Here is a 56,207-nt window from a genome sequence, read left to right as displayed (position 1 = left end):
CTGCTCGCCAATGCCGACGCGGCCATGTATCGGGCGAAGGAATTCGGTCGCGACAATTTCCAGTTCTACACTCCCGAATTCAATTCGAGGGCGCATGAAAAATTCGTTCTCCAAGGGGAGTTGCGAAACGCTCTGGTGCGTTCGGAATTCACCCTTCTCTATCAACCCCAGATCGATCTCCGGTCAGGGCGCGTAATCGCGGTAGAAGCGTTGATCCGCTGGACCCACCCCACCCAAGGCGTGGTGGCGCCGATGACGTTCATTCCGACCGCCGAGGAAACAGGTCTGATCGTGGCGATCGGCGACTGGGTTTTGCATGAGGCCTGTCGACAGAACAAGGCTTGGCAGGATGCCGGTCTTCCCCGGGTGACTATCTGTGTAAATGTGTCGGCACGGCAATTCAGGGAAAGGAACCTGGTCGGCCGCGTGGTCAATGCGCTCAGGGACAGTGGGCTGGAGGCTAGATATCTCGAACTGGAGGTGACTGAAAGCCTCATCATGCAGGACATCGAGCTTGCGGTCGCAACGATGAACGAACTGCAGGAGCTGGGCGTCCAGATCTCGATCGACGATTTCGGCACGGGCTATTCTAGCCTCAGCGCACTTAAGACGTTTCCGGTGGCCCGACTGAAGATCGATAAATCCTTCATCGACAACGTGGCTGAAGACGAAAACGACCAGGCCGTTGTCAGCGCCGTGATTTCGTTGGGTCAAAAGCTGAACATGAGGGTTATCGCCGAGGGCGTCGAAACCGACCAGCAGGTGGCCTTCCTGCTCAAGAACAACTGTGATGAGATGCAAGGCTACCACTACAGCAAACCGGTCGAGGCTCAAGCGATCGAGAAATTGCTGAAGGCGGCGGCCTGGCCTCCAGTTCATCCCCGTCCCCGCCAACAGCAGCCGGACTGAAACGCCTGCGCGACCGAGCCAAGCGCCGCGATGCGCTTGTCGAGCCCCTCCCGGAGGCGCCTCGGGATCCTATCCACCGCCGTCAACGCATTGAATCCAGATTCTTTTCGATTCTGGAACCATATCGGCCGCCAGCAGCTTATGTCGCAAAGGTTGTGCCGGAGTGTGAGTGTCATGGTTGCAGCACGAGCGAATTGGAAGGGGTACATCAAATTCGGTGACGTTGCCTGCGCAGTGGCGCTCTATACCGCCGCGTCGTCGTCCGAGCGCATCGCCTTCAACACGCTCAACCGCGCTACCGGCAACCGCGTGCGCCGTGAGTTTGTCGACAGCGAGACTGGCGATCCGGTCGAGCGCGATGATCAGGTAAAGGGGTACGAGATGGAGAACGGCGACTACGTCGTCCTCGAACCCGAGGAAGTCGCGGCCGCAGTCCCGGAAAGCGACAAGACGCTTAAGATCGAGGCCTTCGTGCCCTGCGACGAGATTGACGACGTCTATTTCGACAAGCCGTATTATCTCGCACCCGATCGGATGGGCGCCGACGCATTCAAGCTGCTGCGCGACGGCATGCGACAGGCGAAAGTCGCGGCGCTGGCCCGTACTGTCCTGTTCCGGCGGCTGCGCACGGTGCTGATCCGCCCGCATGGCAACGGCCTGATCGGCACCACACTGAACTTCGACTACGAGGTGCGCTCGGCGAAGGAAGCGTTCACGGATATTCCCGAGATCAAGATCGAGGGTGAAATGCTCGACCTCGCCAAACATATCATCAACACGAAGAAAGGCTCGTTTGACGCCAAGACCTTCGACGACCGCTACGATGCAGCGGTCGCCGAACTCGTAAAGGCGAAGATAGAAGGCAAGCCGCTGCCTAAGAAAAAGGCGCCGCCACCTTCGAAGCCCAGCGATCTATTGGAGACCTTGCGCAGGAGCGCCGGACTGGTACCGGACCAGAAGCCGAAGCGCGCTGTTGCCGCGAAGGCTGACCGCAACCGAAAGCAGCCCAAGCGCGCCGCCGGCTCCAGACGCGCGGCCTGATCGGAGACCGTCATGGCCGTTCGACCCTATTGGAAAGGTTATCTGAAGCTCTCGTTGGTCACCTGCCCGGTGCAGATGATGCCGGCAACGTCGGAGAGCGAAAAAGTCCGTTTTCATACGCTCAACCGCGAGACCAACAACCGCGTGGTCAGCCACTACGTCGATGCCGTCACGGGCAAGGAAGTCGAGGAGGAGGACGAGGTCAAGGGGTATCAGCGGGGTGAGAACGAGTACATCATTCTCGAAGATGAGGAATTGGAGAGCGTCGCTCTCGACAGCACCAGGACGATCGATATCGACGTGTTCTCGCCGCGCGATTCCATCGAATGGATCTGGCTCGATACGCCTTATTACCTCTCGCCAAGCGATCCGGTCGGCCAGGAAGCCTTCTCGGTCATTCGCGACGCCATGGCGGCGGAAGACATGGTTGGCATCTCCAGGCTGGTGATCTCGCGGCGCGAGCGCGCGGTGATGCTGGAGCCGCGCGGCAAGGGTATCGTGCTGTGGACCCTGCGCTATGGTGACGAGGTCAGGGACGAGAACGCCTATTTCGAGGGGATTGACTGGGACAAGTCCGATCCCGAGCTGATGCCCCTCATCCAGGAATTCATCAAGAAGCAGACCCGTCATTGGGACAGCAAGCTGGTCTCCGACCCGGTGCAGGACAAGCTGCTGGAAATCATCGAAGCTAAGCGGAAGAAGACAAAGCGCCCGGCCAAGGCGAAGGCCTCCGAGCCGAAGGCGACGCCGAACAACGTCATCAATATCATGGATGCCCTGCGTAAGTCCGTCGAGGCGCAGAATCGTCCGGGCAAGCGCTAGAAGTCTGCGTCAGGCCGCCCGTCGCATCGATCTTGCCAGTCGCTTGATTGATGGTTCGAGGAGGCGATGACCCTCGCCATAGTCTCTCCACGCCGTGCTCTTTTTCAGCAGCGCCGGGACGGTACGCAGGGTGAAGCGCTTCGGATCGAGATCGGTTTTGACTTGTGCCCAGGTGAGCGGCATGGAGACTGTCGCGCCGGGCCTGGCCCGCGGCGACAGCGGAGCCACGGCGGTCGCCATGCGATCGTTGCGCAGATAGTCGAGGAAGATGCGGCCGATGCGCTGGTTCTTCGCCATCTTGGTCAGGTAGAGGGCGGGATTGTCCCGCGCCATCTGCAGGCAAACATCATGCGCAAAACCTTTGGCATGCGCCCAGGTGAGCTTGCTGCGCTTGGCGACCGCCAAGGGGGTGACGACGTGAAGCCCTTTCCCGCCGGTCGTCTTGCAGAAGCTGACGAGCCCAAGATCGTCGAGGCGCGCGCGCATTTCCTTGGCCGCTTCGACAACCGTTTTGAAAGGGACGTCGGGACCTGGATCAAGATCGAAGACGAGCCGGCCTGGCACCTCCGGCTGCCATGGCTCGCAATTCCAGGGATGCAGTTCCAGGGCACCGATCTGAGCGACGGCGGCGAGGCCCTCCACACGGTCGATCTGCAGGTAAGGCTTCTTGTCGCCGAACACTTTGACCAATTCGAGAAGATTCGACGTTCCCGGCATCGCATGCCGCTGGAAGAACTGCTCGCCGCCGATTCCATCCGGCGCGCGGATGATTGAGCAGGGCCGCCCGCGGATGTGCTCGATCAGCCAGGGACCAACAGCTTCGTAATAACGGGCAAGATCTTCCTTGGTTACGGGGGTGCCATCATTGGCATCTGGCCACAAAGGCTTGTCCGGGTTCGAGATCAGCACACCCATGACGTCGACCTTGCCGCCGTGGCGCGAAGGCTTCGCTGAGGTCGGCTCCCTGGGCTGCGGCACCTCAGTCCTCTCCGGCGAGGCGGGCTTATCGGCTTCCACATCTTGCGCTGGTTTATCCTCCCGCAAACCCTTGAAGGCGGCTTGGCGCACGAGGCCGTCGGACGTCCAGCCTGCGAACTCGATCTCGGCCACCAGCTCCGGCTTCAACCAGACGACGCCGGGTTCTCTTTTCGGCGCGCCGATGCCGGTGAAGGGTGATTTCCCGCTCGCGGCAGCTTTCAACCTCGGCAGCAGGTCCCTGACCTTGGCTGCGCCATAGCCTGTGCCCACGCGACCGACATAGACGAAGTGATCGCCGCGATTGACGCCGACCAGAAGCGACCGGAATTTGCCATTCGTTGTGGCATAGGCGCCGATGACGACCTCATGGCCTGCACGACACTTTGACTTCGCCCACGTCTCGGTGCGGCCGGAAACGTAGGGCGCATCGGCGCGCTTCGACACGATCCCTTCGAGGGACAGCCGACAGGCCGAGCGAAGCACTGCCTCGCCGCCAGTTTCGAAATGCTCAACGAAGCGGATGCGATCATCCTGACCCGTGTCGGTCAGAAACTGACGCAATCGCGCCTTGCGCTTACTCAGTGGCAGGACACGCAAATCCTCAGAGCCTTCAAACAGCAGGTCGAAGGCGAAGTAGACAAGCGCATCGGTCTTGCCCTCGGCCAGCGCTGCCTGGAGGGCGGCGAAGTCCGGGGCGCCGTTTTCGTCGAGCGCGCAGATCTCGCCGTCGATAATCGCATCGGGCAGCTTGCCGGCGGCTCGGGCAATGGCTGGATATTTGGCCGTCCAGTCGAGACCCTTGCGGGTTTTCAAGATCGCTTCGCCGCCCAGGACGCGCATCTGGATGCGATAGCCGTCGAACTTGATCTCGTGCAGCCATCCGCGTTCGGCGGGCGGCCGCGCCAGCGTCTGGCAGAGCTGTGGCTCGATGAAGTCGGGCAGATCGGCCGCAGTGACAGTCCCGTGCTTCTTCCTTTTTGCGCGGATGTTTGTTTTCCGCTCCTGCGCCGCAAGGCCTGTACGACTGTCCCACACAGCATCTGCCTCGGCCTTGCCGCCTTGCAGCATGAAGGGTTTCGGGCCGCGGCCCTTGCCGGCAGCAATTGCCTCCATCTTGCGTCCAGACGCGACAGAGGTGTCAGTCTTGTCGAGGATTGCGGCGCCGTCTGTCTCGACGGCATATTCGTCGCGATGTTTGATCAGCAGCCAGTTGTTGCGCTTGCCGCGTTCGCGGTCGTTAGCCATCCGCACCAGCACGAAACCGCCATGCAGCCGTTCCCCTTCCAGCGTGAACTTGAAATCGCCCTTGGCCAGAGCCTGCTCGGGGCTCTTCTTTCCCTCGGGCTCCCAATAGCCGCGGTCCCACAGCATGACTGTGCCGCCGCCATACTGGCCTTTTGGAATCGTGCCTTCGAAATCCCCGTAGTCGAGCGGATGATCTTCCACCTCGACGGCGAGCCTCTTGTCATGAGGATCGAGAGAGGGACCGCGCGTCACGGCCCAGGATTTGAAAACGCCGCCGAGCTCAAGTCGCAGATCGTAATGCAGCCGCGTCGCGTCATGTTTCTGAATGACGAAACGGCGACGGTTGGATGGCATGACCGAACCTTGACCGCTCGGCTCCTGCGTTTTCTTGAAATCGCGCTTGGCCTTGTATGTTGTTAGCTTGTCGCTCGCCATTCGATGCCCTCGGAGCACGGACCACATCGGCCTAGAAGCAGGAATGTTCGGAGTGGCGACATGTTCCCCGAATTGGCACGCCGGCGCTGGCGTTACGCCAGCGCGGGCTCGGGATGAGCAAAGGCCCCGCCACTGCCAGTTCTGGGCAGAACGGCTGCAAAGGCAGGACAAGGCGGCGGGTCGTCATCGTCATCGCGCCGGCGATGGCGCGTGATGCGAGCCCAATGCGGGAAACACAATCTACGGCGACGCCGGGCCTGCCTTCGCGACGGACCTGGTGCCTGCTGGTCGGTGCTTGCCAACGCCTTGAGCGCTTGGAGAATCTCATCCACTTCGATGCGGGAGCCGTCTTCCAACTGACGCATCGATGGCCGGCCACGAACCGCGCGCGCGTCGGATGCCCACGACGCCAGCAGCGCCCGCTTCTCCGCACGGCTCATTGCCGGATCGTTGAGGATTTCATCGGGCCGCTGGAATGTCGGAGAACGATATGCGTCCCGATAGCTCGTGTCTGGAAAGTTAATAAAGCCTGTCATCTCCGTTTCTCCGCAATTCGTGCCTCCCGGACGCTGCCGGGAGGCAAATCGCAGCTTTGAGGTTCGTGCGGAACTCAGGCAGCGTTGCGCTGCTGACCCGTATCCTGGCTGATCTGCTTCTTCGTCGCCGTCTCGTCCCCTGGCGCGGCGCTGCCGGTCGAGCCGATGGCAATGCGGCGAGGCTTTAGTTCATCAGGAATCTCGCGCACCAGGTCAACCGAAAGCAGGCCATTCTCAAGCGCGGCGTGTGCTACCTTGACATGGTCGGCCAGCTTGAAAGCCTGCCTGAAATTGCCGATGGCCAATCCCTGGTGGAGAATTTGTCGGTCGCCCTCCTCCGGCTTTTTCTGGCCGGTGACAATCAGCTCGGGGCCATGCTGGGTGAGCTCGACTTCGTCCGTGCTGAACCCGGCGATCGCCATCGTAATGCGGTAGTCGTCGGGGCCGAGCTTCTCGATGTTGTAGGGCGGCCACTCCGAACGCACGCCATTGTCGAGCATATCAAAGAGACGGTCGAAACCGACCGTCGAGCGGTAGAGAGGTGTATAATCGAAGCTTCTCATAGCCATATCCTCCGTAAAGCAACATGGGTTACAAGCAGGCGCCGCAGCGTCTCTGCGACGCCCAAATCTGTCGGGCCGAAGCCCCGACGCAGAACGATTTGGGAAGACCCTAAATGCGGTTCAAGAGGGCAGATTCTATTTTTGATCGACATCCCGAGTGCATGATTTCCCTCCACGGGCATGGTCACATGCGCGCTCGGATCGCCAAACGCCGCCGGTTCCGCGGTAATGGTTTTTTCCCTTTCCCTTAACGTTAAGCCGACCTACCGGGGTTCGAGCAAAGCCGGCGAGGACGGGTTCGATGCAAACCTGGGTACGGTTTTAAGCCGGCGCCGACCCGTAGACGTGGCCGCCGCCCACGCGGCTGTCGCCTGCTGAGGTTCTCGCCATGCTGTTTGCGAAGATCAGCCGCTTCGGCGCGCCGCGCAAGCCGGCGGCTTTTCAGGGCTGCCCGTCCTAGCGAGCGCGCAAACGGGTTCTGCCTGCACCGCGTCACGGCTCGAAACGATCAGTCAGCGCCTGGCATTGCACGCGGCGGCCTATCCGTCATAGGCGTATCGTACGCGCGGCTTCAGTTCTCGACGCCATCGATGGAATGGCCGACGCGGCTAGGCGCGATCCGCTTACCATCGTTTTGTGGTTGCTCATTGAGTTGCTTGCCCCGTCCGACGTTTGGGGTTGCAGCGCCATCTCATTGAAACCGGCGCCGGGGCACTCATCGCCACGCACTTACGGGCCTGTGCTAGGCGGATGCGACGGCACTGCCGTACTCGCGCAAGAAGAGCAGGCAAAGGTCACAGCGCAGAAGGCTGCCGACGCCGCACCAAATCCGACGCAATCGTTTGCCTTATTGGTACACTCTCCCTCATCGCTTTCATTGCCAGCCGCTGCGGCAGCCAACGCGGAGTCCATTGGCAGCACCGTGGCACGGCGTGCATAAGGTCGAGAAGGCGTCGACCCATTCGACGAACGCGCGGAGTGAGCACGGCCAAGCGTAGCAGAGGCCTTCACCAAAAGGGAACGCGGTAGGCTCCGCAATCGTTAACTGCGGTCAGCGAGTATCGAGCATGCACCTTTTCCAGATCCTTCTCCCCCGGGCCGATAAGGCCGGCCAGCCTTTCGCGCGGAAAGATTTCGATCGGATCAAGGAGGAACTGGCGAGCCGATTTGAAGGCGTCACGGCCTATCTTCAGGCTCCTGCGGAGGGTATGTGGCGGCAAGGCGCGGAATCCGACAGCGACGAGATCGTTATCTTCGAGGTGATGACGGAGGAGGTCGATCTGGCGGATTGGCTCGAGCGCCGTGCGGCACTCGAACGAAGATTCCGGCAGGATAAAGTCATCATCCGCTACATGCCAATGGCGCTCGTCTAGGGTCGACGCCATGCCTTCGACGTCGATCCGCAAAAGTGAATACGATCCCGAGAGCGAAGTTCTCTCCGTCTGGTTTGTCGCGAGCGGCAAGCGCTATGACTACGAGGGAGTTCCAGTGGAGGTCTACGCCGCATTCCGAAGCGCCTTCGCGAAAGGCCGCTTTTTTAATGATTGCATTCGGGACCGTTATCCATATCGGCGGTCAACGGACGTCTAACGACCACCTTGATTTAGCGCCGGCGGCAGAGGAACTAAAGTCTCAAACCCACGTTTCGATCTCCGCGTAGTCATCAGATTTCATCTGTTTGGGGGACACAGGACTTTCCGCAGTCACGGGGGAAAGCGCCGTGCAATCAAGACCCGGACGTGGGAGCATCATGCTGGGCGGTTCACGTAAACCCGCTTTTATTGCCTTACTGCTTGCAGGGGCCGCGCTTGCCGTGGCTGCGTGGTATCTATCGAAAGCCCGCCCTCCTTTTTCTCAAGACGACCCGCAGTTTCAAGGCACAGGCGACGCCTCGCTTGGCAAGCTCGTTTTCGCGGCAGGCGATTGTGCTTCGTGTCATGCGACACCGGGGCAATCGGACCGGCTGAAGCTCGGCGGCGGGATGGCACTTGGCTCGCCATTCGGCACCTTCCGACCGCCAAACATTTCTCCCGATCCGGTCGACGGTATAGGGAGATGGACCGCGACCGACTTGGCGAATGCACTTGTCGGGGGCGTCTCGCCAAGCGGCGAGCATTACTATCCCTCCTTTCCCTATACGAGCTTTACGGGAATGACGGTTGCGGACATAAAGGATTTGTACGCCTACCTGCGTACGCTTCCGGCGGTCTCGGGCCGGCCGCCGCCCCACGATCCCAAAATTCTGTTTATAGTCCGCCGGTCAATCGGATTCTGGAAACTTCTGTTCTTTCGGCAAGGGCAATCGGCCGCAGGCACCGGCGGAATATCGACGCGTGATCGCGGGGCCTATCTCGTTGAAACGGTATCGCACTGCGCAGAGTGCCACTCGAGCCGCAACGCGTTCGGAGCGATCAAATCCGGCACCCTTTTTGCAGGTGGCATCGATCCGCAGGGGACGGGGTTCGTGCCTAACATAACTCAGCAGAGATTGCGCAGCTGGGGCGAGGCGGACATCGCAACGATGCTAAAGACGGGCGAGACGCGCAATCATGGACGCGTGGGATCATCCATGGCCGATGTGGTAACGAACGCTGCGATGCTGCCTGATAGCGACCGCCAGGCGATCGCGCGCTACGTCAAGGCGCTTCCTGCGATTGCAACGCCTGATCCGTAGATCATTGCGCATAGAGATAGGCTGCAAGGTCTCGTGCTTCCTGTTCGGAGATACCGGTGGACGGCATCGCCGTCCGGGGGGAAAAGCTACTCGGCGAAACGATCCAGGCGACAAGATTGTCGGAGCGGTTTTCCAACACGCCGGCAATGTAGACGCGCTTTGATAATCCGGTGAGCGGACCGCCGGTCTGGCCGTCCGCCCCGGGGATTCCGGAAATCGCGTGACATCCAGAACAACCGTAGCGCCGAAAGATTGCCGGAGCGCGATCGGGATCGCCACCGGTCATCGTTTTCGCGGTGGCGGCTCGGGTATGATTGTCACGCGCGATGTTGGCCGTGACGAACGCAGCTGAGGCCACGATAAGGCCGGCCATTAAGGCTGCTCGACCGGGAACAGAGGCCAGCAAGCTAGACATTTTGCGTCTTTCTTCCGCCCGAGTGCCGGATCCAGAGCGCCAGCATGGTCATTGCCGCGGCCGCATAGACCGTTCCTGCGGGCAGCCACATGATCATGCCCGCCAATTGCTGGTCCTCCAGCGGCGTTAGTCCCCAGTCCATCGCGGTTTGGGTCTGCGCGGCATAAAGCACGCGCGGGGCAAGCGCCAACAAGACGCCCAGGATGCTGGTGTGGATCATGGTCAGGAACAAATGCCATGCCGAGGCGCCATAATCACTTCGCCAGACCATAGCCCACCAAAACAGGATCGCCGTGGCGAAGAAGCTCAGATGCTGGAGGCGGTGGAGGGACATGTCGGTCACGGCGGCGTCGAACAGGACGGGCACGTGCCATACCCAGATCGCGACGCCGTGAATGATGGTCGCGTTGGTGGCGCCAGTACACCAGTCCCATGCCCTGCGGACAACGGCCATACTCATCACAGAGCCAGCGGCGTGACGCGTTCTTCCGGGCAATCCCCAAAGCAGGATACCCACCGGCCGCGCCAGCACGATCAAGGGGGCCGACACGGCCATGACAAACTCGTGCTCGATCATATGGAAGGTAAAGAGGTGTTCGCCAAGCCAATGAAGCGGCGAAAGCAGCGCACCTGCCAACGCCAGCATGCCGCCGCAGTACGGCAAGACGCGGATCATCATCATGCCCGGTCTGCTGAGCCGCCAGGTCAACCTTATGACGCCCACGAAGTACAGTATGACAAGTACAGCTAGCGGCACGACGATCCACGGGTCAGACGTCCAAGGGTAAGTCGAACCGTGCGCCTCGTTCCCATGCGCCATAACCGGGCTGGCGATGATCAAGAAGACAAGTGTGCGGATCAGCGTTGGCACGGATCCAGCAGCATCGTAGCCGCCCCCTGCAACGAGAGCGCCAGCACAAATGCCAGCGCGATCAGGAAACCCGCGTCGGTGATAAATCGCTCGGATCTCGCCAATCCGGCGGAGCCCGTGCGTGATGCGACGACACCAGCGATGGAGGCCGCTAGAAGCGCCGCACAAAAAGCAACCGTCCACGGAAAATTCTGACGGCAATCCATGTACGGCGTGATTTGTCCAAGCTGGGTGGTGACCGCCCAAGCGACAGGCGGCACAACCAATCCCATGTATCGCAGCCAGCGTCTGGTCAAAGTCGTGGAACCCAATAAAGGCAGACGTACATCGGCAACCACGTCAGCACCACAAAGTTCCAGTACATCGCATTGTCGTCCACATCGCCAAACCGCCGTGCATTGTCGCCATGGCGCGTGAACATCAGGCTGGTCAGCACGACAGTCTCACCCAGGTCGGTCAGGATGTGTGTCGTATGGAGGCCGAGCATCACCCATACAATCGATCCATAGGCGTTTTGATCCCACTTGATGTGCATGGCGGGAAACTCGAAAACACGTAGGATAAGCGGCAAGACGCCGAACAGCGACATGACGATGAGGCCAATTCGGACTTTCCGTAAGTCTTGGGTGCGCGCCCAGCGTGTGACAAAGACATTTGGTATGAGGCTTACAAGCAGAACGACTGTCAGGGTCGTTCCTGCAAGCAGATCAGGCGGCGCCGTATCCAGCGGCCACCGCGGTGCCAAGCTCATCAGATAGAGATAAATCACGATCGAGAGGACAAAACCGGTGCCTTCGATGAGCATGAAGGCGAGCGTTCCCCACCAAGACAGGCTGGCGGTGCCAAGGCCATGCGCGGGAAGCTTTGTCACGTCAAGAACGACACCATGCTTCATGACTCGTCCTCCGGGTCGCCCTTGGGCCAGAACCAGCCAATGAGTGCTATTGCAATCGGTATGGAGCCCCAGACCACGGCCCATGGGGTAAAGATCGACCAAATCAGCATTGCTGACGTAGCGAGCGCCGCCAGGAGCGGCCAAATCGAATTCCCGACAGATGATTCACGCGCTTCCGCACGCGCTTCCACGACACTGGTGATAAGCAGTTCGCGCCGGTCCGTGTGCAGACCCTCGACGAATCCAAGTGGATTCGATCTGTCCGACAAGGGCTCTAGGCTTTCGACCACCGGCAGCCGCGCAAAATTATAGGATGGCGGCGGCGAAGACGTCGCCCACTCCAGCGTCGAGGCGCCCCACGGATTGGCTGGTGCGATGGGACCTGATCTGGCGCTGCGTATGGCGTCGATGAAGAACAGCAGGAAACCGGCGGCCAGAACGATCCCGCTGAGACTGATGAACATGTTCAGGCCGGACCACGGCATCTCCGGCTGATAGGTGTAGATGCGCCGTGGCATGCCTTGCAGGCCGAGAATGTGCATGGGGAAGAAAGTCAGATTGAAACCCGAGAAGATGAGCCCAAACGACCAGCGGCCAAGCGTCTCGCTCATCATTCGGCCCGTCAGTTTCGGAAACCAGTAATAGACCGCGCCCAGCAAGGGGAACACGGCGCCACCGACCAGGACGTAGTGGAAATGCGCGACGACGAAATAGGTGTCGTGAACCTGGGTATCGAACGGAACCGACGCCACCATCACGCCGGTCAGTCCACCAATGACGAAGACGACGATGAACCCGATGACGAACAAAAACGGCGTCTTGAAGATTGGCCGTCCGGCCCAGATCGTCGCCAGCCAACAGAAGATCTGCAGGCCTGCGGGAACGGCGATCGCCATGCTTGAGGCGGTAAAGAAGCTTTCGCCCAGCCGCGGAAGACCGGCCACGAACATATGATGCACCCACAGCCCGAAGGCCAGAACGCCCGTCGCGATCAAGGCCATCACCATGGCCAGATAACCGAACACCGGCCGCTGTGTGAATGTGGCGACGATGCTCGAGACCATGCCCACCGCCGGCAGGAAGATGATATAGACCTCAGGGTGGCCGAAGAACCAGAACAGATGCTGCCACAGCAGCACGTCACCGCCTTCGGCTGGGTTGAAGAAATGCGTCCCCACGAGCCGATCGAGGATCAGGCTGGTGCTGGCGATCATGATCGCCGGCATGGCGAGGATGACCAGGAAGGACGTGACCAGCATCGACCAGACGAACAGCGGAATCCTGTCCAGCGACATGCCCGGGGCGCGTTGCTTGAATACGGTGACGACGATTTCGACGGCGATGGCGAGAGCGGAAACCTCGGTAAAGGTGATCATCTGGGCCCATATGTCGGCACGCTTCCCGGCCGCATATTGGGGCCCCGACAGCGGTACGTAGGCGAACCACCCAACGTCCGGACCGGTATCAACGGCGAAGGCGACCCACAACAGCAGGCCGCCGGCAAGGTACATCCAGTAGGAGAACGCGTTGAGGCGCGGGAATGCGATGTGTCGGGTCCCCACCATCAAGGGCACGAGGTAGATGGCCATCGCCTGCATGACGGGCACGGCGAACAGGAACATCATGTTCGAGCCGTGCATGGTGAAAATCTGGTTGTAGCGATCGGGCCCGATGAACCGGGCTTCGGGTTGCGCCAGCTGCAGCCGCATCAGCAAAGACAGCACTCCGCCAAGCGCCAGGAAGACAAACGCCGTGACGATGTAGCGGCGGCCGATAATCTTATGATCGATTGTCGATAGGGCACCCCACAGGCCAGGGGGCGTTGACCAGGTCGCGGCAAGTCGACGATCGAGTTCCCCGGCTTCCATCCCGGTGTCCCGAACGCCTTCGCGATCCGCTGCTGCACTCATTTGAGACTGTCCATATAGGCGGAGATGTTCTGGAGCTCGATGCTGGTCAGCGGGACCATCGGCATATTGTTCCCCGGCTTCAGCGTCTGCGGATCGGCAATCCAGGCCGCCAGCGAACCGCGCGTGGTCTCCAGCAATCCGGCAGCGATTGTCTGACGACTGCCAATATGCGTCAGGTCGGGTCCCGTCGTACCAGTGGCTTGCGTTCCTCGGATCGTATGGCAGGCCGCGCAGGGCTTTGCCAGAAAGGCCGCCTGCCCCGACGCGGCATCGGGATCGGCCGGCATCATCGCATCGGCGCGCTGTGATGTGATCCAGCGCGCGTAATCGGACGGAGCCTCCGCGATGACCATAACCGCCATATGGCTATGCTGCAGACCGCAGAATTCGGCGCATTGGCCGCGATAGATGCCAGGCTTTTCCGCCCGAAGCAGCAAATCGTTTGGGCGACCCGGAACGAGATCCTGCTTCCCGGCCAGGCTGGGAACCCAGAACGAATGGACGACGTCCGCGCTTTCAAGCTGAAGCCGGACATCTTGACCGACGGGGATATGGATTTCGTTGGCGGTCTGGAAGTTGGAAGTGCCGTCGGAACCGGCGTAGATGACCTGCCACCACCATTGCTGTGCTCTCACGGTGATCGTCACGGCAGCACTTTGCGTGAGCCCGATGCTGCGGGTGGTGTAGAAGCTGGCGATTGTCATGCCGGCGATAGTGGCCACCGTCACCGCGACTGCGGCCGAGACCGTCATTGTGAGCCGACCTTCCGATGTCTGGCCTTCCGTCTCGGCCCGACGCCCCCGCCTGAGCGCCAGGGCAAGCATGACCATCACCAGCAACCAGATCACTCCGGACAGGACAACTATCCCGACGATCAGATGCTCGACATGAATGGCGGGAGCCCCGTAGGGGTTAAGCGCAGACTGGCTACCACTGCAGCCTGACACCAGAATACCAGTCGACAACACACCAATGCGAGGGGCTCTCACGGCGAAGGTCCCTGATCTGGATGGACACCCACCGGGCCCTCATCGAAGAGAATCTTGGCAGGGCCGCGGTTCTCGGCTGGGCGGGTCTGCTTGTCATCGTTGCGGCTAGGGGCCGCTGACTTCGGCGAATAGGAGCCGATCGCCTGGACATAACCCGCGAGCTGCCAGATCTGCTCGATGGTCATGCGGTCGTGAAAGGCGGGCATGCCATGCGGGCGGCCATCACGGATCGAGGCGACGATGGAGACCATTTCAGGACCATACAGCCACCAGCCGTCAAGGAAGGAGGGGCCGACACCGCCGCGCCCATCTCCATGGCATGTCGAGCACCCGAACCAAGCGTAAAGGCGCTTGCCCTGGCTCAGATTATAGGCGTCCGTTTCATAAAGCTTTCCCTGCGCAAAATAACTCTCTGGCGGTGTTCCGCTAATCGCATTGGGCATGAGGCGGAATTGATCGAGATCGGCCGCAACGGGGGGATCCGTGCGAAGCTCCCTGGCCTGCCGAAACCAGCCCAACCAGGCAGCAACACCGATCAGCAGAAACGCCGCCGCCACGAATGCCCAGTGTGGGTTTCTTGTGTCTATCAAGGGGCCCTCAGCCCATAAGTTGGTTAGCCATCGGGATTAAAGCTCGATCGGGTGAGGCGCACAGGCAGAAGTTTATAGGAAGGGGTTTTTGCCTTCGGGTCATGGTGAGCCAAAGGGAATAGCGGGTTTGCCTCGGGGTAATACGCCGCACAGCATCCCCTAGGAATGTTGTACTGCACGATCCTCAGGCCAGTGACTTTACGAATGTTGTTATCGTCGATCGCCGTCGTCACATCGATGTAGTCGCCATCGACGAAGCCCAGCCGGCTAATATCCTCGCCGTTCATGAACACGACCCGACGGGTGCCTTCAACGCCACGAAATCGATCGCTGTATCCGTAGATCGTGGTATTGAACTGGTCGTTGGATCGCAGTGTCGAAAGATGAAGGACGTCGGCTCTCCCCGATGTCGAGAACTCGGGAAACAATCTGTGCGGCGTGATGAAGTTGGCCTTGCCCGTTTTCGTCACCCACTTGCGTTCTCGCGCGGGCAACGGCCTGGCAAATCCGCCAGGTTGAAAAAGCCGCTTGTTGAAATCCTTGAACGTCTCTGGGTACGTGCGCTCGATGGCGTCTCGTATCTGCCCATAGTTCCCGACCCAGGCGTCCCACGGAACCTTCGTTTCTCCGAGCGTAGCCTTCGCGATGCCAGCAACGATGGCAGGTTCGGAAAGAAGCTCGGAGCTGGCCGGTTTTGCCTTGCCGCGAGAGCCGTGGAAATGAGCAATGGAACTTTCAATCGACACCGCCTGGGGACCGCTTGCCTGCTGGTCGACTTCAATGCGCCCCAGGCACGGCAGCAGATAGGCGACCTCTCCGTGCAGAACATGGCTTCGATTGAGCTTTGTCGCGATCTGAACACTCAGATGCAGCTTGCGCCATCCCTCTTCCATGGCGGCCGTATCAGGTATGGCTTTCAGGAAGTTCCCGCCCAGGCTGATGAACGCGCGGCACTGGCCGTTGATTATCGCTTCGCAGGTTTCGACCGTCGAGCGGCCCGTCCATGTCGGCGGCTCAAAGCCGTAGAGCTGGGAAAGCTTGTCAAGCGGCGCCAGACCGGGTTTCTCGGTGATCCCGACGGTGCGCTGGCCCTGCACGTTGGAATGGCCCCGGACGGCGCAGATATTTGCTCCGGGCTTGCCGATATTGCCGCGCAGCAGCGCCAGGTTGCAGACCATGTGAACGTTCTCGACACCCATGAGGTGCTGCGTCAGGCCCATGCCGTAAATCATCATCACGGCGCTGGCGTTCGCGTAGGTGCTAGCAGCCTGCATCATCTCCGCGCGGCTCAGCCCCGAGACGCGTTCGAGTTCGTCCCACTGATGGGCTCGCGCGGCCCGAGCAAATTCCTCAAAGCCAGTGGTGTGTTCCTGGATAAAATCGTGATCGAGCACGTGCTTGTTGTCTGCCGAGGCCATCGAGGCCGCAAAGGCGACCATCGCCGCATTGTCCTGGTCCTTCGGCTTCCCATCCTGCCCCGCCACGCGGCTTGCGCCTGATGCCTTGAGGGCGTCGTCAGCTTCAATCAGCGCCTTGCATACCCCGAAAAGTGCCGCGATATCGCCGCCGTTCCTCACCTGATAATATTCCGACGAGATCTTTGTCTCTTTCCCGGTCAGCATCTGTGGTGACTGCGGATTGATAAAGCGCTCCAACCCCCGTTCGCGCAGCAGGTTGAAGGTGACGATCTTGACGCCCCGATTCACTGCGTCCTGGAGATCATGAAGCATCCGAGGCGACGAGGTTCCAACGTTCTGCGCGATGTAGAAAATACAGTCGGTGTTATCGAAATCGGACAGGATCGCCGTTCCGACGGATGAACCGATGCTTTCCGGGAGCGCCACGGACGAACTCTCGTGACACATGTTGGAGCTGTCAGGCAGATTGTTGCTGCCGTACATGCGTGCGAACAGCTGGTACATGTAGCTGGTCTCGAGCGAAGCACGGCCGGATGTGTAGAGATCAACCTGATTAGGATCGAGGGAGCGCAACTCTGTCCCAATCTCATCAAAGGCATCAGACCAGGCAACCGGAACGTATTTGTCGCTCCCCGCATCCCAGCGCATGGGATGCGTCAAGCGGCCTTGTTCTTCAAGGTCATGATCGGACCAGGTCTCCAGTTCGCTCAGCGTGTGGTTGGCAAAAAATGCCGGACCGGCTCGACGCGACGTCGTCTCCCACGCCGTAGCCTTGGCGCCGTTCTCGCAGAACTCAAGCGGATGTGGCTGAGCAGGCTTTGCCCAGGCGCAGCTGACGCACATATACCCTTCAGGCTTGTTCTGGATCGAAAGTAGCTTTGGATCCCGCAAGGGGACATGCTCTCTTGCCATAATCGCTGCGACGGATTTTGCCGACCCCCAGCCGCCAGCGGGTCCCTCATATGGTCGGATGGTTGGGGTCCGTGTCTTTGATGTCATTTCCGCCTCGCTCGCGTAGCCGAGGCCGCGCTCGGCCCCGCTTCACTGGCGCGTCACGACCTCGTTCGTGGACGTGCCGACGTCCAATCGCCGACCATTCAGTCTTGCCCCGGCAATATAGAACTTGGCACCTGTCGGACGGTTCCACGGATGACGCCCATCTCTTCGGCGCCGTCCTTGTCGAGGACTAGGTCAGATTCCTGATCTGCTCAAAAGTGAAGTGCGGGGGGAGTGGCGGCACTTCTGGATCGGTTTTGACCTCGAGAACGACCGGGCGATGGGATGCGACGGCTTCGTCCCAGGCTCCGTCAGAGCAAAACGGATCCCAACGAGCAGCGGCCCGCTATAGACCGGCCCAGCGACAGGGCGCATAGTTTGGCGTGCGGCGGACTGGGAGCGTTGTAACAATGGTCTACAGAGTGATTTGGTACGGCAAGCAGGGCGTGGTTGAAATGATTCCCTTCGATGCAGAGAAAGAGGCCAGGGAGCATGCCCAGGCGTCCTTCGCCGCCCGACAGCAGGATGATGGCGTCGTGGCGGTGGAAGTTCGCAAACCTGACGGTACAGTTGTCTTTAGCCAAGCGGGTGGAAGCAGCGGCGGTGTAGACGGCCGCGGCTGAGAGGTTCCGAGTGCTGCCGGGGCAACGCTTAAAGCTCCAGCAGTAGCGCGCCGGCCTTGTTCCTAGCACGACCTCGCGGAAGCGAAGCTTGCGCCAACTGCTGGCTAGCCTTTCGTGCCCTTCAACGCCGCGCCACCAACAGTCCGATAGGTTGGAAGAAGCTCGCCAGCACACAACTGTCCAGTGCCACAGTTGCCGGAATCTCATCGGTGCCGTCCTTAGCTTTCAGCTTACAAGTCTCCGCCAGATTGTTCGTCTCGATGATGGTTGAGCTGCTGCGCGCGCCGACGCGTTGGAATGCTGATTTTGCAAGAATCCTAAACGAAGCGCCGGGTGCGGTCGACGCAGAAACCCGGAAACTGATTATTCATAAATTCTAATATACTTTGTACGACGTCGCAGGCCGGTTTTGAGTAGTGCGACGCTCTACTACAACGAAAAGCCCGGCGCTCCCCCGCGCCGGGCTTTTCATGCTTGGCATTTGGCAGCTTCCCTAGCGCCTTTTTTCATTTGCCGCTGTCCATACGGCCCGCGTGTCGTAACGCCTCTTGCCAGGCTTGGGTTGCGTCTGCTCTATCACGTGCCGGCAAGGCTCGGTGGCCTGTACTCACCCGAGGACTGCTTCGCCGCTGAGACTCGATCGCGGTCAGGTAAGTTCAACCATCTTGGGTGCAACTCATACCAGTTTCCGGCCTTCGTGGTTTTGTGGAAGGGGCCTTGGATTTCGATTGCATTGCTTTTTCAGTAACACCTAATATCAGCCTGTTGAAATCGGCGTTCTCGGGAGGAAGTGTCATGCCTAAGGTTTCAGATCTTTTCTTTAAGACAGCTATCGTATGGCTCATTCTGGGGATCGGCGCCGGCTTGCAGATGGCAATCTCGGGCGACCACGGTGCATTTCCTGCACACGCACACATCAATCTGCTCGGATGGGTCACAAGTGCAATCTTTGGCGGCTACTACGCTCTTAATCCGGCAAAGGCAGCGCGGAGAACCGCCATGGTCCACTTCGGCCTCTACAACGTCGGATTGGTGGTAATGCTGCCAGCTCTGTATCTGATGCTTCACCAAGGCTATACGACAATTGAGCCCGTCGTCGCCGTAGGTTCACTGATCGTGGCTGCCGCCGTGCTGGTATTCGCCTTCGTTGTTTTCTCAAGCGCAAGCGAGCGCGTGGCGTCTGGGTTATCGACCGCGACACGCTAAATCGGCGGAACTCGGCAGTATGAGGGCCGGCATGAGCCACTGGAGCCGGAAGCATAGGCTGACCGGCTCCAGCGCGACCAGTCGTCCTGGCTCTCAGTTATGGACTGTTGCTGTGGCCGCAACGCAACAACGCTCCGCTCACGAGACCTGCTCCTCAACGACATCATCCTCCCCCTCCCTATTGGCCAGCCCAACCGGAATATCCCGAGCCAGCAGCTCACTTTCGACAGCAGTCCAGCGTCCTCGAGCGCCTCGAAATCCGGCAGATGGCGCAGCGTGTCGAGCCCGAACTGCGAGAGAAATGACCTCGTCGTCACATAGGTCTATTCCAATATGTTCGGATATTCTGGGGATGGCCGGCCGGCGAGTGGCGGGCTGCGATCTCAAACTTCCTTTGTCGAGCGTTCGCCGAGCATCGCACCGGTTTCAGCACTTGGAGCCGTATTTCAAGCTCTTGACGTAAGGTGCTCCGACGTCTGCTGGCAGGCCAACGAAAAACCCGCCGACCAAAGTCCGCGGGCCATGTCCTTGTATGTCAACCATTTTGGATAGAGGCCGCACATGAACGCGCCGTCCCACCTCGCGACCTCTTCGTCGATCTGGCCCGCTTGATGCCAAGCGCCCTAGCGCCGGCGACGAGCTTGCCCGCTGTCTACGCCGCCAACTCTTGCCGTGCGTCCTGGAGCCCGCCGCCAGGGGCCATGCCCGAGGCTGCGCTAAAATAGTTCCGGAACATTTTAGACGAATTGCATGTTTGAAGGTTATGAAGGTCGAAGCCGACGAATGCCGGGCAGCCCTGATGCTGATCCGGCGCACGATCGAGGAACACTGCCCGCCCGGTGTGCTGCCGAGCGAAGAAGCGGTGAACAGCCTTTACGGGCCGGAGTTGATCCATGAGGCGGAAGCGCTGGCGGCTGCCATCGTCGCAACTATCGACAAGATGCAGTTGCGCGTGATGATGAAACAGTCTTCCCGCAGTATCAAATAGTAGGCCAGGAAGCCCACCAGCGCGCGTTTCGGCTGGCCGCTGTTCTAGCCGTCCGTTCCGGTGCAATTACGGCCACCGGTGCTGTCGCCGTCTGCTTTCAGCACTAGACCAAACTGATCTCGACGGCCCACATGTGGCGCAAAGCGGTCATTGGCGATTCCACTTTTTCGAGAATGTGCGCCACAATGCCGTTTGAATTACCGGAGCTCGTGGATGACCACGTTAGGGACAACCGACTTCGCAATCTCACACAGGTGTTTATGATGGGTGAGGTAGATCACCTGCCCCACATTAGCCATCTCACTGAACAGTCGGAAAACTTCCTCCGACCGGAGATGGTCAAAGGTTTCCATGATGTCATCAGCGATGAACGGAACGGACGGCCTGAGCTTGGCAAACTCGTAATATCCGGCGAGGCGGAGAGCCAGGTAGAGTTGAAAACGCGCGCCTTTCGACAAAGCGTCTGCGACCTTCGATTGGCCATCCCGCTGCGTGGCGATGAGGACCTCACCGCCCTTTACCGGCTGGGTCGTCAAGCCTGTGTACTGGCCGCGCGTGATCAGCGCGAAGGCGTCGGAGGCCTGGCTCATCATTCCAGAGCGGTGACGTTCGCGGTAGACCCGGAGCGCGCTTGCCGCCGACATGACACCGAGCTTCAATTCGATATAACGGGCAGCCTTCTCCTCGATTTCGAGAAGCACGGTGCGGCGCCCGGCATCGATGCGGGCAACTTGGCTGTCGCCGCCAATCGCGTCGAGCTTGTCGGTCGCTCGGGTACGCCGGACGAGTTGCTGTTGCAATGCTTCATCGAGGTCAGCGAGGCGCCGCTCGATTTCGGCCTTTTCAATTGCCAACTCGTCGAGATCGACGCTCTCCAGCAATGAGCGCGTCTGGGCGAAGTCCTCAAGGGCGAGCTCGCTCGTCAGCCGTTCTTCTAGCTCGGCCACGGTGCTCTGCAGGCCATCTCGCTCGCGAAGCTGTTCATCGCGCTTTGAGACCTCCCGCAGAGTTCTTACCCCAAAGGCATCGAGCACTTCCTGTTTCGTCGTGTCGTTTGCCGCGACCTCGGCTTTCAGAGCCTCTCGAACCACGCGCAATTTCTGAACATCAAGGAGGAGATTTGCCCTCGCCTCTCGAGCACGTTCAGCTTGCTCGAGACGCTCTGTCAGCCTGACGCTAACCTGCTCTGGCGCCTCGTCGCTCACACACTCGCCGCCCTGCGCACCGAGGCTGGCCACCTCTTCGGCAAATGCAGTCCTATCCGCCTCCATCTTGCGGATGCGGATGCGCATGGCCTCACGATCCTGCAGGGCCTTCGACAGCTCCGACAACTGGTCGAGTACACTGCCAAGGCCTGTCCCGGCAATGCCTTCTTCGAGCCAAGTGCCCTTCAGCGTTTCCTTGACCTCGGCCTGCCATGCACCCTCTCGCCTTTCAGCAATTTCAACAGCGAGCCGCCTGGCGGCCAGCTCCTCTTCCTTCGCGGCGATGCTCCTCAGCCCTTCCGCTCGTTCGGCATCGACCTTCGCCTGCCTATCGAGAAAGCGGTCGGCGGCTACAACCGTTGCTTCCAGGGCCTCACCAGCGTCCGGCTGAATTCCAACGCTTTGAAGAGCCGAGGCCAATGCGAGATGAATCCGCTCTCCCTCGGCTATTGCGCATTCAATCCGTGCGCGTGCGAGCAGAATGTCGTCCCAAGAGGCAAGCGCGTCAGCGCGTGCGGAAAGTCGCTCTTCGAGAAGTCCTATCAAAAGGTCGAGCGACTGCGCCTGGCAATCCTGAAGTAAGGCGCTAGCTGCCTCCTTGATTTCAGCGGACGCTATCTCTGCGCGCTGCGACGCCCCGGCGAGCTGGCAGCTTGCGCGCTCTATTGCCGCTTCGGTCTCGGCAACCTTTTGTTTCACTGCGCGCAGATCTGCGAGCTCGCTCGCATGGGCCAATCGTCCAGCCCCGACATGATCATCCTTGGCCAATGCTGTGGCAAACAGGTCCGCAGTTTCAGCCTTGAGGTCCGCCCGGTGACTTCGCCAGGCCTCGTCTCTCTCACGTCGTATGGCTGCGGCTGTTTCATCGTCAGCGAGATTGGCGGAGGCGCGGACAGTAGCCAACCGTGACGAAGTAGTAATCCGACTTTGTTCATACTCAGCCAGACGCTCGGTGAAGACTGCCTTGTCCCTTTGAAGGTCCGCGGCCAGTGTTTTCCAGGCAGCCACCTGCGTCGGCGGCGGGACCGACATCTTCGAAAGTACGTCGGCATCTGACCACGGCTGGAGGCGCCGCATCGCATCCGCCAGCCTTATTTGCCGCTCGACCTCCAAGGCGCGCGCCTCTCGAATTTCGCGTATGTAACTACTCTGCTTCGCCCCCGACACGGCTGCCATCAATCTGGCTCTTGCGGGCTCGGGCACAGCCCTCTCCTCGCCAACTCGGCCTCGCGCAGCGTTGAGCCCGTCGAGCGTGGCAGCGGCTTCATCGCGGGCCATCTGCAGGCTCGTCGTGATCCCGGAGCGTTGCTCGATCATGTTGCGAAGGGTGCCGACCACAAAGGCAGGCAGAATGAGCCGGGACGGATCCTGTTCGGCCGACCTTCCGAGCGCGGCGAGACAAGTCGCCACGATCTGGTCGAGCATCTGGACTTCCATCTTGCGGGTCGGCAGATCCATGCCCGCGGACAGATAGCGCGCCTTGCGATCGGCAAGTCCTCGCACCTGCTCCGAGATCGCCAGCACAGCCTCATCGACAGCGATTGCTTCGATCTTTGCCTTCGCGCGCTCGATCTCATCGGCATTGGCCTGGAGGCGGGTTCTCAAACGGGCATCCTGATCGATCAATTCCGCGATGCTGCCACTCCAGGTTCGGGAAGGAGACGGCGTGTCAGGCAGCTCAGCCAGCCTGCTTGCCTTGCGTTTTATTTCGGCAAGGAGCGGCGCGGCGCGCGCATATCGTTCGATCGCGGCGAGCCGCGCCGACAACACCGCGCGTTCAGCCAGGCTGCGGTCATACTTGTCCTGGGCTTCCACCCTTTCCGCCTCGAGCGCCTCGAATGTCGAGGCCAGCGTGTCGATCGCCTCCTTGCGTAACTTGAGCTCCGCGAACCGCTTCTTCAGCAACGCGATTTCGGTGCTCTGGGCCTGTTTGCGATGAAGACCGTCTGCCTCCGTATCCAGTGCAGCCAGGACGTCGCTGGCATGCCCAAGCCCGGCGCTGGCAGTGAAAAGGAGCTTGCCGAGATCGCCACGCGATTCAAGGATCGCCTTGCCGCCCGCTTCCAGCGTCTCGTCATCGAGCGAGAACATGCTGCTGTAGGCATCTCGGGACAAGCCCGTGAGGTTAGCCGAAATGGCAATTTCGCTGAGCGGCCTGCCTTCAGCGTCGTGCAGGGAGTTGCCGCGGCTTTTGGTGCGTGAGACGCCAAGCGTCCGTCCCTCGAATTCCAGCAACCCGCCGATGCGCATGGAGCTATATTCGTGCAGAAAATTATAGCGGCTGCGCTCCTCGATGCCAAAGAGCAGATCCAAATAGGCGGAAAGCGCTGTCGACTTGCCGGCCTCATTCAGGCCGAAGACGATATGCAAATCCGGGTCCGAAGCCGGCTTCTCCCCGAAGTCGATCGCTTTATCGGTAAACTTGCCATAGCGGATCAAGTCAAGGCGCCGCAATCTCATCGCGTCGCGCCTGCCTTGAGCCGGGCCGTGACCAAGTCTACGCTTCCGGCAAGCACATCGTCGAGAAACTGTTCGAGCCCTGCTTCGTCGTTGCCGGCGAAGCCCCGCGCATCGGGCGGCAGGTCCGCGATCGTCTTCAACACGAATTCGCGCGCTTCGGATCGAAATGCTTCCGAGCTCGCATTGGCGCGCATTGATTGAGCGAGCTCCAAAGTGGGATCGGCAACATTGCCCGAATCTCCGACAGCGGAAGCCGAAAGATCAAGCTCCAGCTTCTCCACCCAGGTGTCGCCCACCTGCTCCGCTGCCTGCTCAGATTCAGCGACGGCCAAGTCGCGGTCGCGCATCAGCGACCATGAAAGGGCAGACGTGCCGATCAGGCGAAGGCGGGTAACAAGGTATCGCGATCTGGCAATCTCCCGGGATTGCTCCAGCCTTGCTCGGACACGGACGATGGCTTCACTCCACTCCAATGCCCCGGTCAGATCGACACTCACCCGCTCGAACTGCGCGACACTGGTGAGCCTCTCCTCAATCTCGACCGAGCGATCATCGCGGATAGTGACCAGCGTGACCGATTTCTCGCCTGCCTCGTTGATGTCCCTTCCCTGAGGGATCCCCGGCATTACCAGCGTGCTCGCACCGGAATAGACCTGGCGAATGTGGACATGGCCAAGTGCCCAATAGTCAAAGCCGTGGCCGTGCAGATCGGCGACGCTGCAGGGTGCATAGACATCGTGGGCCGGGGAACCGGCCAGACTCGTATGCATGATGCCGATGTTGGCAGCGCCCTCATGCGGGGCGGCATATTTGGGCAAGAGGCTTTCGGGCGCCTTGGGGCTGGCGAAGCTCAGCCCATGGAAAGCAACGTCCACTCCAGAGCCAGGCTGGATCACCGATTGGCAGCGGCCTCCAAAAATGGTCACCGTGTCGGGCATGACAAGCTGCTTCGTAATCCTAGACATAGCGTCATGATTGCCGCGAATCATGTAGACTCTGACGCCAGCTTGATAGAGACGCGCCATCTGCGCGGAAAGGAAGCGCGCCGTCTTCATCGAAGTCTGGTCGCCATCGTAAAGATCGCCGGCGATCACCAGCGCATCGACATCTTCGGCCAGGCATAGATCCACAATCGCGGTGAACGCCTGGCGGCTGGCATCCCCGACGAGCTCAGCTAGCTCAGAATTTCTGAGAGCAAGCGAACGCAAAGGCGAGTCGAGATGGATGTCTGCCGTATGAACAAATCGAAATGCCATAGCATGCGCTCTCCCGGCAAAGCCTCGGTAGCAAAACCCGACAGCGTTGGGCAACGGAGGGATCCAGATATGACGGCCCATGATCCACGGCAAGGCGGAAGGACAAATCGATGTTCTGGGAGAGACGCGTGCGCTTTCGCCATGATGCACATCGTCGGGGCTGAAAAACGCGGACACTCAGACGCGCAAGATATCATAGACTTTACAAAAGACCTCGGAGACCCGGTAGGATGCGCCAGATCGAATGCTCTCGAGGGGACGGCGTGCCGAGGCCAGCCTTGATCATGCGAGTTCGCTAAATAGTGGCACAGTGGGAGCGTGCGCGTCGATTGCTTTCACGACGGTAGCGGCCAGAGGAAGATGCGTTATCTCAGCCTTCCAGACTTGCCGAAACCTTTGGACGGTTTCCGCGGCAGTGTCGATGACAAGCTTTTCCGGCACAAGAGCCTTGGCCGCCAGATGCCGAAGCTCATCGGTATCGAGCCTGGCCATCTTTTTCGTGCGAGAGTAATTAAGCGCAGCCGTATCCTCGCCCTTCATATAGGGGATGGTCGACACCAGGTCGTAGGCCGGCGAGAGCGCGGCCGAGCGCCGGTCTGGATAGATCAGCGACCAGTTTTTGAGGTGCATGTCGCCATTGCCGATCAGTGCGCTGAATACGAGGCGGCGAATGAACTCGGCCGCGCCAACATCGCCCGCCTCGGTGCCGATCACGCGCGCGATGTTGGCGTAGCTTGCACGCTTGTACTTGTCGTCCGGGAATACGCCGAACACCTGCGCGAAATCTTCGGTGTGGACAGGACCGTCACGAGTTCGGTCGAAGCGGCTGACAGCAAGCGCCTGCCCTTTTAATTCACCCACCCCTTCGGGAATACCGGTGATTGCATCTAGATCAACCAGGTTGATGTTTGGCACCTGCATGCCGATCATCCCGGCGATCGTCATCATCGAAAACTCGTTTTCAGGAACGCCGGTGAACTGCTGGGACGGGAGCTTCACGATCCAAGCCCCCCCAACGCCCTCGGCGGGAATGGTCAGGCCGCCGCCCTTGCCTGCGTTTTGAAACGCAGAGAACTTGAGTTGCACACCGGCGAGCGAGAAGCGCAGCGCATTGGGCTTGGCGTTCTTCGGAAGATCCTCGTCATCACCAGGAGGAAGACCGTAACCGACCGCAGGATGGATCGACAGCGCTCCGGGCAGGTCGAGCCCCAGCACCCAGAGCAGGAAGAATTCGCGCTGCTGATTGACCCCGGCCCGCTCGGCAAGATAGCGACGCAACCCCCCCTCCGGCAACAGGTTCGAGAAGAATGGCGGCACTACCCTTTGTGTCGGGCGAATCCTGGTGATGAGGCCGCCCAGGTCGTCCTTGAACGACAGGCTAAGGGTCGGCCGATCCGGGTTATCGACATAGTCTTCGTTGAACGCAAATATCGTCCGATCGCCCTGCAGGTGGGTTAGCGTGCCAATAGGCTGGTTGTAGAGCCGTACATCGAGAACCGAGACATCAGGCATCCGTGTCTCCATCGTCCAGCGAATAGGCAGGTCGCGGTTCCGACGGAATGGGATGGGCGATCGAGTTGCGAAGGCCCTGCAGGTTCTGCGCGATGTCGTGCAAGATGGGTGCTGCTTGGGCGCTCGCCTGATAGCGCTCGAGGCGGGCGATCAGTTCGCGCACGCTCTGCGCCTCTTGATCGCCGAGATTCACCCTCCGCAGAAAGCGCAGCGTATCCTCGATGCTATCGAGGTCGGCTGAGCTGCCGTAAAGGTGCTTCATTTTCTTGACCAAGCGCTCGGCACGGGCAAAACGCTTGTCGTTTGGCTGACCGGCATGGATATGCATGTCGGGCGTCGCCTGAGCCTTTACCAGGCCAAGTACAGCCGACACGAGCTTCTTCGGCACGAGCATGACCTCGAGATCGAGCGCCCGAGTCAGATCTATGAAGCTGGAAAGCCCCGGCTCCATCTTGCCGCCTTCGATCTGCGAGATATGGCTCTGCGTCAGCCCGGCCCGCTCGCTGAGCGCGCGTTGACTAATGCCGGAAGCCTCGCGAACCTCGCGTACTTGCGCGATCAGGTTTTCGCTCTGGTAGGCCATGATGTTGAATCCGGATCAAATATGCCAAAGTGATCAGGATATTATATCTGGCAGGACGCACGCGTTTCGTCAACCCTTTGATATAAGATAATGATCATTTTACTGCACTGATATAGAATGACGAATAGCCGAGGCAGGCAGCATCAGCAATGCTTCCTCCACCTGCCTGAGCCATCATGCCGGGCCTGGTTGGATCGCTATCGGCGACGCGGCCGCCGCGTTCGACCCGATTGCCTCGCAGGGGCTCTTCACTGCCCTCTCCGCAGCTACGATTGCTGCCGGCATCATTGTCGAGCATCGCGGTGATATCCCCCGCAATGCCGCGATCGAATATTCCGCAGCAATGACGTCGACGTTCATGCATTCCAAACGTGGTAGGGCACAGGGGTATTCCGCAAGGGCTCGGCCTCTTCGATTGGCCGCAACAATCCACCGGAGCTTGGGTTGGGGCGACGAGGTAAGCCAAGCTGCTTGGCTTGAGTAAAGAAAGCGCGCAGCAGGTGACCCGCCGCCACCGCCAACCGGAAAGCCTTCGTCCATGTATTCCGCGAGCGAACGGGCAGCGGTGCAGCTTCGCGAAAGGCGGCCCGCGGAGGAAGACGAACACGTCGCGGATGCCCTGAGGCAGCTCGCAAAAGATCCGCAACGCGACGAGGTTATCAAGGATCCAAGAGGCGTCGGTTCCAACGATAATCCAGATCGACAAGTCAAAGATTCTCATCGGCGACAGCAACGAGACGGATCGCAACGTCAAACGGATCCTAGAAGAACGGCTCGCCCGGTCCCTTAGGCCGGGCAACCCCCCGTGGCTTTCCGTTCTCTGGCGATCATTGCTAGAATCCGGCGAAGTCACGATTCGGTCGAGATCGGGATTCCTCCGATCAAAGTTTCGGCGTCCGTCGATCTCATCCATTTTTCTCAGAACGTCTCAAAGCACCGCACCGGATCGCCGAGGCAACCAACTCGACGCCGTGAGAAGGTGCCGTAGGACTTTCGCCGTTCAATTCGGGCACGTGAAGGTCTGGCGTCATCGAGCACTCGCCGCCGTCAGGCCCATAACTTGTCGGCCTGGAATGCTGAACGAGCGCCTCACGGCCAAGAGTTAACGTCAACGGAGCCGATGATCTTTGACGCGCCGGGTTCATCAGCAAGGATGAAGGTGGCGCGAGCAGTGCAAGATCTTATCGATCGAGCTTGAGCCTCTCGGCCGCGATGGGCGTGGCGAGATCCTAAAAGGCTTTCCAGCCCAATTTTGTCAGATCAAACGTCATCGCTGTGTTTCGCCTAGGCACAGGATCAATCGTCCTGGCGGTGGATTGGGACCTGTCGCTGAGGAGATCCAGAGACCACCGCTGAAGACATTTCATCTTCAACGACCTCTGTCTTTGGCTCTCCCCCGTCCCCGTCGCTCTCTCCACTCGCCAATCCGGTCGCAATATCTCCCGCCAGCAGCTTTTCCTTCGACAGCAGCCCTGCGTCCTCGAGCGCCTCGAAATCCGGCAGCTGGCGCAGCGTGTCGAGCCCGAACTGCGACAGAAAGTTCTTCGTCGTCACATAGGTGTAGGGCGCGCCCGGCTGCGGGCTGCGCGGCCCCGAAGCGATCAAATCCTGCGCCCGCAGCACGCCGATCAGGTCGCGCGACACCTCCTTGCCGAAAAAGCTCGACAGTTCCGAGCGCGTGATCGGCTGGAAATAGGCAATGGACATCAAAACGAGCGCCTCCGACTGCGACAGGTCTTTTGCCCCCTGCCCCGCGCCCGTGCCGAATGCGGCGTGAATGATCTCTCCAAAGGCTTTTTTGGTCCGGTGCTGCCAGCCGCCGGCGACCGACATGAGCTCGTAGGGGCGGCCAGCGAGCTCGGCGCGAATGTCGTCGATGATCAGCTCGAGATTGCAGCTTTTGCCGACGACACGCGCCAGCACCTCGCGCGGAACCGGTTCGCTCGCGGCAAAGATCACCGCTTCGACGCGGCCCATCCATTCGCGCCAGCGCAGTTCTGGCGGCAGGTGCTCGAGCTCGGTGTCAAGCAGCGCCGGCGGATCGTCCGGTTTGCGGCGGGCAGAGGCTTCGCTCATCGCTACAGCCCAAACAGCCGAAAGCTGGTGCGGCCCGACAGCTCGCGCACGACCTCGAATTGCTGCAGCCGATCGAACAAGCGCCGCGCCGCAAAACGCGAGAGGTCTTTGGTCGTCAGCGAGCCGGAGACGGCGTCTTCACTGAGCAGCAGAAAGATCACGTCGGCAGCGCCCTTGGCGCGCAGTTTTGGCGCCACCGCGAGAAGCTTTTCGGCGCGGCGCGACAACTCGCCGGCCAACCGGCAGGCCTCCGCCGCCGCTTGAACCAGCGCAACGCAGACCGCCCGTTCAAAATCCTCCTCCCCGGGTCGGATGCGCTTGCCACTGCCCGCCCCGGCGCGGAAGGATGGGCCAAAGGCCTGCGCCATCAGGAGCGGCAGCGGCCGCGGCCAGCCCAGGCTTTGCGCCAGCACCAGGTCGGCGAGCCACCAGGTCAAAAGCTCGGCATCGGGCCGCATGGCGACGATTTGAGCGGCGGTCGCCGCGGCGGCGAATGGCGCCGGCCGCGGCGACCGCGCAACTTCCTCGATCACCGTGCAGAGGTCGGCGAGCGCAGCGCCATCCCAGGCGAGGCCGAGCTGGTCGACAATCTTTTCGAGCCGGTCGGCGCTGGCGAGGGGCGGCTGCACCGCCAACTGCCGCCAGACGCCAAAGATGGTGCCGGCGGGGCCGGGGTCGGCCCCGGCCTGGCACAGATACCAGGCGTCGCGCAGGGCAGCCGCGTCCTCGGCGCGGCCGGCGAGCCGCATGCTGGCGGCGGCGCAGTTGAGCGCCAGCCGCTGCCGCCAGGCGCCGGCCCAGGCAGGCTCCGCGCGGGCAAGCGTGTCGAGGGCACCCAGGGCAGCGCCGGCCCGGAAGGCGGCGGCGGCGGCGCTCGGCGCGCCGGCGCTTGTGATCGCCCAAGCCGGGACGGTCGGCGGTGGGGCGGGGCTGGCGGTCGCGGGGTCGAGGCGAATCATCCTTTCGAGGGTAACGCGCGCGTGCGCTTTGTGCGATGATTTTCGCGCCAAAACGCACAGCCTGTCGGCAAGACAAAACGAATGATAATCTTGCATTATCGCTCATTCTGGACAAGCTTGCCGATTCAGGTAGAAATTGCCGAAAAGGTAGACCCAAGGAGCCTGTCTTGCCCCTGAACATCCAAAATCCGCAACCGTCGCCCCCGCCGACGAGCTCGCACGCCGCCGGGGCATCAGCAAGACAGCGGCTGTTCACCAGGCCGGCAATGCCTTCTCCAAGACAGATGTCGAGGCAGCATGACAATGACTGAGGATGGTCAGGACGCCACTGTGGCTTCCGGAGAGGACGATCTCCCCGACATCATCGACTTGGTCATGGAGATGGGGCGCCCGGCGAAGCAGGAGAAAGCCCCCTCCCCTATGGCAGACAGCATGGAGCGGCTTCCCGCCCATCTTGACGCGCTCGCCGGCCGCGCCCGCGACTATATCGAGGCGGCGAGTTCAACCAACACCCGTCGTGCGTATGCTGCCGACTGGAAACATTTCTCGGCGTGGTGCCGGCGTCAGTCTTTTGACACCATGCCGCCGGATCCGCAGGTCGTCGGGCTCTATATCACGGCCCTGGCCTCTGGATCTGGAGGGGACAGGAAAGCGGTTTCGACGATCGAACGGCGCCTTTCATCGCTCACCTGGAATTTTGCCCAGCGGGGCCTCCCGCTCGACCGAAAAGATCGTCACATCTCAACCGTGCTTGCCGGCATTCGCAATACCCACGCAAAACCGCCGGCCCAGAAGGAAGCCATTCTGCCCGAGGATCTTATCGCGATGCTGGAGACGCTGGATCGCGGTACCCTGCGCGGTCTGCGCGACCGGGCCATGCTGCTTCTGGGCTTCGCCGGCGGCCTGCGCCGCTCCGAAATCGTCGGCCTCGACGTGGCCAGGGACCAGACTGAGGATTCGTCCGGCTGGCTCGAGATTTTGGACAAGGGCATTCTGGTGACCTTGCGTGGCAAGACTGGTTGGCGCGAAGTCGAAATCGGTCTTGGATCGGCCGACAGCACCTGCCCCGTGGTTGCCGTGACGACCTGGCTGAAGCTCGGGCGTATCGTGCACGGGCCTGTTTTCCGCCGCGTGACCGGTAAAGGCAAGGCCGTCGGCGCCGAACGGCTGAACGCCCAGGAAGTGGCGCGGCTGGTCAAGCGCGCGGCACTGGCCGCAGGCGTGCGGGGCGATTTGTCCGAAAGCGAGCGGGAAATGAAGTTTTCAGGCCATTCGCTGCGTGCTGGTCTGGCCTCCTCGGCCGAGGTCGACGAGCGATATGTGCAAAAGCAGCTTGGCCATGCCTCCGCCGAGATGACCCGCCGCTATCAGCGCCGGCGTGACCGTTTCCGTGTCAACCTCACCAAGGCAAGCGGATTATAGGCTGGGACCAGTCCCCTCCCCTGCCCTTCCACGAACACGCTATGACCAAGACAACTGGTCCTTCGGCAACCGGCCGCTCGGATCGAAGACAGTTACTTTATGCGGAAGGTCCGGACCCCAGTCCCAAAGGACCAGGTTACGATCCTCGTCCTGGGCACTTGGCGCGAAGCTTGGGACCACAATTCCAGCAACATGGCGAGACCGCAGCCGGTCATAGATGGACCACGACGCCGGGCGCTCTGCGTCGCCCAGAGCCATCGCCCAGGCGCAGGCCATGTCCTCCTCACCCCTGGCCTCTTCCGTTGTCAGATCCACGATGTCGTCGCAGTCGACCTCATAGGAGCAAAGGACACAAGGATCGATCCGGTGCGCAAAGCCTTGGTTGGCTTCCTTGACCGCCGTCATGATTGTCAGCCCCAGATAGAGGGCCGGCACGCCTTTGGGGTTGAACCGGGCGCCTCTCATCGCCGCTCCATCACCGGAAGTCGGCTTGAATGCCCAGCGTGGATCGTGTGCCCTGTAACAGGTTCTGACGAACCTCACGCAAAACCACCAACGGCCATGTGATCGAGATAATCACGGACCGCGGCGGCCTTGCCATCCTTCACCAGCGCTTCGGCAGTGCGTCCGCCAAATGCCGGAAGCGGCTGAGCCCGATACCAGGCCATTGCCTGTTCCTTGCCGCCCGCCCAATCGCTCACGCGGCTGATGATCTCGAGCATTTCGCGCAGACGCCCCTGGGTCTTTACCGCAGCACTTCGCTCCGAGCGATAGAGTGTCTCACGCGCAAGACCGGCGGTCTGGGCCAACTGACCCTTGGACATGCCAAACCCATCCGCCACCTGCTCGATCGCAATCTTCCCGTTCCGGTCCATATAGGACAAGATGAGAGGCCCATTCTGCTCGGCTATCTTGAGTGCTTGGCCCACAGCCTTTATCCACCATATCGGGAGTCATGTTTCTTGTGCAAAAGATATGGCATTTCCGGACAGCTTTCAAGCCGGGAGCCCGCCGGCGATAGGTGGTCGCATGCCGTGACCTATCCAGGCGCCCTTGAGCAGCGCCGAGCAGCCTGCCCCAAGAACCCTGTAACCAATCATCCCGTCATCCTCGCTGCCGCGCCATTGGCCTTGAGCGCGGCCATCAGCATCGGTCCGACCGAGAACTCCCCTGCCCTCGCCTTTTCCGTCAGCACGCGCAGATAGCCACCGGCCGAATTGATGTGCTGTGCCCGCTGCAGAATACACGCAATCACGATCGCGGCGACTTCCTGACCCATCACATGGCAAGCCTCCTCATAGGCTGACGGTGAAACGCCAAGGTAGCCGCGCACCTGGGCCGCGGTGAGCATCAAATCGCGCCAGTTGGCGATTCCGTCGAGGGCATAGTCCGCAATCTCGGGGCAGGCCCTCAGCACCAGTCCAATCGGATAGCTTTTCAAACGCTCGTCCGGTGCCGGTCTTGGCTCAACGGCCGCCCTGCTTTTTTCGAAAGCCGGTTCAAATACAAAAATGGAGTCTGTGTTTGAATTAGATTGCTGCCGCTCAGCTTGGGACTCATTGCCGCCAGGATTCGTGGAATTCGTAAAGCTTTCCAGCATCCTATCCACTTCATCATGGAGTACGGTCAGCTCGGCAACGATCCCTTCAAGCTGTGACCGCCCTGCCCGGCGCGGAATTGCATCCACGATGGACCGAAACCGCCTCCAGACGCCGCCCCAGTCGCCAGGAACCCCTTCCTCGATCGCCGCCTCGACCAGCTTCTGGACGTCCCTGCGATGCAGCGTGATCCGCTCCCGCATCAATTTCAGCGCCAGGCACTCGGCGCGGACCTGCTCGGCGGCGCGCTGAAACTCCGCGGCCCGTGTCAGCAGAGGCGCCAACGAGAATCCGAAGGCTTCCGTGACAGCACCGCCCTGCCCCTTGCGAGCGAATCTCTTGCCGTTCGGACTGTCGCGGCGAATGATCAGGCCGCAACTCACGAGCTCGGCCAGGTTCCTTCTCAGCGTTGAATCGGCCATGCCGTGCGCCCGCAAAGATAGCTGTGCGTTCGACGGGAAGACCATCAAGCCGTTTTCCTCGCTGATCTGGTCGTCAGGATAGAACGTCAACAGCCCGCTCAGCACCGCCAGGGCACGATCGCCAACGCCGACAATCGACTTGCCCTCGCATAGCCACCGGTAGACCTGCCATTTCTCAACGGTGGCCCCTTCCGGAATCTGCCGCGACGCGGCATTGGCCTTCACCAAGGCAAGCGTCATCGGCCGCCGCCCAAAGGGCGTCGTCGCAAACCCACTCTCCATTTCCCTCACCTTTCACGAAGGCAAAAGAAACCTGCTCGCCGAAACGGCGCCACGACTCTTGACAGTGATTCGGGGAAGTGCGATTCTCAGCTTGCTACAGACGAGAAGGGCTTCCGCGACGGCGACGTTCGGGGGCCTTTTTCTTTTGCGGTTTCAGTCTCCCGTTTTCTTTGACATTTCCGATTGCCGGAAAGCTTCGAAAAGCTCGTCCAGCCGTTCGGTGATGAAAGCACCGAACGGCGAGGCTTCCCTCGCTTTCAGGGCAAGCGTGAACACTTTTCCGGTGTCGGTGATCTTGGCCCGCACCGAGCTGTCCTGCGGCGCCCAGTCCTTTTCTCGTGTCTTGGGCGCAGCCCGCGAGCGTTTCGCCGGCGCGCTCAGGAAGTCGAAAAGGAGCGCAAATCGTGCGTCACTGCTTAGCCCCGCGAAACCAGCGCTCTTCACATAGTCTGCCGCCCTGCCCGCGTTTCCTGGATGCTCCATGAGCTTGGCCAGTTGCCACCATCTGTCCCGACCGACGGCCTTGGCCGCGCCAACCGCCACGATGACTGGCTCGGGAATATTGCCGGTCACGGAGCGCATCTTCGAGAAGGTCGTGTCATCGAGCGCCAAAGCGGACTTCACCGTGTCCGAGGTGTGGCCGCGCTTGAGAATGCGATCGGCAAACAGGGTCCTTTCGATGAAGGACAAATTGGCCCTGGCGGCATTCTCCTGGCCCTGGGCGATGACATGGTCCTCGTCGCCCATCTTCTTGACGACGGCGCGGACCGGCCTTCCCAACTGGCGGGCAACCTTGACGCGGCGATGGCCGAATACTGTCTGGAATCGCCCTGAAACCTCCGGATGCGGTCTGACCAGGATCGGAGAATCCTGGCCTCTTTCCCGAATTGCCGACAGCAACTCCTGATACGCCTGATCGTCTTCGTCCAGGCGGTCCGAGACGAACGAGGTGTCAACCATGGCAGGATCGAGATCGACGACCGAACTCTTGGAGAGCTCCTCGAAGGATTGCATGATCGAACGGGAGGCACCACGAACGGCATACCCCGATACATCCTTGTTATCGGCCACCGCAGCGACGGGACCCATCACACTGCCGAAAATATCCTTGCGGGCCATTCAACCGCCTCCACACAAGGCTAGCGATCTGATTTTACGAACAAAATAGCCCATTTTTACTGCCGTAAAGTTCGCCATCACGAGCGACCCCACGCACGATGGATGAGTGTGACGACCTCAGCATTCACCGCGTCAAGCGACTCCAGGGCGCGGTCATATGTGGATCGGGTGAAGGCAGACTTCTCCACCTCGTAAAGCGTCTGCTTGGTGAGGCCCGCATCCGAAATCGCCGTCGACTTCAACATCGGGTTTTCCAGGATCTGGCCGGCAAGCATCGACTGCATGAAGCCCACCATCTGCGCCTGCGGAATATCGGTCGGTTCGTAGCGCGTGATCAGGTAGCGAAACCAGTCGAGTTCGATCGCGGCGCCGGCGGCCTTGATGGTCTTCAATATGCCGCCAAGCATCAGCAGGAACTGGCTCATCGACATGAGGTCGAGCATCTGCGGATGCACGGTAATGAGGACCGATGTCGCCGCCGACATTGCCGTCAAAGTCAGATAGCCAAGCTGGGGCGGGCAATCGACAACGACAACATCGTACCGGTCGTCAACCTCCGACAGCGCCTTGGCCATGCGCGTGAAGAACTGGCGGCCGGCATTGGAGGTTTTGTCCTGCATGGCGAGTGGCGTGTCGTACTCGTATTCCTGCAGCTCGAGATTGGCGGGGATGATGTCGAGACCGGGGAAATTTGTCGGTATGATCACGTCCGCGATCGATCTGCGTTCATCGTCATACCTGATCGCTTCATAAAGCGAGAGGTTGCGATCGAGCTCGGGCTGGAAGCCATGCAGTGCGGACAGCGAAGCTTGCGGATCAAGATCGATCGCAAGAACCCGATGACCGGTCAGCGCCAGGTGCTGGGCGAGGTGGGCAGCCGTGGTCGTCTTGCCGCTGCCCCCTTTGAAATTGACCACCGCAACCACCTGGAGCTTATCGCCAAGCTTGCGGTGCGGAACGTATTTCTTGACTTCGGTCCTGCCATGCTGGTCCAGGAACTGTCTGAGCTCGAGCATCTGTGTAGCCGTGTAGGAGCGACGGCCGGAAGGACTTTGGTCAGGCAATGGCCCCTTGCCTTCGAGATGCAGACGCTTCAGATTGTTCTGCGAGACTCCGAGGTAGTGAGCGACCTCCGCCATCGAGAATGTGCGCAGCGTCTTGGTCGCATTGGGCGGAAATTTCTCCATCCGAAGCTGGTTCAACCGCCGGGAAATCTCGGCGCCCTGTTCGAGGATTTTGTCATCGAACTCGAAACGTGGCAGCCGCATGGAAACATTCATTCTCGTCGAAACCTGAATTGGCGCTTTTTGTTAGCAATGCCCACAAGAAGCGCCATTAAGCTCCGATTCGGACTTACCGGCAAGAAGTTTTGGGTTAACAAAAGGTTAACGCTGGCCAGACAACGGCCAATCGCGCGCAACGCCTCCATAAATTTACCGCAGTAAAAACACCGCAGAACGATATTGAAAACAGGGATTTGCGCGGGCTGGAAGCGACCACTCGATAAGCAACGGGATCGCAGCCGCGATGATGTTGCCAGGACGCTACGTTGACGCGGATTCAGCGACGGATGTCGCGGAGGTCTCGGTTTTGAAATTGGCGGGGAGGGCAGGATTTGCGTGTGAAGATTTGTCTCGGCAGTTCGGCACTGGCGGGCGTCGAATGCCGAAAGGTCGCCAATGTGTAAGGCGGCCGCTGCGTTCTTGCAGAGCCTCGGGAAGGGCCGGGTACGGGCACGTCCGAAGTCGTTTAGGGCATGAAAAATTTGCCGGTATGTAGCGCAAAAGTTTGAGCTCGACTGGACCTCATACCGTTGCAACGCACATGATGCGTGACGATCGCCATTCCGAAATCGCCGCAGACGAAGATGGCGATCGAGCGCCAATCGCCGACCAGGGTGAGCTTCTGCCGGTGCTGGACGGCAGCCAGCCTAGTCGGGCCAAGGCCAAAGGCCCTGAAGACCCTCGCAGATTGTCGCTTCCGGCCTCAACAGCCCATTGTCGGCTGGCGCTTTGACGGGCAGGGGCGCTTAATCTGGAGAAGCTCGCGCCAAGGAACTCTGGCCCAGGGACAAGGCCATTTCCGACGCCGTGGAGCAGAGCATGATTTTCCGCCCGTCATTGGCATTGAGTTCGCGATTACCCAGCCGTTACCACTGCTTCGGCGCTGGCTCGCCGGTCTTGTCGGCGACTCACTCTCGGACAGGGGCGGTATCGGGCGCGAGGTTCTGCGTTTAACGCAACCGCCGCGCAGCTGGCGTCGACGATTTCCTGGCAGTCAAGCGCTGGGCTTATAGTGGGCTTCGAATTCTCAGCCGTTTGGACGGCCGGCAGACCGACTCTGAAAAAGAGGGCGGCAACGGGTCCCGGCTGGAGACGCCGCATGGCGAAACGAGTGAAGGATGCCCATCGCCAGGAAGCTCACTTCACGCATCTAGTCCTGATTGGCGACGGAAGGATCCACTCCGGCCAACGGCGCTTCCAGGTTCCATGTGATCCCCTGCGGACCATATTCAAGATTTCCCTGCCCACCCACAGCCTCAGGTGCAACCCGTTTCAGGACCACGCTTCCAAAGCCGTCCTGTGCGATGGTGCCGACACGCGGCCCATCGGTTTCGGCCCAGGTCAGGTGAAACAACCGCTTTGCTCCCGAACCCGTGATACTCCATGTAACAGAAATCTGACCGTCATCGCCCGAGAGTACGCCGTATTTCGCCGAGTTGGTCGCGAGTTCGTGGAACGCAATCCCGAGATATTGGACCGCATTGGGACCAAGCACAAACGACGGGCCCGACATATTGATGATCTCACCGCGTGGGAATGGCTGGGCCTGCGCCGCCAACAGCTCACTGATGGCCGCGCCCTTCCAGTCGGCCGAAACAAGCAGGTCGTGGGAGCGCGACAACGCCATGATGCGCTCGCGCACCTGCGATTCAAATTGCCTGGGCGTCTCCGATCGTTTGTTGGTCTCCCGGATCATCGACAGGATAACAGAATACTGGTTTTTCACCCGGTGATTGACCTCGCGCATCAACATTCGGATACGTCGCTCGTTTTCCCTAGCCGATGTGATGTCGCGCGCAATCTTTGAGGCACCGACGATCTGCCCTGTTGCGTTGCGCACAGGCGATATGGTCAGCGATACCGGCACCAGGCTGCCGTCCTTGCGCCGACGTATCGTTTCATATGTGTCGACGCGCTCCCCACGGCGGAGGCGCTCAAGGATACGAGGTTCCTCGTCCAGGTGGTCATCAGGGATAAGCATGGTGACCGACTTGCCGATCGCTTCGCTGGCGGAATAGCCAAAGAGCTTTTCGGCGCCTCTATTCCAGCTCTTTATGATCGCGTTGAGATCCTTGCTGATGATAGCGTCAAATGAGGATTCCACGATCGCAGAAAGGTGCTGCCTGGTTTCTTCGGCACGCTGGCGGTCCGTCAAGTCGAGCAGCATATTCACCGCGCCAACGAGGCGGCCCTGCTCATCGCGCAGCGGTGTGGGGTAGGGCATGAACGGAAAAAAGGACCCGTCCGGACGCTGCGCTACAGCCTGCTGGTTGCGGACCGGCCGGTTCTCCTTGAGGGTGATCGCCATCGGGCCTTCGTCGTGCGGCAGCTCCTTGCCGTCGGTGGTGAACAGCTTGAACGTGACACACCATTTGTCCTTGCCGACCTGAGGCTCCCGCCCTGCCAGATCGGCAGCGGCTCGATTGTAGTAGGTAATGATCCCATTCTGGTCAGTCGTGTAGATGGCGACCGGAAGGCCATCGAGAATCTGGTGATAGGTGTTCTCCTGCCGCCTGAGTTCTTTGCGCGTCCGCTCAAGGTCGGTTACATCGACGGTAAAGCATCTGGTGTTGACCAGCTTACCGTCGCGGAAGTGACCGCTCGACGTGAGTTCGACGTGCTTGATGGATCCATCGCTGGCTCGCAAACGCGCCGGATATCTGGCAATCTTCTCACCACGGGAAAGCCTACTCAAAATTTCGACGATAACGTCCCGGTCGGGATAAAACTCCGCAATGTCATGGCCGATATAGTCCTCTGGACGATAGCCTAGGAGATCGAACTCCGCCTTGTTGGCATGCAAGATTAGGCCATCCGCGCTCACCAGATGGAGCGCTATGGCCCCGTTGTCGAAAAAATCCTGATAGTCGAGGTTACTGTCTGGGACCGTTCCCGCCTGTGGTAGTTCAGTCAGCGGCAGTTCACTCATAACAGGTCCCCGATGTAACCGGACCTAACGCGCCGTATAAACGATCGTTCCAAGTCGCTGCCTGCATACGATTTGCCAAGAACCCACCTTCAGGGGTGAACAACTTGTGCTGAGGGGCTCCCATTTCCTCGGGCCAGCGCCTGACAGGGACCCCTTCTTCGGCTGCCGGGTGTCGTGGGAACCTCGATCAACGCATCCCGTTGTGATGCATCAAGTTGCCGTCCTGTCTGGAAAACGGGCAGGGCGCGCGCGACAACAACACAAAGGATAACCACAATGAGCTACAAAACTCTCGCTGCCGCCACCGCACTTGCAACCCTAATTGCCTCAGGGGCCTTTGCCGCGAACGTCGTGACATCGGCGCCCGCGGATAACAATGCTGCGACAACCGCCGCGGTTGCCCCAAATGGCAGCCTTGCTTCCAAAATAATCGGCGCTTCAGTTTATAACGGGACGGATGCTAATGCTCAGACGATCGGCAAGGTCAATGACGTCCTCCTTGCGAAGGACGGCAAGGCCCAGTCGCTCATCATCGGCGTCGGGGGCTTTCTCGGCATCGGCGAAAAGAATGTCGCTTTCGACTTCAACAAGGCCCAGTGGGCCGAAAAGGACGGCAAGCGCTGGCTCGTGATCAAGACCACCAAGGAAGATCTCCAGGCTCAGCCGAACTTCGATTCGAAGGCCTACGATCCAACCACGGCTTCCAACACAGCCCCCGCACCAACGACAGTGGCGCCTGACTCAACCACCACCGGGGCGGTCGACAAGACGGCACTGACCGCCGTCCCGATCGACAAGGTCCGGGCCGAGGATCTGGTCGGCACGACTGTCTATGGCGCCAACGACGCCAAGGTTGGAAAGATCGGCGACGTTGTCCTGACGGGCGACAAGAAAGTCGACGCCGTCCTTATCGATGTCGGTGGGTTCCTCGGGATAGGCGCCAAGGAGGTGGCCATTGGCATGGACAACCTCAAGTTCATGACGGACAAGTCGGGAAATAGGTACCTATATACGAATTTTACAAAAGAGCAGTTCAATGCGCAGCCGGCCTATGAAAAAGGCACTTACGCAAGCGCGCGCGACAAACAACGGATGATTGCAAACTAAAGTTTCTTTGGTCTATCCGTTGAGTAGATCTTCGCGGCCCGGTTCGTACCGACCGGGTCGCGGGTGATCATTCGGGGGGCGAATAGTATTGCGCTTCGCGAAACTTCGGAAGCGAGGTACCGCGCTTCCTCCAAGACTCGTCTTCCATCAGTGCGCCGCTCTGACAAGCCGTTCAAGCGTCCTGAAGTCGTCCAAATCCTCGTATGGCGTCAGATCCAAGTCGGCCGGGACGCGTGTCAGCTTTTCCTGGTCGATCGGCTTTTCATGGGCCTTCATCAATCGTTGGTAGGCTCGCCATGCTAGACCCGCCCCTCGCACGGCGTCGCGCTCGGCGCGCAACGCAATCTGGTGCGCGTGCAGGTAGTGGAGCCGTAGCTCGTCGAGCAAGGCTTTCTCGACGACTTCGTGCGTTACCAAGAACCGCGCTAGCCTGAAGTTCCGTCCCCTCCAAGACAGTGTCCGGGGCAGGTGCCGGTCGATGTAGACGGTCTTCGCGTCGTCGCTGTAGCCGGCAATATATGGAATGTCGTAGTCGTGGCTAATGTTGACGCGCCTATACAGTGCCGTCACGACGTCAGCCAGGACGCGATCATCCACCTCCTCGGAGGTGTGGGGAACTTCGTTGTCGAGCTTCAAGGCGCTAGATCCTTTGGCACCACGAATCACGCTCTGCATGAAAGGCTCCGATCGCGCAGTCAGCTGGCCTGGCTCAGAATGGAGTGGCCGCTTCCTCGCTCTCTGCCGGGGCTGGAAAGCCGCATTGGTCAGTCGAGCCGCGCCTTTAGTGTCCTGGGTGGCCCGCGCTCCCAGCACAGCGCGGGCCGAGCATGCCAGCGGCGACACCAGGAAAGACGCCGCACGGCATTTGAACGTAGACCCCGAGGGTAAGTTCCCCCCCACACCTCGGAGAAAGTCGCAGGCTGTTTTTATTTGCGGGTTGTTCGCGGCGGCCGGCGCACTCTGCGTTAAGCATCGGACGGTGCAGGGTCTGCCAGGCCGGAAAGTCGATCGGGGCCGTGTGCGGGTAAGTGCTACCGAAAAGGGCCTCGACGAGATGACTTCCGCCAGCGACCGTGGCGCAAGGACTGGGCGTCGACCGCGACTACTCGGTGAGCCGATGGTCGTTTGTCTCATCGCGTCTCGCCCGGGCCTACGTGGAGGATGTCCGTCGACGCGGAAGGGCCTACGAAACGAATCCGGCGGGGAGGGGTCCCAAACGGGACCCCTCGAATGACCGGATCAGGCGGCCTGCTGTTCGGCAGCCCGGTCGTTCACGCCCGCCTCGCCAAGCGACGTCAGTGCTTCGTCGGTGGCTTTTTCTTCTTCCAGGTTGGCGTTGAGCAGTTCCGCGACGTCATCCCTACCAAGAGATGTCGCCCACGCAATCAAAGTGCCATAGCGCGCGATCTCGTAGTGTTCGACGGCCTGCGCGGCGCCAACCAGCCCGGCGTCCAACGAGACCGAGCCTTTGTAGTCCTCGAGAATCTCGGAGCCTTCCTCGAGTATGCCATCGATGGCCGGACATGTCTTGCCTCGGGCCGCCGTGCCGAGAATCTCAAATACTTCTTCCAGCCGTTCGACTTGGCCTTCGGTCTCCGCAAGATGCTTTTCAAAGGCGGCGGTGACCTGCTGGTCCTCCGCGCCCCTTGCCATCTTCGGCAACGCCTTCAGGATTTTTTTCTCTGCATAATAGATATCTCTCAGGCCGTCGAGAAACATGTCCTCAAGGCCTTTATTGGCGATTGCCTTCTTCGTAGCTGCCATTGCGATGTTCTCCTTGTTCGTGAACCCGTTGCGGGCAAGGTTCCCAACTTCATCGGGCCTGCGAGGTTCCCACAGCAATTGACGGGGTCGGCCTTTTGCTGGGCGACCTGACGTCGCGGACTCTGAACAGCCAGGGATTTCATGCCGGGCAGCGCCGGTTTTGACGTTCAACATGCGAACCCGTTGGTAAATTTCAAGGAGGTGTCGCGAGCTGAGGAACGATCCAAATTCCCCTGCATTAAGGGGCCTAGATTGGACAGCCTTTGGAGCTCGCCGGTGTCATCCGAAAGGTACCGTTTGGCCGATGAGAGAACCAACGAGGTTTCAATCGTTGATCTCATACCTGCCCTGCGGGCTTTTGCGCGCACCTTGTGCCGCATCCCCGACGACGCCGACGAACTCGTGCAGGAGACCTTGACAAAGGGACTCGCCAGCATCGCCACGTTCAAACCCGGCACGCGCATGAAGTCGTGGCTCTTCACGATTATGCGCAATACCTACTATACGCGCATCAAGCTGGCAGCCAGGGAGGCGCCAGGCCTGCTTGGCTGTGCGTCGCTGAGACCGATTTCAGAGGCGACCCAAGAATGGACTGTCCAGAGCAAGGAGGTCCACGCCGCCATTCAGAAGCTGCCGGAGCACCAACGCGAGGTCCTGATGCTGATCGGCGTCTTGGGTATTAGTTACGAGGAAACGGCCGATATCTGCGGTTGCGCGGTGGGGACGGTCAAAAGCAGGCTCAGCCGTGCCCGAGCCAGCCTCCTTGAGTACATGGGAGAATCCTCGCTCCAGACATTGATTGAGAGAAGAAATCTTCTGGCAGACGGGCAACTTGACAGCGAACGTCACGGATAGTCAGTTCTTCGTGCCACCGTGGCGCTTCTCTAGTAGCGCTTTCTGCAATTCCACTGCTAGCCTCACCAGGCGATCAGGAACTTTTTCCCTCTCGATTTCGACAAGCAGGAAGGCAATCTCGCGGTCGACCAAAGTGTCTGCGGGGGCGTCCACATCGTCACTCGAACGAGACATCGTTTTCCTTGAGAAGTCGATACATTAATCTCAATGTGACGAGAAGCTCTCGGCATTTCAAGGCGTCGCGATGCACCGCAGCGACCGCCGGCCACTGCCAAACCAGGAGCGGGTGCCGCCGAGACGAAACAGCCAAGGACCAGCTACCCGACAGGACATGACATGGGGGCGGTCGCGGACCACCTCGGCGCAATTTCCAAAGGCACGGCCGACAGAACGGAGCGAGCTGTGCGTAGGGTGTGGTAGACCTTCCCAACGGCGCCGAAACCAGAAACAGCAACATCACCTTGGGACTGGCTATTCAATTTGTGGCTAACGCCACAATTCTTGGTTACGACGTCCGCGCTGCCATGGTTACCTATGGCGAACCGGGAACTCCAAGTCTTAGGTCAAGAGACTGTGATCGACTGTGGGCGCAATTGGGCGGTGCGCTCGTTCGGCCGTGACGACCGCTTCCCCGGTCCGCTCACTTATCCATCTAATGAGACAAGATTACCCGAAACTCGCAGATCAATCCCGATTCTTCAAATTTCAGCGCTACGCTGCCTGACTTGTCGGAATCAAATACCCTCTCGAGGAGCTGTGTCCCGAAGCCCTTGCGGCCGCCCGGGCCAACGCGTGGACCTCCCGTCTCGCGCCAATCCAGATCTAGACAGCGATGCTGCTTGTGACTGACGAGACTCCAGCGGATGCAAACCCGGCCCGTGGGATTCGACAACGACCCGTATTTGATCGCATTGGTCGTAAGCTCATGAAATGCCAAAGCTACCGAAAGGGCGATGTTCGGCGGGAGCCAGACCGGCTCGCCGCTGATTTGGAACCGCTCAATCGGGGCGTGCGGCATGATCGATCCCAAAATCAGGTCATTCAGGTCAGCCCCACTCCAGTTTTGCTGCGTGAGGAGGTCGTGTGCCTTTGCCAGCGAGATGAGTCGGCTAGAAAGTGTTCGTTGCGCCTCGGTCAAACTGGTGGCATTGCGGATGGTCTGAGCCGCAATGGATTGGACGACGGCAAGCGTATTCTTGACGCGGTGGTTAAGTTCATTGGCCAGCAGTCTTCGGTGCTCTTCGCCGCGCTTGCGCTCGGTAATGTCCAGGCTGATTTGTACTGCGCCGAGGATCGCGCCACCGGGATGGCGAATTGGCCGTGCGCTTGAGAGCAGGAAGCGTTCAACCCCCGACGGGAGGGTGTAAGCAAACTCTTCCTGATCGACCAGTTCTCCGCGCATTGCACGGCTCAGCGGCCGATCCTCTCGGCTGACTACATGACCATCCTTAACCGCCACTGTGTCGATTACGTGCTCTGGCTGGCCAAAGGATTTTGACGCTTCTGTCGGCAAGCCCATCAGTTCAGCCGCGAAGCGGTTCCGGATAACCTGAAGCGCTTTCGGATCATAGGTGAACCATACTGCTGCAGGCACAGTATCCAAGACCGCTTCCAACTCGGTTCTGCGTGTGGCAATGGCCCGCTCTGCATCAACCATTGCATCGGCAATGGTAGCAAACTCGGCGATTGAGGAGTGCAGAGGTTCGACCTTTTGTCCGTGGCCCAGCGCTTGGGCGCGCGCCGACAGTTGGGCCGTAGCCCCGATGAAGCGTTTGGCGAAGATATATCCCAGCGCCATGGAGACAAGCAGCGACAGGAGGCCGATACCGGAAATTGCGATTAAGGAGCGCCAGAGCGGAGCCTTTGCCGTTGATAGCGGCAAATTGGCTGTAAAAAACCAATCGGAATACGAAGACCTGTAGTAGCCAGCCAGAAGAGTGATGCCTTCTAGATTGCGAGATGTAAAGCTGCCGGACCGCCCGACAACTTTCTCAACATATTCGGGCAATCCGGGCTTGCCGGTCATCTCCTCATGCAACTTGGAACGGGCCACGAAGTGGCCTTCACGGTCTCCAACCCCGACCGTCCAGCCCTCTGGCACTGCCGGCATCATTACATTGCGGATGCGCGAAGTCGGGACAGATATTGAAAGGATAAGGTCCTCGCCTTTGGGAGCCGGCACCCGCACACCGACGGCAACGCGATAGTCCTTCGACCCCGCGACGGCGAAGACATCACTGACGAAAAGACCCGAAGTCTGCAACCTTTGGCGGTCATGGTCGGTGATCGGTTCTACGGGTGGGAGGCTAGTCCCGTAGCCAATTTCGGTGTTCATCAGCTGGTTGCGGCCGAGATCGCGTAGGACGATGACACGGTCAGTACCCCATACTAGATTGACCGCTTGGTCGTGAAAGGCCTGCAAATCGCCTTTGGAAAGAGCAGCCGATTTTGACAAGCCGTTGAGGACCGTCTGGAGATTGAAGAGCTCGCCTTCAACCACGAGCGAAACCTGCCTGGCCGTCTGCACAGCTTCGTGTTCGATGCGGTCTCGCTCCCGAAGCGCGAATTGGACCAGCAAATAGGCCGCAAATAACCAGACCGGCACGATCGCAGCAGCGATCAGTCCAAGCAGGTGCAATCGAACGGATCGAGGTTGCAAGCCGAACCCTCCGCCGCCTCTGGGTTATGCCAACCATAGTGCCAAGGCGTCGAACAGCAAAGGTTTGTTCAAGCGAATGTTTGGAAAGCCTTTTGGGCTAGCGTGGCATGACGGAAGCCTCTGAGACTCTCCCGCCGGCGCAAACAGGGCCTTGCCCGCTTCAGAAGTGTCGTGCGCGTCGAACCACCACTTGCCTCAGGCAAGTGAAGACAGGCGCAGTCAGCGCTCAAAGGACTGGTCCTGAACCTCGACGGCACCGGATTGCAGTCGCCAGAGGCGTCATTTCCATCTTGATTCCATCCCGGACACCCTGGCTCTAAGAGATCAAGCTCAAGACGTTTTTTTCGAGGAGACGCGCGAAACTGCTTATCAATGGCTCCTTTGGTGGTCTCGCGTCTCGCGCATCATGAGCGCCGCTTCCGTGCGGTTTCGCACATTGAGTTTGGACAGCACCCCGGTCATGTGGTGCTTGACCGTCTTCTCCTGCAGCTCCAGGCGCAAGGCAACCTCCTTGTTGCTGAGCCCCTCCGCCACCAGCCGCAGGATTTCCGTTTGCCGTTCGGTCAGTTGCCGCAACCGGTCCGCCGCGCCGTTGGTGGATTGCGGGGACTGGAGATCGGAAAGCAGCCGCGCCGACAGCATCGGCGAAAGATAGCTCTCGCCGCCCGCCACGTTGCGCAGGATATCGGCGAGCGCGCGCGATCCGACACCCTTGAGGATATAGCCCTGCACGCCCGCGTTCAGCGCCGTGGTTACATCGGCATTGGCCTCCGAAACGGTCAGCATGACGATCCTCTGGGCGGGATGGGCGGCAAGGATGCTTGCGACCGCGGACAGGCCGCCACCCGGCATGGAGATATCGAGCAGCAATATGTCAGGCTGCATCGTCGAGGCGATGCGTTCGGCATCTTGCGCTGTCGCGCCTTCGCCGACGATCTCGAAACCTCCGATCTCCGACAGGCTGCGCGTCACGCCTTCGCGAAACAGCGGATGATCGTCGACAATAGCGATGCGGATAGTGCCAATCATGCTTGCTCCTCGACCGAAAGACTGATCACCAATCGCGTGCCTTGCGGCCAATTTCAAAAAGGCCGCGCGATGCCTCTAGCCCTCTCTCGGCGCCCAGTCTGAAACCATACACAACTAATCGTCTTTGAACGGCTAAAACTACGGGGTTATTTGAAGTCTCCGCGCCGCCGCTAAGCCGGTTAGGCCAAGGGTCTTGGCTGTGCATTGCCACAACAGAGCCTGGCAGGGGTGTGATTGCCGGCCGCTGCTGCGCCAGCATGTCGATCCTGCGCATAGCGCCTATAATCGGGGACTAGAAACGCCCCGGTGGGCGGGAGCGCAACGATTGGAAGTCCCCGACACCGGTCGGTCGCTTGCGCGGCATGCCGACCAGATGCCCGTGCCAGGAGTCCTGCAGAACCTGGTGGTCATCTTAGGGGTCCTGATCGGTGCAGATGTCATCGGGCAGTGCGACGCACCACCATTCGTCTATGACCGATGGCGCTGGCGCAACGTGATTGCCCATCCGTGATGCGCGCCGACCTTTTTGCTTTCTCTTTTGTGGATGTCGATCTGGTGGCGCATCGCGTCTGAAAGTGACAACGCCAAATCGAGGTCTTTCGGGTAGTCTGGCAGGATCCAGACGGCCGTCAGCTCTGTCGCGGTGATAGGGTTCATGACGCCTGTCTCCAGAACACCTCTTGACTTGACAGGAATATATTCCTTATTTTAACGGCGTCTAGGCTAGGAAAGGCTTATGGGAAAGCGCCGAGACGCGCCGGCCGACGAAGCTATGTCGGAATTGGAATTCGCGGCCCGAGCAGGCCATCACCGCAGCCGGTGGTGACACTGTGGTTGCCTTGCTTACGCCTCTGGCCAAGAATCCCGAACTTAAGCGGAAACTCGCTCTGTCACGCGCGGCGATCTCGAATGGCTTTTCTCGCGGCTGGCACAAGGGGTGCCCTGGATGGTGAACACCCCCATGACAATTTCCGGTTCGAGGTATGCAATCGAGAGAAGACCCATTTCGAAACCAAAACTCAATCGCTCGACGCCGTGGTGAGCCAAGCGGCATGGCACGCCGCCAGTCGGCCCCAGCCGGGCGTACTGCTGACCCAATACGACAGCTGCCATGCCATGGAGAAGACCACGTCCCCGCGCAAAGTAGAGGTTCCGCCGCAGACGATCATAGACGGGAACATTCATGCCGACTGGACGTGGCGTTCGGCGACCTTTGCAGTTGGCACACGCTGCGATCGTGCCGGAGGACCTTGTCACATCCCGGAGGGGAAGCCTGCAAGCTTGATCTAGCGGTATGGCAAAGAAGATTGGTGGAGCGGGCTGTTATGCACGAGTTGCGACGGGGCGGACCCGTGAGGTTGGAAATCCACAGACTACCAAGGAACTGAAAGGATTTCGGGAATGCACGACTTGATCGAATTCTTCCAGGCCAATGCGGCTCTGGTGATCGCCAACCCCATGGCCTTCCTGACTTTCGCTGTCCTTTTTGGAACCGGAGGGTTCACCGTCGGTCGCTATTTCCTAACCGAACGCATCGCCAATCTAGAAAGTCGAATTGCTCGGCGTGATGATGAAATCGCGGCACTGAAAACAGACAGTGCAAAGACGGCAGAGCCGTCAATGATCCCGATCATAGGCACGTCGGCGCTTGGTAAAAACGACGCAATCCCGATGTTGAGAAAATGGCCTGATCGGCGTCTGCCGGAAACCCCGTCGGCACCTCTAAGTCGAGGCCGTGGCTAACCACTCGTTACTTGGGTTATCTCATCTTTTGAATCCGCACAAAACCCATGGGGAAATTCTGCGCGAAATATCGGACAACGCGCGCTCTCCATCAGCGTATCGAGGTATCACCTTGTCGCCAAAGAGCACGACGCGTCACCAACCAACGCGTTCGGCGTGTCTCAGAGCCTTCTGGCTCAGGGCTGCCAAATCTGGCTGCTCCGGTGATCCGAAGGCTTTCCCTGGTGTTACCTGCGATGTGGCGTGGCGCTACGAAATGCAGACCACGGCCTGCGCCCTGGCCTCTTGTCAAATGGTATCAGGCTCGGCCTTTGCCCGTAACCGTCCATCCATGGCGACGTGGGTGATGGAGTGGTGGGGCGGGGCAGGGCGCTCCTGAAGCCGAATGCCCTTTGCCCAGAGCCGCAACGCCTTCCAATGGATGCCGGCGGTCACCTTGAGTGTCAGCAGAGGATAGGAGATGAATGCGCGCAGCAGACTGGCATCGCTCAGCGCCCGCCGCTTGCCCGAGAAGCTTGCGACCATCAGCGGCCCTTGGTCATCGCTGGCAGTGATGTGTATCGCGACGTTTTCGTCGGGGAGGCCGATGCGAAAGCGATAGTTCAATCCCATGGCCATGAAAGGCGAAACGTAGAAGCGCTTGTCGCAGTGTTGCCTGACAGTCTCGTCGTGCCGGTCGCCGACAGGGATCAGGTAGCTGTGGCGCTGCCCAAAGGTGGATCGCGACGAGGTCGCCCTGCCGGCTATGGCAGAAATAGATGCTGAGCGGATTGAAAGCGTCCAACCATCAATCGATCCGGGGGATCGATCGGATCGCGAACATGGACCTCCTCCGCCATCGCCTTCCAAAATGGCGTGTAGACTTTGTAAAAGCCGCCGGACCCAGTCTTGAGGTGCGAAGGTTCATGCAGGAGCGCGCCATCGAAGCTGAGCGCCGTGAGCCCCTTCTCGCGCAGGGCGGCTTTCATCCTGGCATCTACCCCCGCCTCCGAGGGGTCGTAACGCCTGTTCCAGAACACGCAATTCGCGCCGCTGGCGTCGATCGCCTTGGCGACGGCGTCTTCGGTGCGTCCATGCGCCAGAAATAGATTCGCTCCAGCCTTGCGAAGCAGATCGCCAAGAGCCGCGAGCGAGTGATGGAGCCACCAGCGGCTGGCCGCTCCCGTAGCCCTTAGACCTTTGGTTGTCTCGTCCAGGATATAGAGCGCCACGACGGGAGCGCCGCGATCGGCTGCCGCCGCGAGCGCGGCGTTGTCACCAATGCGCAGGTCGCGCCGGAACAGCACAATGGTGGGAGCTTGGGCTTGTCGGCTCATTCCGTCTCGCAGATCATTTTGCCGGCGTCCAGCGCACGTTCTTGCAAATCAAGCCTGCGCCTATGCAGCCTCGCGTTGTGAGCCCCCCCTTCTTCACCGTCAACGCCATTGAATAGGTACGGTTTCGCTTGGGGTCGTAAGCCTTTCCGGCCAGCGTGCCTTGTGACGCCGGTAATGATCAGCTTGTCGCCGGCCTGTTCACCCTTGCTGTTGTCGCCGATCCACAGATTGGTCGCGCACAATTGCTGTCCACAAGGCGCGATTGAGACCTTGGCGTTGCCGTCGTCTCGCATCCATATGCCGCGGCTGTCCGAGAATGCCCGAACGTCGCGTCGTCCTAATGCCGATCTGGCGCTGCGCCGCAGTCGGCATAAGGCGTCTCGGGTGCCGGTAGCGCAGCTTCGTCGTCGTCGCAATTTCCAAGGACAGTGCGAGTATGTCCACAAAGTGCCTGAGGCGTTGCAAAAGTCTCTGCAGGGGCGTGCGGAACGGCCTAAGAATGGAGGCGCATTTCTAACCCGCTGGCCGTTGCCGTGTCGAAAGCGACCGGCACACCGTGAGCAATGCATGCCTCTGCGAACAACTCCTCCAACATTTGGTCGGTGACGGTGCAAGCCGGCATGAGGGTTCTAATGGCACGGATCGCCATCGCCATCGATAGGAACCGCGCTTTGCGTCGCGAGAGCACGTAGGCTTCGGCAGCCCTTTCAACCGCCACTGTTTGAAAATCGTGGACCATCAACACTCCTCCCTGGAAGCACGTTAGGGCGGGCTCTCTTCGCACTTCAAGGCTTGGTATGAATCCGAACAGTTAGGTTGAGGACATATTGAGCGATCTTCCAGGGGAGCCAGGTCGATGCCACATCAGGTTTCTGAAACCACCTCGCCGAACGGCATCACCAGCACAGTTATGCCGCTCTCGTCGGTCACTTCGAAGCTGCAGTCGAACCAGCTGCGGAGCGAGTCCATGCGGGTGTGAAAGACGAGATCATAGGCGTTGGCAAGCGCATGGCCTTGCACGGCTTCCTCGTTCTCCAGCTCATCGCCGTCAGGGTCCGGTATGAGCCGGCCGCGATAGCGAACATTCATGAAGTAGCGCACGATCCACCTCATCTGTCTCGCTTGATCGGGAACTGAAATACGTTGGAATATTCCTTCTCTGCGAACCCGTAAGCTTGGCCGGCGATCTGCTCCAGCTTCTCGCGATCTCTCACCGTGACGTGGCCGCGCGTGGCCCGGATCACACCGGTCCCCTCCAGCATCTGCACCGCCAATGTCACACCCGGACGACGCGTGCCCAGCATGACGCTCAGAAACTCGTGGGTCACGGGCATATCGTCTTTTTCCAGACGATCGTGGGTCATCAACAGCCAGCGGGCCAGCCGGTCCTCGATGGAGTATCCGGCGTTGGCATAGGCCGTCTGGCTGACCTGCACGATGAAGGTGTGCACGAAGCGCAAAAGCAGCGCGCGCAGCGTGGCACTGTGGTCCATCGCTGCCTGGAGTTCATCGGCCCCGATGCGAAACGCTTCGCCCGCAGCCTGTACCATGCAGGTGTGAGGCGTGCGGTCCACGCCGAGCACAACGGCCGTGCCCACCAACCCCTCCGATCCCACCATGCCGACCTCGAAGCGACCTTCTTCCGTGTCGGCGACGATCGAGGCGATGCCGTATTCGGGGAAAGTGACATGCGTGATCTTCTGTTCCGCCCGGAACAGGTGTTCACGCACCCCAAGCGTGACGGCTTCGAGATGCGGCTGCACGAGCGCGAAGTCGTCGCACGACAATGATGCAAGCAGACGATTGCGGATGCTGGATTGCTGAAGCTGAGCCATGCTCTCGCCTCCCGTTTTGGGGCAAGAGCACACGCATCTCTCAGCCGCTTGCGCCCACACAAATCGGCAAGCGATCGCTCACCATCCTCTCAAGTCGCGCGGCCGGCAATTGCGAATGTCGCTTTTGGGCTTCGGAAATATCCTTGGGTACGATTTCGAACAGTGGGCGAAAGTGCGGGCGGCGTTCTCGAACCGGCACTGAATGGTTCTGCCGGAACAATTCCAAGCTGGCCGGGTTTGAGAACAAAGGTGGCTACAATGGAACGAGAGCATCCTCGCAACCTCGCCGAATTGCTGCGACGGCAATCTTCCAATGAAGTCTTGCGACGGCACCTGCGCAGTCTGCCAATCTTTCGTGTCGAAAAATGGCTTCCCGATCGACTAAGGTACCTGGCGGATCGCTTGTCGCGGAAGGCAGCAAAAAAGTAGGCGCGCCACGTTGGGCTTGGCCCTCAGGATGATGCGAACCTGTTTTATTCCACACGCTGGATACGGCCCTTGTTTAGGCAGAAGACGCCATGGTGACCGCCCTGTCTCTCAAAATCGGTTTGGAGTTCATCCCAGGTGCCCAGATACGCTCCACAATCATCGCAAAAAATCGGGGTGTCTGGGCGAGCGTCGGTGGGAATTCTCAGCCGTATGGTGAGGCAGTATGGGCACTCCAGCTTATGGTCGAGGAATTTTGGTGGCTTTGGTCTAGCATGTTCCGACTTGCACGCTATCCAATCCAGCAGGTCCGGATCCACGGTGTCAAAACCGGTGAATTCACGGATGATCTGCGCGGCGAAGTCGCGCCATTGGCTTTCCGGAATCTTCTTCTCGGAGATCGCGCGGCGAAAGGCACGCAGGATAGCGTTGTCGATTGACGCCCCTTTGGTATGTGACATTTTCATCCTCCGCATGCAAAGGCGGAAGCACGGCCAACTCCCAGGGCGCGCCCGCAATGCCACTGTTCGGTATGAGCGGTCCCGCCAAGTATACGCCGGTTCGGAACTCCGCCGAGTCCCGCCAGCGATGGGTACGAATCCGTACCAGCATTTCTTATTGAAAGGACGATACTTCGCCGCCCTACAAATTTGAAGATTGCCATGCAGGATAAGCGAGATAGCGCAAGATGGCGAACGGCCGTTGAAGTTATAAAAGCCGGTGAGGAATGGTTGGTCCGCTTGGTCGAGGACGACCAGGAACTAACCCCTCATTCGCGCTGCAATCTTTTGCCTTTGCGGAGGGCCAGCGGATACGGCTAGGCCCTCCCCGATTTCAAACGGAAGGCAGCCTTCAGATGCAAGGTCCGCAATTTAACGGCATAATTGAACCGTGACGGTCGCGTTGTTGAACGACCCTCAAACCCCGCCGGCAAACTGCAGCCGCCGCAGCGGCGAGCCAGGCTGGTAATTCGAGGCCGCCGGAACGCAATGTTCAACCAATGCGTTTCATGATCCAGCAAGGGGCACTTTTCGGAGGCTGAACATGAGCAGCTTCGAACTGATCGATCTGCTTTGCGTGGTCGAGGCCTGCCGGCACGATCGCGTGGTCGGAAATTTTGTCTCGATGGCTGAGGGCGTGGAAGAGTTGCGGGTGCTGACCGGCGATTTCGTGTCGTCGGACGAGGTGATGGCAAACGCCCTTTCCACGGTGGCGCTTGCGCGGGGCTGTTCAGTCTTGTTCGATGAACAGGCAGGGGCCGAGATCCAGCTTTGACGTCCTGACCGCCACACTGCTGGTATTGCCGCTTCCATGAAGGGAAGCCATCCTGCAGCTCGACCGCGGTTGAGTCATCGTCAGGTTTCATAGAACGCCCGCCACCTGGATGTGGCGGGCGTTTCAGATCGGGCGCCCAAGTCAGGTCAGGGTAAGGACGATCTTCAACGTATCCGGATCGACGATGACGATTTAGCCGTCGGCCAATATGAAATACTCTTAGCTTTCGTACGCTGGTACGATTTTGACGAGACGCGCGGGCAGACGATCTGAATTACCTTGTAGCCGCGGCCTCTCGGCCAAGCCATGAAGATGTGGCGCCTTGTGTCCAAAAGGTTCGCCTTCTGGTGACCTCCGCCAGATCGCTAGGAAGCGCTGACGCCGCTCCTAGGGGGCAAGTTCCGAACTCGACGGCTCAAATCGCAGACCATCCCAATCATCCATGCTGGTCACCGTCCGCGCACGGCAGCTGGGATCGTGGGCTACAAGGTCGCCTTCGTGCCGTTCAGCGCCGAACATCCAACGGAATGGGGCAGGACGTCTTCACCGGCCTCCTCAAAGGGCGAGGCGAGGGGAAGGCCGGTTGGTGTCAGGGCCGGCGCGCTTTTGATCGCCGACGATGTCGGCAATACGGTGTGGCGGGTGACCTGACAAGCGGTGCTCCGAAACCGGTGGACGCGATGTTCTCATTTCGCGGCCTGGACCAGCAGATGGGCGGATCTCGGCCCGACCTCGATCATCTCACTGCCCACCGCCCGTCGGTCTTGCTGCGAAGCTGGGAGTTGGGCGGCGCCAGCAGAAGCTGGCCTGCGAGAATGCGCCACAGGCTGCCCGGCATCGGCGGCAACTTCCTCGCGCAGACGGATTAGGGATCAAGACAGACGTCCCCGAAAACCTCGCACCTGGCAATCAGCCGCCTGCTCGGCTCATACTTCGTCGAAGCGGCTTCCTTCCTTCGAAGGATCGCGTGACAAAACTCGCTCCTCTTCGTCATCGGGCAACGCTTCGTCGCTGTTTTGGTAAGCGTTGTCGTCGTCTTCTTCAGGAAGCGTTCCGTCCCTCTCCGTCGCACCATCAGCCTCGCCCTCGGCCGCCACGATGCTGGCGCCTTCGACCGCATTCCAGTTCTGCTGCTCGCTAGCCGGCGCGCCGGTCCGATCTTGCTGAGCGGTTCGCTTATTGCGCGGTTCCATGGCGATCTCCACGATTTGATTGGGGCCTTTGCGTTAGAGAAAACCGCCGAGGCGACGGGAGGTTCCAGCGCGTCCGATGCCGCAGCAGTCGAATGGAACCAGCCAGGCTTGGACTGGCAACCTCAGAAGCGGTACGCCTGTCTGGTCTGCATACCGCCCGCCGTCCATTCCTGCGAGGCGGCTGACATTACACGTTAAGACCGATGTGGCATGGGCATCAGCGGTGCGATGATGGCCGAGGCGCTGACGCGAGATGGACTTTGCGTGGTCTGACGACCGGTGCGGACCGTTGAAGGATCGACGGCCGTGACGACCGCGCTGGTTCAGTTTGAAATCGATCGGCCGCTGACGGAACTGTCGCATATGATTGGTGCCGGGGCCGCCCAACAGGCATGGCCGCGCTCGCGCCTTGCCCTCTTGAACCTGCGGGAGGCATCCGGTCCGTATCTCTATGCTCGCCTACGGCGGATGGTCGTGATTGCGGCGGCGAGGACGAAGATTTCACCGACGAACAAAGACGAAATGCCCTGACATCGAAAAGGCAAAACGCTGGCGAGGAAGCTCGCACGGATTTTCCCGCACCTGGACGTCTTTTCGCAGATTGCTTCTAAGCTCGTCTCAAGCTCGATCGCCGGTGTGAAGGACACGTATATGGCCTTGCTCGCATTCAAGCCGTGAATGGTGCCTTGTTGAAGACTGGAAGCGGGGGGTTACGCGATCTGCTCGAAGGTGCATTGGCGCGGGGCTTTGTCCGGCCGCCAGCGCAAAAGTTTCGTTCCGTGCCGGAAGCGGTCGCCGGTGACGTGGTCGAAGCGAACCTCGACCACGAGTTCCGGTCTGACCGGTTCCCATTCGCCGCTACGCTCGGTGCTCCACCGGCTAGGGCCGCCCGGCGCCTTGCCGTTGAAGCCGGATCCGCCACGCAGCTGTTCCAGCCTTTCCGTCAGTGCCGCACGCTCGTCATTGGCGATGGTCGAAGTGAAGCCGACATGGTCGAGCAGACCATCGTCGTTGTAGAGACCGAGCAGCAGCGATCCAACCTGTCGTCTGCCGTTCAAATAGCGGAACCCTCCCACGACGCAGTCGGCCGTGCGTAGGCGCTTTACCTTCACCATGGCGCGTTCGCCCGGCCGGTAGGGGCCGTTGAGAAGCTTGGCCACGACACCGTCGGTGGACCCGCTACCAGCGCCCTTCAACCACTTGTCGGCTGTCGCCAGGCTGGTGGTGGCCCGCGAAAGCCGGAGAATCTTGGTCTTTGCCTTGGCCACCAAGTCTTCGGCCGCGGCACGCCGATCGTGCAATCGCAATTCGATCAGCGGCCGATCTCCCGGAGCCACAAGCATATCGAAGACGACCAGCTGCGCGGGAATTTCCCCACTGAGCTTGCGGATGCGGCTCTCTGCTGGATGAAGCCGCATCTGCAGGGCGTCGAAAGAAGCACGGCCATCGATCTCGACTATGATTTCGCCGTCGACGACGAAGTCCGTTGCCGCGAGCGTACTCAAGGCCCTTACGAGTTCGGGAAAATAGCGACCAAGCGGTTTACCGGATTTTGCCCTGAGGTCGACGGCCTTGCCGCCCTTGAAGGCGAGGCAGCGGAAGCCATCCCATTTCGGTTCGTACTGCCAGGGACCGTCTTCTCGCGGCAATGCCTCCGCCGCGCGCGCTTCCATTGGCTGCGTGCTCAAGGGCAAGGGAAACTCGACGCCAGATTCCGTTACCATCGCTCTTCCGTATTGCGATGAGGCAGGTCGAGGCCGCAGCTAACCCAGCTGAGCCGCTGCGCGGACCCGTG

The 56,207-nt window shown here is 60.0% G+C and carries 56 protein-coding genes and 3 pseudogenes (2 of these 59 cut by a window edge); 17 read left to right on the top strand and 42 right to left on the bottom strand.

All coding sequences use genetic code 11. From position 1 onward, the window contains the following. The 3 genes from ACLGL5_RS01695 to ku (ACLGL5_RS01685) all read left to right on the top strand — a co-directional run. A protein-coding gene (locus ACLGL5_RS01695; protein ID WP_494372688.1) for an EAL domain-containing protein crosses the window boundary here: on the top strand, nt 1-909 show its end. It extends 1,764 nt beyond the left edge of the window; the window shows 909 of its 2,673 coding nt (coding positions 1,765-2,673); its start codon lies off the left edge, out of view; the stop codon is at nt 907-909. Between the two features lie 174 nt (nt 910-1,083). Continuing rightward, a complete protein-coding gene (gene ku, locus ACLGL5_RS01690) occupies nt 1,084-1,950 on the top strand; it encodes a non-homologous end joining protein Ku (RefSeq protein ID WP_494372738.1) in 867 nt (288 codons plus the stop codon). 12 nt (nt 1,951-1,962) lie between these two features. Further along, nucleotides 1,963-2,772 carry a non-homologous end joining protein Ku gene (ku, locus tag ACLGL5_RS01685; protein WP_494372687.1) on the top strand — a complete coding sequence of 270 codons (810 nt, stop codon included), beginning with the start codon at nt 1,963-1,965 and terminating at the stop codon, nt 2,770-2,772. Between the two features lie 9 nt (nt 2,773-2,781). Here the strand turns inward: ku (ACLGL5_RS01685) and ligD are convergent, their stop codons facing one another. From ligD to ACLGL5_RS01670, 3 genes are all read right to left on the bottom strand, one after another. Continuing rightward, a complete protein-coding gene (ligD, locus tag ACLGL5_RS01680) occupies nt 2,782-5,430 on the bottom strand; it encodes a DNA ligase D (RefSeq protein WP_494372686.1) in 2,649 nt (882 codons plus the stop codon). 92 nt (nt 5,431-5,522) lie between these two features. Beyond that, the gene (locus tag ACLGL5_RS01675) at nt 5,523-5,966 is read right to left on the bottom strand and encodes a hypothetical protein (protein WP_494372685.1); all 444 of its coding nucleotides are present in this window, start codon (nt 5,964-5,966) and stop codon (nt 5,523-5,525) included. 74 nt (nt 5,967-6,040) lie between these two features. Continuing rightward, nucleotides 6,041-6,529 (bottom strand): Hsp20 family protein, encoded by a 489-nt coding sequence (locus ACLGL5_RS01670; protein ID WP_494372684.1) that lies wholly within the window; start codon nt 6,527-6,529, stop codon nt 6,041-6,043. Between the two features lie 1,067 nt (nt 6,530-7,596). Here ACLGL5_RS01670 and ACLGL5_RS01665 point away from each other — a divergent pair. The 3 genes from ACLGL5_RS01665 (at nt 7,597) to ACLGL5_RS01655 (ending at nt 9,203) form a co-directional block, all read left to right on the top strand. Beyond that, nucleotides 7,597-7,902 (top strand): hypothetical protein, encoded by a 306-nt coding sequence (locus ACLGL5_RS01665; protein WP_494372683.1) that lies wholly within the window; start codon nt 7,597-7,599, stop codon nt 7,900-7,902. A 10-nt stretch (nt 7,903-7,912) separates the two neighbouring features. Further along, nucleotides 7,913-8,119 (top strand): KTSC domain-containing protein, encoded by a 207-nt coding sequence (locus tag ACLGL5_RS01660; protein ID WP_095789590.1) that lies wholly within the window; start codon nt 7,913-7,915, stop codon nt 8,117-8,119. Between the two features lie 160 nt (nt 8,120-8,279). Then, the gene (locus tag ACLGL5_RS01655; RefSeq protein WP_494372682.1) at nt 8,280-9,203 is read left to right on the top strand and encodes a c-type cytochrome; all 924 of its coding nucleotides are present in this window, start codon (nt 8,280-8,282) and stop codon (nt 9,201-9,203) included. Nucleotide 9,204: 1 nt separating this feature from the next. On the opposite strand, the gene ACLGL5_RS01650 is transcribed toward ACLGL5_RS01655, so the two are convergent. The 8 genes from ACLGL5_RS01650 to ACLGL5_RS01615 form a co-directional block, all read right to left on the bottom strand. After that, nucleotides 9,205-9,576 carry a c-type cytochrome gene (locus tag ACLGL5_RS01650; RefSeq protein WP_494372681.1) on the bottom strand — a complete coding sequence of 124 codons (372 nt, stop codon included), beginning with the start codon at nt 9,574-9,576 and terminating at the stop codon, nt 9,205-9,207. 34 nt (nt 9,577-9,610) lie between these two features. Next, entirely contained in the window at nt 9,611-10,300 is a 690-nt protein-coding gene (locus ACLGL5_RS01645) for a cytochrome c oxidase assembly protein (RefSeq protein ID WP_494372680.1), read from the bottom strand. Between the two features lie 176 nt (nt 10,301-10,476). Next, a complete protein-coding gene (locus tag ACLGL5_RS01640; RefSeq protein ID WP_494372679.1) occupies nt 10,477-10,761 on the bottom strand; it encodes a hypothetical protein in 285 nt (94 codons plus the stop codon). Nucleotides 10,762-10,781: 20 nt separating this feature from the next. Then, nucleotides 10,782-11,384, bottom strand: a complete 603-nt coding sequence (locus tag ACLGL5_RS01635) for a cytochrome c oxidase subunit 3 (protein WP_494372678.1) — start codon at nt 11,382-11,384, stop codon at nt 10,782-10,784. Further along, the gene (gene ctaD, locus ACLGL5_RS01630; protein ID WP_494372737.1) at nt 11,381-13,252 is read right to left on the bottom strand and encodes a cytochrome c oxidase subunit I; all 1,872 of its coding nucleotides are present in this window, start codon (nt 13,250-13,252) and stop codon (nt 11,381-11,383) included. Before ctaD ends, ACLGL5_RS01635 begins: the two co-directional genes overlap by 4 nt. A gap of 38 nt (nt 13,253-13,290) precedes the next feature. Beyond that, complete coding sequence (gene coxB / locus ACLGL5_RS01625) at nt 13,291-14,283, bottom strand: cytochrome c oxidase subunit II (protein WP_494372677.1); 993 nt, start codon at nt 14,281-14,283, stop codon at nt 13,291-13,293. Beyond that, complete coding sequence (locus tag ACLGL5_RS01620; RefSeq protein WP_494372736.1) at nt 14,280-14,840, bottom strand: c-type cytochrome; 561 nt, start codon at nt 14,838-14,840, stop codon at nt 14,280-14,282. Before ACLGL5_RS01620 ends, coxB begins: the two co-directional genes overlap by 4 nt. Before the next feature lie 56 nt (nt 14,841-14,896). Beyond that, a complete protein-coding gene (locus ACLGL5_RS01615; RefSeq protein ID WP_494372676.1) occupies nt 14,897-17,290 on the bottom strand; it encodes an FdhF/YdeP family oxidoreductase in 2,394 nt (797 codons plus the stop codon). A gap of 407 nt (nt 17,291-17,697) precedes the next feature. Between ACLGL5_RS01615 and ACLGL5_RS01610 the strand changes: the two genes are divergently transcribed. Together ACLGL5_RS01610 and ACLGL5_RS01605 are read left to right on the top strand one after the other, a co-directional pair. Next, nucleotides 17,698-17,910: a hypothetical protein gene (locus tag ACLGL5_RS01610; RefSeq protein WP_494372675.1), complete on the top strand. Its 213-nt coding sequence runs from the start codon at nt 17,698-17,700 to the stop codon at nt 17,908-17,910. 795 nt (nt 17,911-18,705) lie between these two features. Next, nucleotides 18,706-19,116, top strand: coding sequence for a hypothetical protein (locus ACLGL5_RS01605; RefSeq protein WP_494372735.1), 411 nt, complete (start codon nt 18,706-18,708; stop codon nt 19,114-19,116). Nucleotides 19,117-19,254: 138 nt separating this feature from the next. On the opposite strand, the pseudogene ACLGL5_RS01600 reads toward ACLGL5_RS01605, so the two are convergent. Next, a pseudogene (locus tag ACLGL5_RS01600) lies at nt 19,255-19,439 on the bottom strand (SMC-Scp complex subunit ScpB); the annotation flags it as partial. Between the two features lie 440 nt (nt 19,440-19,879). Between ACLGL5_RS01600 and ACLGL5_RS01595 the strand changes: the two are divergent. Beyond that, complete coding sequence (locus ACLGL5_RS01595; RefSeq protein ID WP_494372674.1) at nt 19,880-20,104, top strand: hypothetical protein; 225 nt, start codon at nt 19,880-19,882, stop codon at nt 20,102-20,104. Nucleotides 20,105-20,301: 197 nt separating this feature from the next. On the opposite strand, the gene ACLGL5_RS01590 is transcribed toward ACLGL5_RS01595, so the two are convergent. The 7 genes from ACLGL5_RS01590 to ACLGL5_RS01560 form a co-directional block, all read right to left on the bottom strand. After that, nucleotides 20,302-23,748, bottom strand: a complete 3,447-nt coding sequence (locus ACLGL5_RS01590) for an ATP-binding protein (RefSeq protein ID WP_494372673.1) — start codon at nt 23,746-23,748, stop codon at nt 20,302-20,304. 17 nt (nt 23,749-23,765) lie between these two features. Beyond that, entirely contained in the window at nt 23,766-25,025 is a 1,260-nt protein-coding gene (locus ACLGL5_RS01585; protein WP_494372672.1) for a metallophosphoesterase family protein, read from the bottom strand. 282 nt (nt 25,026-25,307) lie between these two features. After that, a complete protein-coding gene (locus ACLGL5_RS01580) occupies nt 25,308-26,537 on the bottom strand; it encodes a type II toxin-antitoxin system HipA family toxin (protein WP_494372671.1) in 1,230 nt (409 codons plus the stop codon). Then, nucleotides 26,530-27,120: a helix-turn-helix domain-containing protein gene (locus ACLGL5_RS01575; RefSeq protein ID WP_494372670.1), complete on the bottom strand. Its 591-nt coding sequence runs from the start codon at nt 27,118-27,120 to the stop codon at nt 26,530-26,532. Before ACLGL5_RS01575 ends, ACLGL5_RS01580 begins: the two co-directional genes overlap by 8 nt. A 94-nt stretch (nt 27,121-27,214) precedes the next feature. Beyond that, the gene (locus ACLGL5_RS01570; RefSeq protein WP_494372669.1) at nt 27,215-27,418 is read right to left on the bottom strand and encodes a hypothetical protein; all 204 of its coding nucleotides are present in this window, start codon (nt 27,416-27,418) and stop codon (nt 27,215-27,217) included. Between the two features lie 998 nt (nt 27,419-28,416). After that, nucleotides 28,417-29,196 carry an SMC-Scp complex subunit ScpB gene (scpB, locus tag ACLGL5_RS01565; protein WP_494372668.1) on the bottom strand — a complete coding sequence of 260 codons (780 nt, stop codon included), beginning with the start codon at nt 29,194-29,196 and terminating at the stop codon, nt 28,417-28,419. A 2-nt stretch (nt 29,197-29,198) separates the two neighbouring features. Next, entirely contained in the window at nt 29,199-30,155 is a 957-nt protein-coding gene (locus ACLGL5_RS01560) for a DUF1403 family protein (RefSeq protein ID WP_494372667.1), read from the bottom strand. A 297-nt stretch (nt 30,156-30,452) separates the two neighbouring features. Between ACLGL5_RS01560 and ACLGL5_RS01555 the strand changes: the two genes are divergently transcribed. Continuing rightward, a complete protein-coding gene (locus ACLGL5_RS01555; RefSeq protein ID WP_027047915.1) occupies nt 30,453-31,577 on the top strand; it encodes a site-specific integrase in 1,125 nt (374 codons plus the stop codon). Between the two features lie 39 nt (nt 31,578-31,616). On the opposite strand, the gene ACLGL5_RS01550 is transcribed toward ACLGL5_RS01555, so the two are convergent. The 6 genes from ACLGL5_RS01550 to ACLGL5_RS01525 form a co-directional block, all read right to left on the bottom strand. After that, the gene (locus ACLGL5_RS01550) at nt 31,617-32,120 is read right to left on the bottom strand and encodes an RES family NAD+ phosphorylase (RefSeq protein ID WP_494372666.1); all 504 of its coding nucleotides are present in this window, start codon (nt 32,118-32,120) and stop codon (nt 31,617-31,619) included. Further along, entirely contained in the window at nt 32,117-32,506 is a 390-nt protein-coding gene (locus tag ACLGL5_RS01545) for an MbcA/ParS/Xre antitoxin family protein (RefSeq protein ID WP_027047916.1), read from the bottom strand. The genes ACLGL5_RS01550 and ACLGL5_RS01545 overlap by 4 nt, the downstream gene beginning before the upstream one ends. Before the next feature lie 167 nt (nt 32,507-32,673). After that, complete coding sequence (gene repC, locus ACLGL5_RS01540; protein WP_494372665.1) at nt 32,674-33,879, bottom strand: plasmid replication protein RepC; 1,206 nt, start codon at nt 33,877-33,879, stop codon at nt 32,674-32,676. A gap of 153 nt (nt 33,880-34,032) precedes the next feature. After that, nucleotides 34,033-34,998, bottom strand: a complete 966-nt coding sequence (gene repB, locus ACLGL5_RS01535; protein ID WP_019863971.1) for a plasmid partitioning protein RepB — start codon at nt 34,996-34,998, stop codon at nt 34,033-34,035. Nucleotides 34,999-35,075: 77 nt separating this feature from the next. Continuing rightward, nucleotides 35,076-36,278, bottom strand: a complete 1,203-nt coding sequence (gene repA, locus ACLGL5_RS01530; RefSeq protein ID WP_019863972.1) for a plasmid partitioning protein RepA — start codon at nt 36,276-36,278, stop codon at nt 35,076-35,078. Nucleotides 36,279-37,431: 1,153 nt separating this feature from the next. After that, nucleotides 37,432-39,210, bottom strand: coding sequence for a PAS domain S-box protein (locus ACLGL5_RS01525; protein ID WP_494372664.1), 1,779 nt, complete (start codon nt 39,208-39,210; stop codon nt 37,432-37,434). Between the two features lie 276 nt (nt 39,211-39,486). Here ACLGL5_RS01525 and ACLGL5_RS01520 point away from each other — a divergent pair, with 276 nt between their 5' ends. Further along, nucleotides 39,487-40,317, top strand: a complete 831-nt coding sequence (locus ACLGL5_RS01520) for a PRC-barrel domain-containing protein (protein WP_051112879.1) — start codon at nt 39,487-39,489, stop codon at nt 40,315-40,317. Between the two features lie 147 nt (nt 40,318-40,464). Here ACLGL5_RS01520 and ACLGL5_RS01515 read toward each other — a convergent pair whose 3' ends face one another. After that, on the bottom strand, nt 40,465-40,953 hold the full coding sequence (locus ACLGL5_RS01515; RefSeq protein ID WP_155249195.1) for a hypothetical protein: 489 nt from the start codon (nt 40,951-40,953) through the stop codon (nt 40,465-40,467). Between the two features lie 603 nt (nt 40,954-41,556). After that, nucleotides 41,557-42,081 carry a YciE/YciF ferroxidase family protein gene (locus ACLGL5_RS01510; protein WP_019863975.1) on the bottom strand — a complete coding sequence of 175 codons (525 nt, stop codon included), beginning with the start codon at nt 42,079-42,081 and terminating at the stop codon, nt 41,557-41,559. A gap of 297 nt (nt 42,082-42,378) precedes the next feature. Here ACLGL5_RS01510 and ACLGL5_RS01505 point away from each other — a divergent pair, with 297 nt between their 5' ends. Then, nucleotides 42,379-42,936, top strand: coding sequence for a sigma-70 family RNA polymerase sigma factor (locus ACLGL5_RS01505; RefSeq protein WP_020629212.1), 558 nt, complete (start codon nt 42,379-42,381; stop codon nt 42,934-42,936). Here the strand turns inward: ACLGL5_RS01505 and ACLGL5_RS01500 are convergent, their stop codons facing one another. From ACLGL5_RS01500 to ACLGL5_RS01485, 4 genes are all read right to left on the bottom strand, one after another. Beyond that, nucleotides 42,937-43,110 (bottom strand): hypothetical protein, encoded by a 174-nt coding sequence (locus ACLGL5_RS01500; protein WP_019863978.1) that lies wholly within the window; start codon nt 43,108-43,110, stop codon nt 42,937-42,939. A gap of 478 nt (nt 43,111-43,588) precedes the next feature. Beyond that, nucleotides 43,589-45,595, bottom strand: coding sequence for a sensor histidine kinase (locus ACLGL5_RS01495; RefSeq protein ID WP_494372663.1), 2,007 nt, complete (start codon nt 45,593-45,595; stop codon nt 43,589-43,591). Between the two features lie 369 nt (nt 45,596-45,964). Further along, nucleotides 45,965-46,624, bottom strand: a complete 660-nt coding sequence (locus tag ACLGL5_RS01490) for a response regulator (RefSeq protein WP_019863981.1) — start codon at nt 46,622-46,624, stop codon at nt 45,965-45,967. 468 nt (nt 46,625-47,092) lie between these two features. Then, nucleotides 47,093-47,281, bottom strand: a complete 189-nt coding sequence (locus tag ACLGL5_RS01485; protein WP_020629213.1) for a hypothetical protein — start codon at nt 47,279-47,281, stop codon at nt 47,093-47,095. 252 nt (nt 47,282-47,533) lie between these two features. Here ACLGL5_RS01485 and ACLGL5_RS01480 point away from each other — a divergent pair, with 252 nt between their 5' ends. Next, nucleotides 47,534-47,914, top strand: coding sequence for a hypothetical protein (locus ACLGL5_RS01480; protein ID WP_019863983.1), 381 nt, complete (start codon nt 47,534-47,536; stop codon nt 47,912-47,914). Between the two features lie 111 nt (nt 47,915-48,025). Beyond that, nucleotides 48,026-48,367, top strand: coding sequence for a hypothetical protein (locus ACLGL5_RS01475; RefSeq protein ID WP_019863984.1), 342 nt, complete (start codon nt 48,026-48,028; stop codon nt 48,365-48,367). Between the two features lie 288 nt (nt 48,368-48,655). On the opposite strand, the gene ACLGL5_RS01470 is transcribed toward ACLGL5_RS01475, so the two are convergent. From ACLGL5_RS01470 to ACLGL5_RS01440, 7 genes are all read right to left on the bottom strand, one after another. Continuing rightward, entirely contained in the window at nt 48,656-49,216 is a 561-nt protein-coding gene (locus ACLGL5_RS01470) for a DUF1365 domain-containing protein (RefSeq protein ID WP_494372662.1), read from the bottom strand. After that, nucleotides 49,111-49,683 (bottom strand): deoxyribodipyrimidine photo-lyase, encoded by a 573-nt coding sequence (locus ACLGL5_RS01465; protein WP_027047919.1) that lies wholly within the window; start codon nt 49,681-49,683, stop codon nt 49,111-49,113. The genes ACLGL5_RS01470 and ACLGL5_RS01465 overlap by 106 nt, the downstream gene beginning before the upstream one ends. After that, nucleotides 49,680-49,976, bottom strand: a complete 297-nt coding sequence (locus tag ACLGL5_RS01460) for a hypothetical protein (protein WP_494372661.1) — start codon at nt 49,974-49,976, stop codon at nt 49,680-49,682. The genes ACLGL5_RS01465 and ACLGL5_RS01460 overlap by 4 nt, the downstream gene beginning before the upstream one ends. 200 nt (nt 49,977-50,176) lie before the next feature. Next, nucleotides 50,177-50,422 carry a hypothetical protein gene (locus ACLGL5_RS01455; protein ID WP_019863985.1) on the bottom strand — a complete coding sequence of 82 codons (246 nt, stop codon included), beginning with the start codon at nt 50,420-50,422 and terminating at the stop codon, nt 50,177-50,179. Between the two features lie 125 nt (nt 50,423-50,547). Continuing rightward, entirely contained in the window at nt 50,548-50,784 is a 237-nt protein-coding gene (locus ACLGL5_RS01450) for a DUF6894 family protein (protein ID WP_171880427.1), read from the bottom strand. Between the two features lie 8 nt (nt 50,785-50,792). Further along, nucleotides 50,793-51,518, bottom strand: a complete 726-nt coding sequence (locus tag ACLGL5_RS01445; protein WP_019863987.1) for a Crp/Fnr family transcriptional regulator — start codon at nt 51,516-51,518, stop codon at nt 50,793-50,795. A 473-nt stretch (nt 51,519-51,991) separates the two neighbouring features. Beyond that, the gene (locus ACLGL5_RS01440; RefSeq protein ID WP_019863988.1) at nt 51,992-52,405 is read right to left on the bottom strand and encodes a hypothetical protein; all 414 of its coding nucleotides are present in this window, start codon (nt 52,403-52,405) and stop codon (nt 51,992-51,994) included. A gap of 583 nt (nt 52,406-52,988) precedes the next feature. Between ACLGL5_RS01440 and ACLGL5_RS01435 the strand changes: the two genes are divergently transcribed. Beyond that, nucleotides 52,989-53,219 (top strand): hypothetical protein, encoded by a 231-nt coding sequence (locus ACLGL5_RS01435; protein WP_019863990.1) that lies wholly within the window; start codon nt 52,989-52,991, stop codon nt 53,217-53,219. Nucleotides 53,220-53,411: 192 nt separating this feature from the next. Here the strand turns inward: ACLGL5_RS01435 and ACLGL5_RS01430 are convergent. Then, nucleotides 53,412-53,489 (bottom strand): annotated as a pseudogene (locus ACLGL5_RS01430) (DUF1236 domain-containing protein); the annotation flags it as partial. Between the two features lie 210 nt (nt 53,490-53,699). Here ACLGL5_RS01430 and ACLGL5_RS01425 point away from each other — a divergent pair. After that, nucleotides 53,700-53,870: pseudogene (locus ACLGL5_RS01425) on the top strand (PQQ-dependent sugar dehydrogenase); the annotation flags it as partial. A gap of 275 nt (nt 53,871-54,145) precedes the next feature. Here ACLGL5_RS01425 and ACLGL5_RS01420 read toward each other — a convergent pair. Beyond that, complete coding sequence (locus tag ACLGL5_RS01420) at nt 54,146-54,412, bottom strand: hypothetical protein (protein ID WP_027047922.1); 267 nt, start codon at nt 54,410-54,412, stop codon at nt 54,146-54,148. Between the two features lie 306 nt (nt 54,413-54,718). On the opposite strand from ACLGL5_RS01420, the gene ACLGL5_RS01415 reads away from it, so the two are divergent. Next, complete coding sequence (locus ACLGL5_RS01415; protein WP_027047923.1) at nt 54,719-54,943, top strand: hypothetical protein; 225 nt, start codon at nt 54,719-54,721, stop codon at nt 54,941-54,943. Between the two features lie 179 nt (nt 54,944-55,122). On the opposite strand, the gene ACLGL5_RS01410 is transcribed toward ACLGL5_RS01415, so the two are convergent. After that, nucleotides 55,123-56,136 (bottom strand): ATP-dependent DNA ligase, encoded by a 1,014-nt coding sequence (locus tag ACLGL5_RS01410; protein WP_019863998.1) that lies wholly within the window; start codon nt 56,134-56,136, stop codon nt 55,123-55,125. Then, nucleotides 56,130-56,207, bottom strand: partial view of a GFA family protein gene (locus ACLGL5_RS01405; protein ID WP_236952510.1) — the final stretch only. It continues 273 nt past the right edge of the window; the window shows 78 of its 351 coding nt (coding positions 274-351); the start codon falls outside the window, past its right edge; it ends in the stop codon at nt 56,130-56,132. Before ACLGL5_RS01405 ends, ACLGL5_RS01410 begins: the two co-directional genes overlap by 7 nt.

This window comes from Mesorhizobium sp. U510 (assembly GCF_059180695.1).
Note: the sequence above shows the minus strand (reverse complement) of the source record. Positions and strands in the feature narration are given on the sequence as shown.

Excerpts from the sequence above, each read along its gene's own strand:
- ku (WP_494372738.1), top strand. The coding sequence starts at position 1,084 with ATGGTTGCAGCACGAGCGAATTGGAAGGGGTACATCAAATTCGGTGAC.
- ku (WP_494372687.1), top strand. The coding sequence starts at position 1,963 with ATGGCCGTTCGACCCTATTGGAAAGGTTATCTGAAGCTCTCGTTGGTC.
- ligD (WP_494372686.1), bottom strand. The coding sequence starts at position 5,430 with ATGGCGAGCGACAAGCTAACAACATACAAGGCCAAGCGCGATTTCAAG.
- ACLGL5_RS01675 (WP_494372685.1), bottom strand. The coding sequence starts at position 5,966 with ATGACAGGCTTTATTAACTTTCCAGACACGAGCTATCGGGACGCATAT.
- ACLGL5_RS01670 (WP_494372684.1), bottom strand. The coding sequence starts at position 6,529 with ATGAGAAGCTTCGATTATACACCTCTCTACCGCTCGACGGTCGGTTTC.
- ACLGL5_RS01665 (WP_494372683.1), top strand. The coding sequence starts at position 7,597 with ATGCACCTTTTCCAGATCCTTCTCCCCCGGGCCGATAAGGCCGGCCAG.
- ACLGL5_RS01660 (WP_095789590.1), top strand. The coding sequence starts at position 7,913 with ATGCCTTCGACGTCGATCCGCAAAAGTGAATACGATCCCGAGAGCGAA.
- ACLGL5_RS01655 (WP_494372682.1), top strand. The coding sequence starts at position 8,280 with ATGCTGGGCGGTTCACGTAAACCCGCTTTTATTGCCTTACTGCTTGCA.
- ACLGL5_RS01650 (WP_494372681.1), bottom strand. The coding sequence starts at position 9,576 with ATGGCCGGCCTTATCGTGGCCTCAGCTGCGTTCGTCACGGCCAACATC.
- ACLGL5_RS01645 (WP_494372680.1), bottom strand. The coding sequence starts at position 10,300 with ATGATGATGATCCGCGTCTTGCCGTACTGCGGCGGCATGCTGGCGTTG.
- ACLGL5_RS01640 (WP_494372679.1), bottom strand. The coding sequence starts at position 10,761 with ATGGGATTGGTTGTGCCGCCTGTCGCTTGGGCGGTCACCACCCAGCTT.
- ACLGL5_RS01635 (WP_494372678.1), bottom strand. The coding sequence starts at position 11,384 with ATGAAGCATGGTGTCGTTCTTGACGTGACAAAGCTTCCCGCGCATGGC.
- ctaD (WP_494372737.1), bottom strand. The coding sequence starts at position 13,252 with ATGGAAGCCGGGGAACTCGATCGTCGACTTGCCGCGACCTGGTCAACG.
- ACLGL5_RS01615 (WP_494372676.1), bottom strand. The coding sequence starts at position 17,290 with ATGACATCAAAGACACGGACCCCAACCATCCGACCATATGAGGGACCC.
- ACLGL5_RS01610 (WP_494372675.1), top strand. The coding sequence starts at position 17,698 with ATGGTCTACAGAGTGATTTGGTACGGCAAGCAGGGCGTGGTTGAAATG.
- ACLGL5_RS01605 (WP_494372735.1), top strand. The coding sequence starts at position 18,706 with ATGCCTAAGGTTTCAGATCTTTTCTTTAAGACAGCTATCGTATGGCTC.
- ACLGL5_RS01595 (WP_494372674.1), top strand. The coding sequence starts at position 19,880 with ATGAAGGTCGAAGCCGACGAATGCCGGGCAGCCCTGATGCTGATCCGG.
- ACLGL5_RS01585 (WP_494372672.1), bottom strand. The coding sequence starts at position 25,025 with ATGGCATTTCGATTTGTTCATACGGCAGACATCCATCTCGACTCGCCT.
- ACLGL5_RS01580 (WP_494372671.1), bottom strand. The coding sequence starts at position 26,537 with ATGCCTGATGTCTCGGTTCTCGATGTACGGCTCTACAACCAGCCTATT.
- ACLGL5_RS01575 (WP_494372670.1), bottom strand. The coding sequence starts at position 27,120 with ATGGCCTACCAGAGCGAAAACCTGATCGCGCAAGTACGCGAGGTTCGC.
- ACLGL5_RS01570 (WP_494372669.1), bottom strand. The coding sequence starts at position 27,418 with ATGCTCGACAATGATGCCGGCAGCAATCGTAGCTGCGGAGAGGGCAGT.
- scpB (WP_494372668.1), bottom strand. The coding sequence starts at position 29,196 with ATGAGCGAAGCCTCTGCCCGCCGCAAACCGGACGATCCGCCGGCGCTG.
- ACLGL5_RS01560 (WP_494372667.1), bottom strand. The coding sequence starts at position 30,155 with ATGATTCGCCTCGACCCCGCGACCGCCAGCCCCGCCCCACCGCCGACC.
- ACLGL5_RS01555 (WP_027047915.1), top strand. The coding sequence starts at position 30,453 with ATGACAATGACTGAGGATGGTCAGGACGCCACTGTGGCTTCCGGAGAG.
- repC (WP_494372665.1), bottom strand. The coding sequence starts at position 33,879 with ATGGAGAGTGGGTTTGCGACGACGCCCTTTGGGCGGCGGCCGATGACG.
- repB (WP_019863971.1), bottom strand. The coding sequence starts at position 34,998 with ATGGCCCGCAAGGATATTTTCGGCAGTGTGATGGGTCCCGTCGCTGCG.
- repA (WP_019863972.1), bottom strand. The coding sequence starts at position 36,278 with ATGAATGTTTCCATGCGGCTGCCACGTTTCGAGTTCGATGACAAAATC.
- ACLGL5_RS01525 (WP_494372664.1), bottom strand. The coding sequence starts at position 39,210 with ATGAGTGAACTGCCGCTGACTGAACTACCACAGGCGGGAACGGTCCCA.
- ACLGL5_RS01520 (WP_051112879.1), top strand. The coding sequence starts at position 39,487 with ATGAGCTACAAAACTCTCGCTGCCGCCACCGCACTTGCAACCCTAATT.
- ACLGL5_RS01510 (WP_019863975.1), bottom strand. The coding sequence starts at position 42,081 with ATGGCAGCTACGAAGAAGGCAATCGCCAATAAAGGCCTTGAGGACATG.
- ACLGL5_RS01500 (WP_019863978.1), bottom strand. The coding sequence starts at position 43,110 with ATGTCTCGTTCGAGTGACGATGTGGACGCCCCCGCAGACACTTTGGTC.
- ACLGL5_RS01490 (WP_019863981.1), bottom strand. The coding sequence starts at position 46,624 with ATGATTGGCACTATCCGCATCGCTATTGTCGACGATCATCCGCTGTTT.
- ACLGL5_RS01485 (WP_020629213.1), bottom strand. The coding sequence starts at position 47,281 with ATGAACCCTATCACCGCGACAGAGCTGACGGCCGTCTGGATCCTGCCA.
- ACLGL5_RS01480 (WP_019863983.1), top strand. The coding sequence starts at position 47,534 with ATGGCTTTTCTCGCGGCTGGCACAAGGGGTGCCCTGGATGGTGAACAC.
- ACLGL5_RS01475 (WP_019863984.1), top strand. The coding sequence starts at position 48,026 with ATGCACGACTTGATCGAATTCTTCCAGGCCAATGCGGCTCTGGTGATC.
- ACLGL5_RS01465 (WP_027047919.1), bottom strand. The coding sequence starts at position 49,683 with ATGAGCCGACAAGCCCAAGCTCCCACCATTGTGCTGTTCCGGCGCGAC.
- ACLGL5_RS01460 (WP_494372661.1), bottom strand. The coding sequence starts at position 49,976 with ATGCGAGACGACGGCAACGCCAAGGTCTCAATCGCGCCTTGTGGACAG.
- ACLGL5_RS01455 (WP_019863985.1), bottom strand. The coding sequence starts at position 50,422 with ATGGTCCACGATTTTCAAACAGTGGCGGTTGAAAGGGCTGCCGAAGCC.
- ACLGL5_RS01445 (WP_019863987.1), bottom strand. The coding sequence starts at position 51,518 with ATGGCTCAGCTTCAGCAATCCAGCATCCGCAATCGTCTGCTTGCATCA.
- ACLGL5_RS01440 (WP_019863988.1), bottom strand. The coding sequence starts at position 52,405 with ATGTCACATACCAAAGGGGCGTCAATCGACAACGCTATCCTGCGTGCC.
- ACLGL5_RS01435 (WP_019863990.1), top strand. The coding sequence starts at position 52,989 with ATGAGCAGCTTCGAACTGATCGATCTGCTTTGCGTGGTCGAGGCCTGC.
- ACLGL5_RS01420 (WP_027047922.1), bottom strand. The coding sequence starts at position 54,412 with ATGGAACCGCGCAATAAGCGAACCGCTCAGCAAGATCGGACCGGCGCG.
- ACLGL5_RS01410 (WP_019863998.1), bottom strand. The coding sequence starts at position 56,136 with ATGGTAACGGAATCTGGCGTCGAGTTTCCCTTGCCCTTGAGCACGCAG.